Raw genomic sequence first — 41806 nt, 5'->3', positions numbered from 1 at the left:
CCCGTTCGCCACTCGAGTACCCGCAAGCGGGCCTTTCCGTTCGACTTGCATGTGTGAAGCACGCCGCCAGCGTTCGTCCTGAGCCAGGATCAAACTCTCCAACAAAAACCTGTTGCGCACCAAACCCCCGACAAGGGATCCAGCGACTTCAGTTGTGTCGAAGCCAGTCCTGACCGATTTTCAACGGGACACCAAGCAAGTGCCCCAAGGAAAAGACAGTCAAAAACAGTACCAACCGAAACCATCCAGCACCAAGGCCAGACAACCCCAGTCAGCCCGCACGCTGACCATCCAAACACCCTGTTGAGTTCTCAAACAACACGCACTGATCAGATCTGAAACCTCTTGGAAGTTCCTCTCCGACCGGAGCGGCTCCAGTAACTTACCAGACCGGTTTTCGGGCCGTTTTGGCCCCCCGATCGATTCGTTCGGAGTTTTGCCCTTTTGGTTTTCGTCCAGTCGCCTTTCGGCTTTCCTGTCCGTTTCCCCCTCGGGCAAAGACAAATTTACGCGACGGAGAACCGGGGTTTGCAAGGGGGGTGCGTGCTCGGCGCCACACCCTTGCAAACCCCGCGTTTTCGCAGCTCAGTCCGCGAATGGGCCTTAGCCGCGGCGGCTCTTACCCTTCGCGTCCTGCTCTTTGGCGACCTTGTCGAGCAGTTCGGCGCGGCGCGCCTTGCGCTCGGCGAGGCGTTCGTCGGCGCCCTTGCGGTCGCTGATCTCGAACCGGGCGTCGGTGCCCCGGGGTGCGACCGTCGCGATGATGTTCGGGTCGGTGGGGTGCCACTCGAACTCGTGGTCGGCGATCTTGACGATCGAGCCGGGGACCGCGCCTTGCTTGACGAGCGCGTCCTCGACGCCGAGGTTGGCCAAGCGGTCGGCGAGGTAGCCGACCGCCTCTTCGTTCTCGAAGTTGGTCTGGCCGATCCAGCGCTCGGGCTTGGCCCCGGTGACGACGAACTCGACGTCGCCTTCGTAGGCCGGCTGGACCTTCTTGATCGAGAAGCCGGAGTCGTCGACCGCGACCGGGCGGATGATGGTGCGGCTCGCCTCGACCGGCGGCTGCGCGGCTCGGAACTCCTGCACTGCCTTCGCGAAGGCGAAGTTCAGTTCCTTCAGGCCCTCGCGACTGACGGCGCTCGCGAGGTAGACCGGCCACCCGTACTTCTCGAGATCGGGGCGGACGTACTCGGCGAGCTCGCGCCCGTCCGGGATGTCGATCTTGTTGAGGACGATGATCCGCGGCCGGTCGGCGAGACCGCCGTACTCGGTGAGCTCGTGCTCGAGGGCGTCGATGTCGGAGACCGGGTCGCGATCGGACTCGAGGTTCGCGCAATCGACGACGTGGACGAGGACCGCGCAGCGCTCGATGTGCCGGAGGAACTGGAGCCCGAGGCCCTTGCCGGCGGCGGCACCCGGGATGAGGCCCGGGACGTCCGCGATCGTGTAAGTGGTCTCCCCCGCGGAGACGACCCCGAGGTTCGGGGCGAGCGTCGTGAACGGGTAGTCGGCGATCTTCGGGCGGGCGGCCGACATCGCGGCGATGAGGGAGGACTTGCCGGCGGAGGGGAAGCCCACCAGTCCGACGTCGGCGACGCTCTTGAGTTCGAGGACCACCTCGAGCTCGTCGCCGGGCTCGCCGAGTTCGGCGAAGCCGGGGACCTTGCGCTTGGCGCTGACGAGGGCGCGGTTGCCGCGGCCGCCGCGACCGCCGTGGGCGACCGTGAACTCGGTGCCCTCGCCGGTCAGGTCGGCGAGGACCTCGCCGTCGGAGTAGACGACGGTGCCGTTCGGGACGGACACCCGGATGGATTCGCCCGCAGCGCCGTCGCGGTTGGAGCCCTGGCCGTGCCTGCCGTTGCCGCCCTGGAGGCGGGTCTGGAAGTGGAAGTCGAGCAGCGTGTGCACGTTCGGGTCTACGACGAAGACCACATCACCCCCGTGCCCGCCGTTGCCGCCGTCGGGGCCGCCGAGCGGCTTGAACTTCTCACGGTGGACCGACACACAGCCGTTGCCACCCTTACCGGCGACGACCTGGAGATTTACGCGGTCTACGAAACTTGTCACTGCTCAAGGGTAGCCACCGCAGGGACCCCCGGAGACGGAGGCCGAAGCACATGCTAAAGTTTCTCCTCGTGCGAGCCACACCGGCCGAAAACGCCGATCAGGTTCAAACATCAAGCGCCGCTAGCTCAACTGGCAGAGCAGCTGACTCTTAATCAGCGGGTTCGGGGTTCGAGTCCCTGGCGGCGCACCAGATAAAGGCCCAGGTGACTGGGCCTTTTTTCATGCCGACCCGCCGTATCGTCCCAAGCCCTTGTCCATTGCTCACCCATGCGCGTGCTGCGGCGATGGCCGAGAAACCTTCATCCAAGCGCGAAACCCGGCAGCATCGGCGACCGGCTTCCAAGTCCACGTCTGCGCCGGAATCAACCCTGAGAGCGGCGAGCCTCACTACCTCGCCGAGACCTGCGACACCGAACGGCAGACCGAGAGGACGCGCGGATCCGCTTGGTCGCGCTCGTCGACACCGGCAAAGGCGCCGTCTTCCACCGACCAGAGGACACGACGAAGGCGCGTGACCGATGGTCACGCACCTTACGTCTCGCTTTTACGGTTTGCGGGCGACGCCTGCCATGAGGATGCGCTGCCACGGCTCGAGGTCTTCGACCGCGGGGATCTCGCGGTCGGGCTCGCCGGGGAACCAGCGGGCCAGGAAGTCCAGGCCCGGCGGCTCCAGCGGCAGACCCAGGAAGTGCTCCTCGATCCGCTCGGGCGTGCGGATCCAGCCGTTGCCCAGGCTTTCCAGGCCGGCTTGCTCCATGGCCTTCTGCAGCGGTTCGCCGGTGTCGACGAAGTCGGTGATGAGCAGGTACGACCCGGAGGGGCAGGCGTCCATGATGAGGCGGACCCACTCGTCGGCGCCCTCGTCGTCGTGGAAGTGCATGTGCAGGCCCACGACCATCAGCCCGATGGGCCTGGTGAAGTCGAGCATGTCCTTGACGTCGGGGTGGTCGAGGATGTCCTGCGGGTTGCGCAGGTCGGCGGTGACGATGGTGGTGGACTTGTCGGTCGCGAGCAGGGACCGGCCGTGGGCGAGCACGATCGGGTCGTTGTCGACGTAGACGACCTTGGCATCGGGGTTGATCGACTGGGCGGCCTGGTGGGTGTTCTCCATCGTCGGCAGGCCCGCGCCGATGTCCAGGAACTGGTCGATGCCCTTGCCGGCCATGTACTTCACGCCCTTGACCAGGGCCTGGCGGTTCTCCTTGGCGCAGTCGCCGGCGTTGGGCACGTACTTCAGGTACGCGTCGGCGCCTTCGCGGTCGGCGGCGAAGTTGTCCTTCCCGCCGAGCAGCGCGTCGTAGACGCGGGCGATGGTGGGCTTGGAGATGTCGAAGGTGGGTTCGAAGTTCGCGTTCGCTGCCATCGGCTCAGCCTCTTCATCGAAGGAACGTTGCCCAATATCGTACGACCCAGATCACAGTGTGAATGTGTGGGTTCCGCCCATCCGGCCCCGGACGCGATGCGCTCGGGCTAAACGGATCAGCAAGCACAACAGGAGGCAGTACCGGGCATCAATGATCATGTGGCGAGCGGCGGGACCGGCGAACGTGCCCGCAGCGCCACCTGATCCGATCGCCGGTGCCGCCTAGCGACGGCAGGTCACCGCCGTATGCGGCCCGGACCGGGGCTGGGCAGACCAGCGCGCCACTTCCACCATTGAGCGGCGACGTGCGTCAACTCGGCCGCCCCGGCCCGGTCGAGCCGCGCCTCATAGACGGCGTTGACGTAAATGAGGGGTTCCATGGTCGGGTGCCCCAGCCGGAACACGTTGGCGATGAACAGGCCGCGCTCGCCGGCAACGAGCTCGTGTACTACGACGATGCGGGCCGGCCCTCGGGCGCCGCCCTCCTCCGCATCCTCGGGGACGCCGAGGCGAACGGCGATCTCGACCTTCTCGAGCGACACATCGCGGTATCGCTCGAAGCGCACGATCTCGGCTTCACTGAGCGGTGGTGGGCGATCCATGTCGAGGCTTCCTGCGCGTAGGCGGCATGGGCCGGACCGGCCCCGGGGCACGGAGCCTGCATAACGGTGCCAGCCCGTTCTGGTCCTATTGTGCCTGCACACCCGCTGTATCCAAAACGCGCCTCACCCGCTCGGTGCGGGCCGCTTGAGGAGCCCGGGTCGGTGCCGCGGTCGTGCTCGTTGATATGTTGCCTTGGACCGCATGAGAAAGGAAGGAGGTGAGACGCGGTGTCGAAACTGAACGATCCGGTGTCCCCCTCCTGTCGAGTGCGCTGACGCAGTGGCTCCGCGGGCGGGTGGCACCCGCGAACCTGGAGCACATCGATGAAACGCGACAAAGCCCGTCCGCAACCGCCGGACGAGCGCACGGCGCTGAACGAGCGACTGCGCTGGCAACGTCAAACCGTCCGCAAGAAGGTCGAGGGACTCGCCGAGGACCTCGCCCACCGGTCGTACCTCCCCTCGCCGCTGATGACCGCGGCGGGACTCGTCTCGCACCTGCGCTGGGTCGAGCACAGCTGGTTCGAGGTGAACCTGCTCGGCCTGCCCGACCGGGGGCCCTGGACCGACGAGGACCCTGACGCCGAGATGCGGGTCGACGGCGTTCCGCTCGGGCGACTCCTCGACGAGTACGACCGGCAGTGCGCCCGCTCGGTCGAGATCGCCGACGCCCTGCCGCTCGAGGCCCTCGAGCAGGCGCCCCCGCCCGGGGACGAGCCGTGCTCGCTGCGGTGGATCCTGCTGCACATGATCGAGGAGACCGCCCGCCACAACGGGCACCTCGACATCATCCGCGAGCTGGCGGACGGCACCACCGGCGAATGAGCGGTGTCGGGGCCGGGCCGTTCGCGGACCGGTCCCGACACGTCCTCTACCTGTGGGCGCCGGCGCAGTGGGGCTCGAGCAGCGGGCTCGAGCACTGCGGCGCAAGGAAAGAGGCCCTGGTGACAGGGCCTCTTTCAGGTCGTGCATGTCGGGCGCTGCGATGCCCGGCCCGCCGGCCGGTTACTTGTAGTCGGCGAACAGGGCGTCGCTCTGCTTCACGAGGTCCACCCACGCCTCGAACGCCGCCTCGAACTCGACGTCCTCGTCGTCGTAGAGCAGGCTGGTGATCGACACGTCGAGGCTGCCGAGGGCGACGTGCAGGGTCGTCGAGGTGTAGGTGCCGTAGTCCTGGCTGTAGTAGCCGCCGGCGTCGCCGTACTCGGTCCACTCGGTGTACGTGTACCCGTCGGAGTTGTAGTACTCGGCGTCGGACTTGACCCAGTCGATGGTCTCGTCGGCGCTCTCCCAGTCGGTGATGTAGATGCTGACCGAGGTGTAGTCGTTGTTGTAGAAGGTGCAGGACACCGAGGGGAGGCCGCCGGAGGAAGTCGCGGAGGTGTAGGTCTCGTCGGGGTCGTACGAACCGTACGCGGACTCGAAGGTCGAGAGGTCGAAGGCCGAGCACGCCTCGGCGTTGAGCTCGATCGAGCCGGAGCCGCCGCCGTCGGAGCCGCCGTCGGAGTCGTCCCCGCCGTCGTCACCGCCGTCGCCTTCGCCTTCCGTGGAGGTGTCGCCGCCTCCGTCGGTCCCGCCGTCCGCGGAGTCGTCGGCCTGGGTGCTCTGCACCACCACCAGGATGACCGTCATGATGACGACCAGGATCGCGATGATCGACCCGCCGATGAGCCACAGGTTGTTCTGCTGGCGGCCGGGGGGCTGCTGGCCGTAGGGGCTCGGATAGCCGGGCTGCTGGGGGTAGGTCATCTCGGTCGGCTCCCTGGGGATCGTTCGTACTTCGCACTCACTGTATCGCCGAGCGTCCAAGGGGAAGCGCCCGGCGTTTCCCCCGCGGCGCCGCCGGCTGCGCGGGCGGGACGGTCCCTCTAGACTGGAAGGAGCCCGCGACGCGGCTCGCGTCAGCCCTTCCGAACCGCGATTGGTCGATCATGGCGAACCCGTTCCACCAGCATCTGAACGAGCTCAACGACCTCCTGGTCGACATGGCCCGGCGCGTCGGCGCCGCGATGGAGCAGGCGACCGCGGCCCTCCTGGAGGGCGACACCGTGGCGGCCGAGGCCGTCGTCGCCGGTGACCAGGAGGTCAACGCGCTCCAGTTCAAGGTCGACGACCGGATCATCGCGCTGATGACGCAGTACGACGCGGTGGCGTCGGACCTGCGGTTCGTGCTGGGCGCCGTGCGGATCTCGGTGGACCTCGAGCGGATGGGCGACCTGGCGAAGCACGTCGCGAAGTCGGTGCTGCTGCGCGCGCCCGTCGCGGTGATCCCCGATTCGCTGCGGCTGGACTTCGCGGCGATGGGTGCCGCGGCGGTGCGGATCTCGGAGAAGCTGGTCGGGATCCTGCGCGATCACGACGAGCTGCAGGCGGCGCAGATGGGTCTGGACGACGATGAGCTGGACGCGGTCCAGGACCGGATCCACGCGCAGCTCCCGACCTTGGGCTACGGGCCGCAGACGGCGGTGGACGTGGCGCTGCTGGCGCGGTTCTACGAGCGGTTCGGCGACCACGCCGTGCGGGTCTCGCATCAGGTCGTCTACGCCGTCACAGGAGACGTGCACCTCGACCGTTCATAACAGTCCGGTCACGACCGAGTCGAGACGGGATTAAACTCCCAGGTCAGAGACTCGGGCTTTCGGTCTCTGCGCCGTCGTTGCGAATCGCGCTCAGTCGTTCACCTCGAGTTCAACTCCAAGTCAGCGGGTGAACACCGGGTCTGGGTTTGATGGCTGCGGACAGTGAATAAGCGACCCGGGCCTGTTCCGGGAGACGGAGTAGAGACCAGCTGTGAACATGAAACTGAACCGCCGGACCGTTTTCGGCACTATCACCGCGGGTGCGCTCGCCCTGAGCATGGCGGCCTGCGGCGGCAGCGACGACGAGGCCGGCGACGGCGAGATGGTGTCCGGCGAGATCACCGGCTCGGGCGCCTCCTTCCCGGACGCGTTCTACGCGGCGGCGATCGAAGCCTACGCCGAGGTGAACCCCGACCTGGTCGTCACGTACAGCGCCGACGGCTCCTCCGCCGGCAAAGAGGCGTTCGGCCAGAACCTGAACGACTTCGCCGGCACCGACTCGCTGGTGGGCGAAGGCGACGGCCCGGAGGACGGCTCGTTCCAGTACATCCCGACCGTTGCGGCCCCGATCACCGTGGCCTACAACCTGCCCGGTGTCGAAGGCATCCAGATCGACCAGGAGACGCTGGCCGGCATCTTCCAGGGCGACATCACCGCCTGGAACGACCCCGCGCTCGTGGCCACCAACGAGGGGCTGACGCTCCCCGACACCCCGATCACCATCGCGCACCGCTCCGACGGCTCGGGCACCACCAAGAACTTCTCGACCTTCCTCGACGAGGCCACCGACACGTGGACCCTCGGCGCCTCGGACGAGATCGAATGGCCCGAAGGCTCCATCGGCGGCGAGAAGAACACCGGTGTCGCCACCGTCATCACCCAGACTGAAGGCGCGATCGGCTACGTCGACCTCGCCGACGCGGTCGAGACGCAGCTCGTGACCGCCGCCATCGAGAACGCCGAAGGCGCGTTCATCCAGCCGAGCCTGGAGGCCTCGACCGCCGCCCTCGAAGGCGCCGAAGTGGCCGAGGACCTGTCCTACAACCCGCTCGACGCGGCCGGCGCGGAGTCGTACCCGATCGTCGCCCCGACCTACCTCCTCATCCGCACCGAGTACGAGGACGAGAACGTCGCGGCCGGCGTCAAGGAGTTCGTGAACTACCTGCTGACCGACGGCCAGGACATCGCGGAGGAGAACAACTTCGCTCCCCTGCCCGAGGAGCTCCGCACCCAGGCCCTCGACGCCCTCAACGAGACGATTGCCTAAGCACACCGGAGAACCGACGACCCCAACGGCCGTGCAGCCGTCGGGGTCTTCGGCCGTTCCGCCGACGAAACCGGAGAGACGATCTTGACCGCAACGGCACCTCCCGAAGCGCCCCCCGAGGTGGACCTCGGAGGCGAAGCCCGCTCCCGCCGCACCGACAAGGGGTTCACCGGCCTGGTGGCCCTCGCCGGGCTGACGGTCCTCATCGTGCTGGGCCTGATCCTGGTCACGACCTCGGTCCAGGCGTGGCCCGCCATCGCCCTGGACCCGATCGAGTTCCTCACCGGAACCCGCTGGTCGCCCAGCGACGAGGTCTTCGGCACGTTCGGGTTCCTCTACGGCACCCTGGTGACCTCGGTCATCGCGATGATCGTCGCGGTGCCCGTGTCGATCGGCATCGCGCTGTTCATCACCGAGGTCGCGCACCGCCGCGCCCGCCGGTACATCGTGACCGTCGTCGACCTCCTCGCCACCGTGCCCTCGGTGGTCTTCGGCCTGGTCGGCAGCATCGTGCTCATCCCGTGGGTGACGCCGATCTACCAGTGGTGGTCCGGCGTCGTGGCCCCCGTCCCGGGCTTGAACGCGATCTTCGACGAGACCAACACCGGCCGCAACTACTTCACCGCGGGCCTGATCCTCGCGGTCATGTGCATCCCGATCATCACCTCGATCTCCCGGGAGGTGTTCGCGACCGTGCCCGACATCGACAAGCAGGGCGCGTACGCGCTGGGCGCCACCCGCTGGGAGATGATCAAGGGCGCCATCCTGCCGCACTCGTTCGGCGGCCTCGTCGGCGCCTCGATGCTCGGCCTCGGCCGGGCGATGGGCGAGACGATCGCGGTGGCGCTGGTCATCGGCGGCGCCATCGGCGTCAACACCAACATGTTCGCGCCGGGCAACACCATGGCCGCGGTCATCGCCCAGCAGTGGGGCGAGTCGGGCGGCCTCCACACCGACGCGCTGATCGGCATCGGCGTGCTGCTGTTCGCGATCACCGTGCTGATCAACTTCCTCGCCCGCGTCGTGGTCCGGCGCGCGGAGATCCAGATGAAGGGTGCCCACTCATGACGACCCTCCACGGCACGACACCGCCCGACCTGTCGGGGCGCAACCTCTCGTTCCGGCGGTCCCTCGCCGACAAGAGCGCGACGTTCGGCATCGGCCTGTGCGTCCTCATCGCCGCCCTGCCGCTGGCCCTGGTGGCCTGGCAGGTCGTCTCGCGGGGCGCCTCGACGTGGAGCCTGGACTGGTTCATCGAGGAGATCCCGCGGAACTACCGCACCGAGGGCCCGGGCATGGGCCCGGCGATCGTGGGCACGCTCGTGATCACCGGGATGGCCGCCCTGCTGTCGATCCCGATCGGCGTGCTCGGCGCGGTCTACCTGAACGAGTACGGCAAGAACAAGCCGCTGGCGCGGTTCATCCGCACCATGGCCGACGTCATGACCGGCGTCCCGTCGATCATGATGGGCCTGTTCATCTACGTCGGCTACGTCACCGTGATCGAGGAGCGCACCGGCTTCGCGGGGGCGCTCGCCCTCGCCTGCCTGATGCTGCCGATCGTGATCCGCTCGACCGAGGAGATGCTGCGGTTGGTCCCGGACGAGCTGCGGCAGGCGTCCGCGGGCCTGGGCGCGCGCAAGTGGCGCACGGTCATGGGCGTGGTGCTCCCGGCGGCCTCGTCGGGCATCACCTCGGGGTCGCTGCTGGCCGTGGCGCGCGCGGCCGGCGAGACCGCGCCGATCATCGTCACGGTGGGCCTGACGTACGTGTACAAGCCCGACCTGTTCGACGGCGCCAACACCACGCTCGCGGCGCAGATCTTCCGCAACGCGAGCCAGCCGTTCGCGGCCTCGCAGGACCGCGCCTGGGGTGCGGCCCTGACCCTGATCGCCATCGTCTTCCTGTTCACGATCCTGTCCCGGATCGTCGCGGCGCGCTTCGCCATCGACCGGCGCTAGCGCACGCGACCTGGTCTCGCAAAGACGAAGGGCCCCGCCTCCCGGCGGGGCCCTTCCTCGTTCTCCAGGGGCGGGTCTAGCCGAAGCGGCCGGTCACGTAGTTCTCGGTGCGCTCGTCGGAGGGGGTCGTGAAGATCCGCTGGGTGTCGTCGAACTCGACGAGGACGCCGGTGCGGGTGTCGCTGAGCTCGTTGACCTCGGTCGAGAAGAACGCGGTCTTGTCGGAGACGCGGGCGGCCTGCTGCATGTTGTGGGTGACGATCACGATCGTGAACTGGCGGGCCAGGTCGACCATGAGCTCCTCGATGCGGGCGGTCGCGATCGGGTCGAGGGCCGAGCACGGCTCGTCCATCAGGACCACCTCGGGCGACAGCGCGATCGTGCGGGCGATGCACAGGCGCTGCTGCTGGCCGCCGGAGAGGGCGAGCGCGCTCTGCTTGAGCTTGTCCTTGACCTCGTCCCAGAGGGCGGCCTTCCTGAGGGAGTCCTCGACGATGTCGGCGAGCTCGGTCCGCTTGACGCCGTGGATGCGCGGGCCGTACGCGACGTTGTCGAAGATGGACTTGGGGAAGGGGTTGGCCTTCTGGAACACCATGCCGATGCGGCGGCGGACCTCGACCGGGTCGACGCCCTGGTCGTAGATGTTCTTGCCGTGGTAGGCGACCGTGCCTTCGACGCGGGCGCCGGGGATGAGGTCGTTCATGCGGTTCAGGGAGCGCAGCAGGGTCGACTTGCCGCAGCCGGAGGGGCCGATGAGCGCGGTGATCTCGTTGCGGGTGACGGTGAAGTTGACTTCCTTGACGGCCTTGAAGTCGCCGTAGAAGACGTCGACGCCCTTGATGTCGAAGACGGTGCCGCCCTGGGTGCCGCCGGGGGCGCGCTGCCCGGCGGGCTGGGGGACCGCGCTCAGTCGCCGCGGGTCGACGGTCGGGCGGGCCGCGGGCAGGGCCGGGTCGCTCATGGTTTCTCCTTCTGCAGAGGCGCAGGTACGGAAGCAAGCAGGGCTTGGCCGAGCGTAGGCCGCGCCGGTAGCGCCCTCCTCGCCCTCGGGTGAACCGGGAGTGAACGCCAGGGCCCGGCTCGGTCTCGCGGAGGCGCCGGCGGAATCGGAGGAAACTGGACGGCAGGGGGTGTCGGCGGCGATACTGGCGGGCATGAGATTTCTGGTGCGCCTGGTGCTGACGGCGCTGGCGCTGTGGCTCGCGACCGCGATCGTCGGCGGCATCGACCTGTACGGCGAGTCGGCGCTGGCGAAGGTCCTGTCGCTGCTGCTGGTGGCGCTGATCTTCACGCTCGTGAACACGGTGGTGAAGCCGATCGTGATGATGGTCGGCTGCGCGCTGTACGTGCTGACGCTGGGGCTGTTCGGCCTGATCGTGAACGCCTTGATGTTCTGGCTGACCGGCTGGGTGTCGGAGCGGCTGTCGCTCGGGTTCTCTGTGGACGGTTTCTGGCCGGCGTTCTGGGGCGCGATCATCGTGTCGCTGGCGATGTGGGTGATGGACCTGCTCTCGCCGCGGCGGCAGGAGGAGGGGCAGCAGTGAGGGGCGGCTTTCGCCGCCCCTACCGCGTGCTCGGTCCGCCCGTCTAGAAGGGCAGTCCGGTGGACGGCCCGGTCGCGACGTCGCGCACGTTGTCGTCCAGCTTGGCCGCCGAGGTGCCGGCCCCCGCGTTGAACGGGATCGGACCCTGCGGTCCGGGGGCCTTGCCGAGGCGGCGGCGCATGATGTTCAGGTTGTGCAGTCCGGCGAGCGCGTAGGTTCGCACCCGTTCCAACTGCTTGGTCTTCTTGGCGGTCTTGAGCCTCTGGACGGCGCCGTAGTGGAGCCGGCGGGCGCGGTCCAAGGCCGCGGCGGCCTCGGTGTCGCCGACGGAGGCCGGAGCGATCTGGAGCTGCTTGCCCAGGAGTTCGGTCCATGCCTCGGCGTCGTTCTTGGCCCGGGCTTTTCGGCGGCGCCTGGTCTCGATGAAGGAGTGGAGCCCCAGGACCGCTGCGAAGATCAGGACGATCGCGACGATTGCGGCGAACGCGGTAGTAGAGGTTTCAATGGCGTCTTTCATCGTCACCCCCCGTGACCAGTGCTGATGGTGTTGGTCTGAATATTATTCCATTCCTGCCCTGCAATTGTGAAAGTCCCCCCGGTTCGGCGAGTCCGTGAATTCTCGGGAAAAAGCGGTGAAACCGGAGTACTGGAGGGCTTCCCCGGGGGCGGCCGGGGTAACCCCGGAGGTCGGGCCCGGGGCCGCGGGCCCGACCGGTATGCATCTGTGCGCATATCTATATACGTCGTCTCCGCGGATGGCACGGCACGCGACGGCTCCAGCCGCAATCGCACTCGATGGAGTGAAAGGGGCGCGGGTTCCGGCCGCGGAATCGGACCGCCGGTATGGACGTCCGGTCCGTCCATATCAGACCCGGTGGCGAACGCGAATCCGTTGCGGTGCGCTTCAATCCGCGTCGGATGCTGGACTGACTTCGCGCGATGGCGCCCCTCGGCGTCCACATCGGGCTGTGGGAATGCCGGGGAGCGCGCGATGTGCCGCATTGGCGGACTCCGGCGCTGCACTGTCCAAAACTTGATAGTGACGGATAGTCGACGTTTCGCTTGCAACGCGACGGCTATCGTAAACCCGTCCTGGGGACTCGAATGCTCCTTGGAAGGAGGAGATCCATGTTGACCCACGCATGGAGGAAGAGCAGCAGGTCAGGCCCGAACGGGGCCTGCGTTGAGGCCAGGCTCGCAGATGAGGGCGTGGAGATCAGGGACACCAAGCTGACGGTGAGCCCGATCCTCCGCGCCGGCCGAGCCGACTGGGTCTCACTGCTGCGGACGACCGGCAGGTAGGGACGGAGCGAGGGGGCGGTCACCGGCATCGGTGGCCGCCCCCTCGCGTTGCGCTAGAGCGACTTCAGGTGGTGGGCCTGGCGCTCGATGAATTCGAGGCTGCGTCCGGGGTCGAGCGCGGCCGAGCGGAGGAAGCCGAAGATCTCGTGGAAGGGCTCGACGTCCTCGCCCTCCTCGTAGACGTCGCCGTTGTGGCCTTCGATGTAGACCACGTCGGGGTGGCGGTAGCCGGGGTCGACCTCGCCGTCGAGCTCGCCGAAGCCGAGGATCGTGAACGAGGACAGCATCCCCGGGTAGGCGCCGCCCTCGAACGGCAGCACCTGGAGGTGCACGTTCGGCAGCGAGCCGAGCTCGAGGAGGTTCTGGAGCTGGTCGATCATGACCTTGGGTCCACCGAGGACCCGGCGGATCGCCGCCTCGTCGATGACGTTCCAGATCTTGAGGTCGCCGCGCAGCCGCTGCTGGCGCTCCATGCGGAGGTCGATCCGCTGGTCCATGTAGCGCAGCGAGCGCTCGGGGACCATGCTGAACGTGTGCCGGGCGTACTCGCGGGTCTGCAAGAGGCCGTTGATGATCAGGCCGTCGTAGACGTTCAGGCTGGAGGCGTCCTGCTCGAGGCCGACGTAGGTGGCGTAGGGCGGGGAGATGGTGTCGGAGTACCGCGCCCACCAGCCGCGCTTGCGGCCGTCGCGCGCCAGGCGCACGAGCTCCTCGACGAGTTCGGCGTCGTCGACGCCGTAGACCTCGACCAGGGCCTGGACGTCGCGGGGCTTGATGCCGACCCGTCCGAGCTCCATGCGGTAGATCGTGGAGCTGGTGACCTCCAGCGCGGCGGCCGCGTCGTCGGCGCCCTTGCCCGACTTCTCGCGCAGGTCGCGCAGGATCCTGCCCGCGCGTCGGCGACGGACAGTGGGGCTGCCGCTCGAAGGCATCGCCTTGCCTCCCAACTTTTTCGGCAGATCGCTGTCAGCGTTGTCGTTCGATGTTCCCATTTGACACCCTGATCTCTCCGGAATCGGTGAGGACGCACCGGCTGGGGAGGACTTCTGGCCGCTCGTCCGGTACGGTCTCGCTGCACTCGTTCGCGGCTCACAAGCTTCGCCGAGGCTGGGAGGATTCGCCACCCGATCCGGTTATACCTCTTGCATCCAAAATCTGCATGTGCAATTCTACTGTACGGAGGGGCTACCCGCCTCCCCCGACTGTACCGATTCGACACCGCACCTCGGCGACGACCAGGACACACCGCGGCTCTCGAACCCGATCATCAAGGGCCGCAAAGCGTCCGCCCCGATTCGAAAATCTGAAAGGCAGCCTGCGTTGCGCAGTCCGTACACACTCGACAACCCGCCGCCGGACGAGCCGCCCAGCGACGTGCTGGTGCCGAGCCTCTGGCGCGTGCAGGCGCGCTGGTGGAAGCGCCACACTCCCGCGCTCGACCAGCAGGGTGCGAAGCACCCCGTGTGCCGGCACTGCTCCCAGGCGTGGCCGTGCCACTCCTGGGCCTGCTGGGACGGCCAGCTCGGCCAGGCGGTGCACCAGGCGCAGACCCCGGAGCCGGACGGGGGCGAGGCCCGCATCGGCGCCTCGTCCCCGTCCCGGGCCGTCGCCTTCCGCGGCGCGCTCGCCGCGGGGACCGCGACGACCTGACCCGCGGCGCCGTCGATCGGCGGCGCCGCCTCCCCTTCGGAAACGCGACGAATCCGAAGATCGCCCGTCCCAGCGCGTAGCCTCAGCGGCCCCCGGTCGTTAGTCCCGGGAGAGATCATCCAACTCAAGGTGGAGTCGCGGTTGGCGGGCTTCGCCGAGAAGGGGAATGCCGCCCGATGCTGAGTACGCGCAACCTCAAGGCCGGCGATGTCCTGGACGGGCGCTACCGGCTCGAACGCCGCATCGGCGGCGGCGGCATGGGCGACGTCTGGGAAGGCACCGACACGATCCTGTGGCGGACTATCGCGGTCAAAGTGCTCCTCGCCGACCTCGTCGACGACCGCGGCTTCCGCGAGCGGTTCCGCCGCGAGGCCCGCGCCATCGCCGTCATGCAGGGTCCCGGAATCGTCGAGGTCTACGACTACGGCGAGATCGAGGACGAGGACGCCCAGCTCGCGTACCTGATCATGGAGTACGTCGACGGCAAGCCGCTCTCGCGGCTGCTGGGCCTGTGGGGCAAGCTCCCTCCGGCCGAGACGCTCCAGGTCGTCGGCGGCGTCGCCGAGGCGCTCCAGGTGGCGCACTCGGCCGGGATCGTGCACCGGGACATCAAGCCCGGCAACATCCTCGTCCGCGGCGACGGCTCGGTCGTCCTGGTGGACTTCGGGATCGCCCGCGCCAGCCACAACCTGACGCTCACCACCACCGGGGTCGTCCTCGGCACCGTCACCTACATGTCCCCCGAGCAGGCGGCCGGCGAGAACCTCACGCCCGCATCCGACCTGTACTCGCTCGGCGTGGTCGCCCACCAGTGCCTGGCCGGGGCGCCGCCGTTCCGGGCCGACACCCCGCTCGGGGTGCTCTCTGCCCACCTGCGCAACGCGCCGCCGCCGCTGCCGACGGACATCCCGTTCGAGGTCGCCGAGATCGTGAAGCGCACGCTGCAGAAGGCGCCGTCGGACCGCTGGCCGGACGCCGCCGCGCTCGCCGCGGCCTGCCGCGACACCCGCGCCGCGCTGCTGTCGCAGCGGAACCCGCCGGTGCGCACGCGGGTGATGGACCAGCGGGACATGAACGAGCAGCCGTCGGCCGCGCCGCCGTCCGGGTCGCACACGGGCGCGCACCGGCGCCCGACCGGCGCGGTCGGCGCCGCCGGTGAACCCCGGATCGAGGGCCAGTCGCTGCCGCCGGTCACCGGTGCGCACACCGCGGCCCGTGCGGCGCCGCCCGCCGGTCCCGCGCCCGCCGGTCCCGTTCCGGGCGAGGAGCGGCCGAAGCGGCGCCGGCTGTGGGTCACGCTCGCGGGGGCGCTCGCGGCCATCGGCGCCGTCGCGGCGATCGCCGCGACACTGCCCTGGGGCGACGGCGGCGGTCCCGGTACGCCGCTGTCGAACGAATCGGGGGCCGAGGGCGCCGAACTGCAAGGGCAGGACGGCGACGACGACGGCTTCTGGGTCGACGACGGCCGCGAGGAGGAGCACGCCTCCACGCCCGACCCGACCGGGTCCGCCACGCCCAGCGGCGGGGCCGAACCGACCGGCCCGGTCTCGCCCGGGCCCGAGGCCAGCCCGAGCGGGTCGGCCAGCCCGTCGGAGAGCAGCTCGCCCACCCCGCCCGCGAAGGCCACCGTGCCGAACGTGCTCGCCCATTCCGAGGCGGACGCGCGCACCAGGATCGAGGAGTCGGGCCTGAGCGCCGCGGTCGACTACGAAGGCGACGGCGAGGCCAAGTGCGGCGTCGTGCGCCAGTCCCCCAGCGGCGGCAGCGAAGTCGACCCGGGCGCCACCGTGCAGATCACGGTCCGGCGGGCGGCGGACGCGGAGGCGTGCAAGTCGGAGTCCGAGGCGTCCCCGTCGCCTGCCGGCGGCGGGCAGTAGCGGACGCGAAAGCGCCCGGCGGCCGTTCGGCCGCCGGGCGCTTTCTCTCGCGTGCTACTGGCCGGCCGCTTCCCGGGCGGCGGCGAGCTGGTCGAGCGCGGCGAGGAGGTCGTCGAGGGCGCGGCCCTCCGCCTCGTTCGAGCCGGTCGCCTTGGCCTGCTCGTACGCCTCCTGGGCGGCGATGACGTTGTCGATCGCGGCCTCGACTTCCGGCGGTTCGGCGGTCGCCGGGGCCTCGGTCGTCGGCGCTTCGCTCGACGGCGTCTCCGACGGCGACTCCGTCTCGCCCTCTTCGCCTTCGGTCTGCTCGGCCTCGCTCGGGGCGCCGGAGACGTACTTGTCGACCACCATCGCCACGGCCTCTTCGAAGGTCGGCGCGAAGCCGACATAGCCGCCGTAGCTGATGGCGACGTTCGTCAGCCGCGGCAGGTCCTCGCCCTGGCCGCCCGCCTGTCTGCGCAGGTACATGGGCTCGAGGTAGAGGATGCCGTCGCCGACCGGGAGCGCGAGCAGGTTGCCCCACTCGACCGTGGTGCCGGCCTGCTGGGCGTCCCGGAGCGTCGTCACCACCTCCGACGTGGAGGTGATGATCTGGTGTATCTGCCTGACCGACTGGTCCTCGCCGCCGACGACGTCGTACACCTTGAGCTGCGGATCGCCGTTCTCGTCGTAGTAGCCCGACATGAGCGACGCGAGCGCGTTCTCCCGGTTCCTCGGCGTGAACGTGCTGGTGAGCTGGAAGTACGGCTGGTCCTGCTCCGGGTAGGTCGCGTACACGTAGTAGGCGGGCTGGGTGACCGACTGCGCCTGGGACGGGTCGTTCGTGGTCGCCCACGCCTCGCCGCCCTCGATGAAGGTGCGGGACTCGTCGACGTGGTAGCGCTGGAGGAGGCTCCGCTGGATCTTGAACAGGTCCTGCGGGTAGCGGAAGTGCGCCTGGAGGGAGTCGGGGATCTCCTCGCGGGGCACGATGAGGTCGCCGCCGTAGATCGCGTTCCACGCCTGGAGGATCGGGTCCTCCTCGTCGTACTCGTAGAGCGTCACCGACCCGTCGTAGGCGTTCACGACGGCCTTGACCGAGGAGCGGATGTAGTTGATCTCCTCGGACGCCTGGTTGGCGACGCCCTGGCCCGAGTAGGTGTCGTTGGTCGCGTCGGCCAGGTTGACCCGGTCGGCGTACGGGAACTCGTTCGTCGTGGTGTAGCCGTCGACGATCCACACGATCTCGCCGTCGACGACCGCCGGGTACGGGTCGGCCTCGACGGTCAGGAACGGGGCGACCGCCTGGACGCGCTCGCGGACGTTGCGGTTGTAGAGGAGCTGCGACTCCTCGTTGATCTGGCCGGAGAGCAGGAAGCGGGGCTCCTGGAACTCCCACGCGTAGAGGAGCCGGTTGCCGATCGAGCCGATGTCGACGCCGCCGTCGCCCTCGTAGGTGGTGTAGCGGTCGTCGCCGATCTCCTCGGCCTGGGGCTCTTCGGAGTCCTCGTCGCTGACGGCGACGTCGGTCGGCCGGTCGTACTCGCGGGGCGTCTCGCCCTCGGGGACGCCGACGATCGCGTACTCGTTGTTGAGGAGCCCGTAGTAGATCTGCGGCTTGTCGACGTCGATGATGTCGTTGCCGATCTGGCAGTTGCCCGGGTCGTCGGAGAGGACGCCCGAGGTGAAGCAGGGGGCGCCGTTGTCGCTCTCGGTCGTGGAGGCGGAGACGAAGCCCCAGCCGTGCGTGTACACGGTGTGGGCGACGGTCCAGTCCTGCTGCTCGTCGGCGAGCTGGCTCGGGTTGAGTTCGCGCAGGCCGACGACGAAGTCCTGGGTGACCTCCTGGCCGTTCTCGTCGGTGTAGGTGTAGCGGTCGATGTCGAGCTTCTCGTTGAAGTCGTAGAAGCTGCGCGGCTGCTGCGCCTGGGTGAACGCGTCGGAGACCACGAACGGGTCGATGAGGCGCACGAACGGGACGGTCGACTGGTCCTCGGCCATGGTCTGGGCGTTGGGCTGGGAGGCGACGCCGTACGTGATGGTCTCGAGGTCCGACATGCCGTACGCGTACCTGGTGCCGTCGATGGTGTGCTGGGCGTACTCGCCTTCGCGTTGCGGGCGGTTCGGCTCGACCTGGAAGTTGCGGACGACGGCCGGGTAGATCCCGCCGGCGGCGATCGCGGTGACGACGACGAGGCCGAGGGCCGCGGCCGGCAGCGCGAGGGACCGCGTGAAGCCCCACGAGAAGACCAGGATGACCAGGGCCGCGATGACGGAGACCCAGATGAGCGCGTTCTTGGCGTTCATGAGGGCGGTCATCTCGGTGTAGCCGCCGCCGACGATGTCGGTGACCGGGTTCTCCTGGGTGGTGAAGTCGAAGCGGTCGAAGTAGTACGCGACGGCTTTGAGGCCCAGGAAGAGGGCGACGAGGACGGAGAGGTGGATCCGCGCGACGTTGGTCATGCGGTCGCCCTGGCCGGAGAAGCGCAGCGCCCCGTACAGGTAGTAGGCGCTGAGGGAGGCGAGGATGCCGACGACGATCGCGGCGAATCCGAAGCCGATGAGGAACTGCCAGAACGGCAGCCGGAACACGTAGAAGCCGGCGTTCATGCCCAGGACCGGGTCGGTCCAGTCGAACTGGCCGCCTTCGCGGAACAGCAGCCAGGTCTCCCAGCGGCTCTGCGCGGACATGCCGGCGAAGACGCCGACGACGATCGCGACGCCGGCGATCCACCAGCCGGCCTTCGGGGAGATGAGCTCGCGGTAGCGCTCCAGGCCCTCCTGCTCGCTGGTCGCCGGCCACGTGTCGGGCCGGAACCGGTAGGCGAGGTAGAGGTTGAGGCCGCACCAGGCGGCCATCGCGAGTGTGAAGACGCCGAACATGCCGAGGCGCGTCCACATCATCGTCGAGAACACCGAGGTGTACCCGACCGAGTCGTACCAGAGGTAGTCGGTGCGCAGGCTGACGATCCAGCCGAGCACCGAGAGCAGGACTATGGCGCCCACGAGGAGGATCAGGACGTAGCGTCCTCGTCGGCTCATCCGTGGTGGGGTGGGCGTCCGGTTCGCCACTGAAGCAACTCCTTAGGTGTCGCGGCGCGGTCGGGTCAGCAGGTCGTGACTGCCCCGTCGGCCGCTAGGGTCTCAAGCGCCGAGACCGCGTCTTCGAGCGTCTCGACTCTGACAATAGTCATGTCGCCATGGGCGACGGTGACGGCGTCCGAACAGTTCGAAGCCGGAGAGAGGAAGACGTCGGCGCCGAGTTCGACGGAGGCGGTGACCTTCTGCTGGATGCCGCCGATCGCGCCGACGTTCCCTTCTGGATCGATCTCGCCGGTGCCGGCGACGACCATCCCGTCGGTGAGATCGCCCTCGGTGACCCGGTCGACGATGCCGAGCGCGAAGATCAGGCCGGCGGAGGGGCCGCCGATGTCGAGCGCCTCGGTGTCGATCTCGATGCCGTACGGGTCGTCGTGGACGGACTGGAGATCGGCCTCGCCGAGGATCACGCCGGGCACCTCGACGGGCGCGCCGGCGCGCGTGACGGTGACGGTGGTTTCGCTGTCGGCGTAATCGGCGAGGGCCGTGAGGGACGTGACGGCGGTCCCGTCGACCGCGGTGACGACGTCGCCGGCGAGCAGGCCCGCGGAGTCGGCGACGACGGAGATGACAGCGGGCTCGCCGAGGTAGGCCAGCGCGGCCTGCTCGGCGTTCGACTGGGACTCGACCCAGTCGGCCTCCTGCTCCTCGGCGATCTCCTCCTCGGACTCGCCGGGCGGGTAGACCAGGTCGCGCGGGATGATCGCGTACTCATTGGACACCCAGTAGCGGAGGGCCTCGGCCAGGGTGACGGACTGCTTCACGCGCACGGTGGTGAGGCGGAGCTGCCCTTCGGAGGGGTATTCGGTCTCGGCGGTGATGATCGGGCGCTCGACTCCGTCGATCTCCTCGGAGCCGAGGACGTCCTCGGTGGGGCCGGGGCTGAACACCACGTAGGCGACGTCCATCGCCAGCGCCTGCCATGTCAGCAGCGCCACCAGCACGGCGCCCAACAGGACGGTGATTCCACGCCTTCGCATGCGGGGAAGCCTACATCGCAGCGCAAGGCGCGCTTTCGGCCCGCAGCGAACGGGGGCCGTTCAGATCGGCCAGCCGTGGCCCGCTCCCCCTACTCTGACGTACGGTTGGCGCATGGGCTCCGACATTCCATTCGGCTTCGGCAACCTGGGCGGCGACCTGCCCGACCCCAACGACCCGCGGGTGCAGCAGATGATGCAGCAGCTGCAGCAGATGATGGCGCAGTCGCTGTCGTCCGGCCCGGTCAACTGGCAGCTCGCCCGGCAGCTCGCCGAGTCCGAGCTGGAGGCCGAGAACACCGTCGGCCCGGCCGACCAGGCGCACGTCGCCGAGGCGGTGCGCCTCGCCGACCTGTGGCTCGACTCGGTCGTGAACTGGCCTTCGGGGGTCACGGCGACGGACGCGTGGACGCGCAAGCAGTGGATCGCGCGCACCGAGGACTCGTGGAAGCAGCTCGCCGAACCCCTCGCGGCGCAGATGGGCGAGGCGATGCAGACGCTCGTCCCCGAGGAGATGGCCGGGATGCTCGGCCCGATGGCCGACCTCATGAAGGGGGTCGGCTCGGCGCTGTTCGGCGCCCAGATGGGCCAGGCCCTCGCGAAGCTCGCCGGGGAGGTCCTCTCCTCCACCGAGGTGGGCCTGCCGCTGGGGCGCACCGGCGTCGCGGCGCTCCTGCCGGGGAACATCGCCGCCTGGGCCGAGGGGCTCGAGCTCCCGGTCGAGGAGGTGCGGCTGTTCGTCGCGCTGCGCGAGGCCGCGGCGCACCGGCTGTTCACGCACGCGCCGTGGCTGCGCTCGCACCTGCTCGGCGCGCTGGAGGCGTACGCGCGGGAGATCCGTATCGACGAGGCCGCCATCGAGGAGGCCATGTCGGAGATCGACCCGACCGATCCTGAGGCGGCGGCGACGCTCGACTTGAGCGAGGTGTTCAAGCCTGAGGACACCGAGCAGCAGAAGGCCGCGCTCGCGCGGCTCGCGACGACCTTGGCGCTCATCGCCGGGTGGATCAACACGGTGGTGGCGGACGCGGTCGGCGACCGGCTGCCGACGATGGGCCGGCTCCTGGAGTCCGCGCGGCGGCGCCGCGCCTCCGGCGGGCCGGTGGAGCAGACGTTCGAGGCGCTGGTCGGTCTGCAGCTCGATCAGGCGAAAGTGCGCGCGGCGGAGCGGCTGTGGCGCTCGCTCACCGAGGCGCGCGGGGTCGAGGGGCGCGAGGCGGTGTGGGCGCACCCGGACCTGATGCCGAGCGCGGCCGACCTGGAGCGCCCGGAGTCGTTCACGACGGTCTCCGAGGCACTGGAGGACCTGGACCTGTCGATGTTCGACCAGCTCGCGGTCAACGACCCGAAGGACGACGACGAGGACGGGCCCGAGAAGTAGGGCCCCGCTGTGGCTGGCGGGCTGAAGCCGGGATCCGGGCCGGATCCGGTCCTCGACGCAGGGTGAAGCTGGGATCCGGTCCTCCGCGGACGGGAGCTACCCGCGCGTGTCGTTCAGACCACCCCCGGTGACCCACTCTGCCTCGGTGGACCTGAAGCAGCGCTGAAGCCGGATGCCGCCCCGTGGGGCAGGACCGCTCGCCCGGCCGCCTCAGCGGTCGGACCGGTCGGCGGGCGCCCGCGTCGGTGCGTCCCGTGTCAATGCGTCCTCTACCAGTGCGTCCTGTACCAGTGCCGCTCGTGTCTGTGCCGCTGGTGTCAGCGCCACTCGGGTCAGGCCACTCGAGTCAGCGGGGGTCGCTGGCCTCGGCGTCGGCGATGCCCTCGAGGTAGCCGCGGGCGCGTTCGGCTTTGTTGTAGCGGCCGACCATGTCCCAGAACGGCCGTGAGTGGTCGTGGTGGACCAGGTGGGCGAGCTCGTGGAGCAGGACGTAGTCGATGACCCACGACGGCATCATGGTGAGCCGGCGCGAGAGCCGGATCGAGCCGTCGGAGGGGGTGCACGAGCCCCAGCGGCGGTGCTGGTTGTCGACCCAGCGCACGCTCTTGGGCGTGGCGCATTCGGGGTGGTCGGGGTAGTAGCGGCGGGCGAGCCTGACGGCCCGGTCCCGCAGGGCGGTGTCAGAGGCGCGGCCGTCGCGGGCCTCGCGCTTCTGCAGCCTTGCGAGCATGTGGTCGATCCACTCGCGCTCCTCTTTCTCGGAGAAGGCGTCCGGGATCATGACGACCACGCGGCCTCGTTCTTCGTAGGCCGCTACGGTGGCACGGCGCCGGGGAGAGCGCCGCACTTCAACGGGGGGATGCACTTTGCGCGCCATGAACGCACACTAATCCGCGGGGGTGACAATCGCCTAACGCACGTGTCTCGATTGCGGCATGCGGTGTGCTATGCCAGAAAAATCCCCTCGTCGATGTCCCGGATGATGGGATCAGACGAGGGGCGGACCTTCCGGTCAGCGATCATGCGGCCTTGCCGAGGATCCGGTTCATCTTGGTGCCGCACACCGGGCACGTCCCCTTGGCCATGCGGCGACCCGAGTCCGAGACCACCACATGGCCCTCGAAGTCGCGCTTCTCGCGGCACTTGACGCAGTAGCCGTTGTAAGTCTCCGTTGCCTGAGCCACTCGAACCCCCCGTGTAGCGGCGGTCACACTGTGCGACCGTTCGGCCTCAGAATGCCACAGATTTCACGCCTGTAAGCCCCGCCGCGCCGCTTCACCCTTGAGGGTGACGCACCGCGGCCGGTCCGGTCCCGGTGCGAATGCGGCGCGCTCAGACTCCGCGACCGGGCCGGTCCGTGAGAGCATTGGGAACGTGAGCGACAGGCATGGATCGGCCCAATCGGGTGACGACCTCCCCCGCCGGGCGTTCGTCCGGGGGATGAAGCTCGCCTCGCTGCCTCTGGGGCTGGCGGGGCGGGCGACCGTGGGCCTCGGCAAGCGCGTGACCGGCCTGGCCGACGAGATCCTCAGCGAGCAGGCGCAGCGGCGCACCGCCGAGCACGTCTTCAGCGTGCTCGGGCAGCTCAAGGGCGGTGCGATGAAGCTGGGCCAGGCCCTGTCGATCTTCGAGGCGGCACTGCCCGAGCATCTGGCCGCCCCGTATCGGCAGGCGCTGACGAAGCTGCAGAACGCCGCTCCCCCGCTGCCGGTGGCGAGCGTCCACGGCGTGCTGGAGCGGCAGATGGGCGCGGACTGGCGCGAGCGGTTCGCCGAGTTCGACGACGCTCCCGCCGCGGCCGCGAGCATCGGCCAGGTGCACCGCGCGGTGTGGAAGGACGGGCGCACCGTCGCCGTCAAGATCCAGTACCCGGGAGCCGGCGACGCGCTCCGCTCCGACCTGCGGCACCTGTCGCGCATCGCCCCGATGTTCAAAGTGCTGCAACCGAACTTCGATGTCAAGAAGATCACCGTTGAGCTGCGCGAGCGGCTGCTCGAGGAGCTCGACTACGAGCTGGAGGCGGCCACGCAGCAGCAGTTCGCGGACGCCTTCGTCGACGACCCGCTCATCGCGGTGCCCCAGGTCGTCCACGCCAGCCCCGAGGTGCTCGTCACCGAGTGGATCGCGGGGCGGCCCCTGGCCGACGTGATCGCGAACGGCACGCAGGAGGAGCGCGACGCGGCCGGGCTGCGGCTGGCGACCCTGCACTTCTCGGCGCCCAAGCGGGCCGGGCTGCTGCACGCCGACCCGCACCCGGGGAACTTCGCGATCGGCGACGACGGCCGGCTCATCGTCTACGACTTCGGCGCGGCCGCGCGGCTCCCCGGCGGGATGCCCGTGCAGGTCGGCCGGCTCACGCGCCTGACGCTCGACGGCCGGGCCGACGACGTCGTCGCGGGCCTGCGCAGTGAGGGCTTCGTGCCGCCGGCGCTGGACATCGACGCGAAGGCGATGCTCGACCTGCTCCTGCCGATGCTCGAGCCGATCGCGGGCGAGGATTTCCAGTTCTCGCGCGAATGGCTGCGCAAGGAGAGCACCCGCCTCACGGGCCAGGGCTCGGAGGCCGCGAAGCTGAACAAGCAGCTCAGCTTCCCGCCGGCGTACCTGCTCATCCACCGCGTCACGATGGGCTCCATCGGCGTACTGTGCCAGCTCGGCGCGACCGCGAACTGGCGCGCGATCCTCGAGGAATGGCTCCCCGGCTTCGCCGACCCCGAAGGCACCGACCCCGACCGGCAGGATTGACCCGCGCCCGCAACGAAACGGCCGCCCCCGCCCCGGAGGCTCGAGCCGCGCCCGCAGAAATCGTCGGAGCCTGGTGGCATCGTTGATCCGGGGGGTGGTTCGGATGTCCGATTCGCGGAGACGCTCCGCAACGCACCCGTTTCATCTTCAGTGCGAGCGAACCCTGTCAGACCTCCCTGGCACCGTTGATCCGGGGGGCGCTTCGGATGTCCGATTCGCGGAGACGCTCCGCAACGCACCCGTTTCACCTTCAGCCGCAAGGCAACAGAAAAGGCCCGCCCCGTTCAGGGGCGGGCCTTTTCAGCCAACGCGGTTACTGCGCGGTCAATGCCTGCGGCGGCGGTGCTTCCCGCCCTTGAGCGCGACTCGCTTGTAACCGGCTTCGGTCCAGAGGCTCCGCATGCGGAGTCGTCCGAACATCAGGCTCGTCGGCGCCAGGGGCCGGACCGCCTCGACCTCCTCCGTCAGGGAGGGTCCGAGGTCTTTCACGCCGACGTCACGCTTCAGGTGTCGGCTCAGATAGTCGACGGTCATGACACCGCCACCCCCGCGAGCGCGAGTTCCTTGGTGCGCGCGGCGAGCTCCGCCTGCGCGGCCTGCTCGATGAGCGCGGCGTCCTTCCGGGGGCGGCCGCGGGGCCGCTTGCGGGCCACGACGTTCCCCTTCTCGAAGATCTCGCCGCCCCAGACGCCCCAGGGCTCGTGGCGCTCGAGGGCGCCGGTCAGGCATTCGAGGCGCACCGGGCAGTCGGCGCACAGGGACTTGGCGAACTCCAGCTCGGTGGGCTGCTCCGAGAACCACAGGTCCGCGTCGTACTCGCGGCAGGGGAGGTCGCTGCCGGTCTGGCAGGCCTGCTCTCGCAGCTCAGGCCCGATGAGGGTGTCGGTCATGGACTCGGTCTCCTCTCTCATGTCGATGGTCGGGTCGACGGTCGGTCGCATCAGTGCGGTGTGAGGACTCAATTGCTTCGCAATCTGTCTCGTGTTCTTCTACTGACGGGCCGCGACCTGGCGTTTCACGCCAAACAAAAAGGCCGCGATCCCGGTTGCGGGATTCGCGGCCTCGAGAGGTCCGAGTCGGGCTTTCTCCTGTAAGCCCAACCGGTGCGGTTCTCGAGGCGGTCTCCCGCGGGTGACGCCGTGACGCTTCTTGGAGCCGGAAACCGGCTGCCAACCGAGGCCGGCGACTGCACGGCCACGCCCACGAAGGGTCACGACGCCCATATCGGTGGTGTTGTCAATCGTGTTGACGGTGCTCGGAGCCGTGGTCAGGACGGCAACGGGCAGAGTGGTGCCACGGAGCTGGGCGAAGACGGGCGCGATGTGGCGATAAACGCCGAAAGCCGGCTCACGCGTGGTCGCGCCGGGCTGTGCGTGCGAGGTTTCGCTGAGCAGCAACATCGTCTACCCCTCCTTTCCGGGTTCCATGGTCAACATTGGTCTTCATCTCCTACTTGCCGGGGTCTGAGGCGCACACCTCTCCCTGGCTCCCGAGCAACGCTACGCCCGACTCGCTTGGGAGCGCAACGTCTTTTTCGCAGGTTTCGAAAGAAAGTTTTTGCGGCCCCTTCGCGAAGTCATGATCCCTCCCCGCACATCTCGACCGCGTCGACCACTGCACCGCCGTTGACCAGGTGCAACACCGCTGGTCCGTACTTGTCGAGCTTCGACTTGCCGATGCCGTGGAGGGACGCGAGTTCCCTGTCGGATGCCGGACAGCGCTCCGCGATCGCGATCAAGGTCACATCCGTGAAGACGGTGAAGGCGGGCTTGCCGTCGCGCTTGGCGACGCTCACGCGCCACTCGCGGAGCCGCTCGAACAGCTCTTCGTCCATCGTGGCCGGACAGTCGGAGCAGTGGCCCAGCTTGCGGTCGCGCGCGTCGGTGAGCGGCTTGCCGCAGCCCGAGCAGTCGAGGACCTTCGCCGTCTTCTTGGACGAGCGCGGCTTGGCGGCGCTCGGTTCGGGCATCGTCGGGAAGCCGCCGAGTCCGAGCGGTGCGAGGAAGCGGGACAGTCGCCGCTCACGCCCGCCGGAGGTGCGGGCCAGGCCGTACGAGAGCTGGAGGCGCTCGCGGGCGCGGGTGATGCCGACGTAGAGGAGGCGCCGCTCCTCTTCGAGCGCGGTATCGGTGCGCGCGAACGTGGTCGGGAGGGTGCCGTCGGCCAAGCCGACGAGGAAGACCGCGTCCCATTCGAGGCCCTTGGCGGCGTGGAGACTCGCGAGGGTGACGCCTTCGACGGCCGGGGCGTGCTGCTCGGCGGCGCGGCGGCCGAGCTCGGCGCAGAACGCCTCGAGGTCGGGGTCGGGGCCGTCCTGGTCGGGGTCCGCGCGGTGGTGGTCCAGGAACTGCTCCGACAGGGCCACGAGCGCCGCGACGGCTTCCCATGCTTCGCGTTGGGCGCCACCGGAAGGCGGGGCGTCGGCGCGCCAGCCGACCGCGTCGAGCGCGGCGGGGACGGCCTCGGCGAGCGGCATCCTCCCGATGTCGGTCTTCGACGCCGATCGCATCGCGATCACCGCCTGGCGCACCTCGGGCCGGTCAAAAAAGCGGGCCGCGCCGGTGACGACCGTGGGGACCCCGTAGGAGGCCAGCGCCTCCTCGTACGCCTGGGACTGGGCGTTGGTGCGGTAGAGGACGGCGATCTCGGAGGGGCTGGTGCCGTCGGCGATGAGCTGTCGGCAGCGGCGGGCGGTCATGTCGGCCTCTTCGGCCTCGTCGGCGAACACCTCGGCGGTGACGTCCGGTCCGCTGGGGCGCTGGCCGACGAGTTCGAGGCGCATCTTCGCCTCGCGGCCTTTGGATTCGCCGATGATCTGGTTGGCGAGGCCGACGACCTGGGGGGTGGAGCGGTAGTCGCGCACGAGCCGCACCAGGGAGGCGCCGCGGTACTTGCGGGTGAAGTCGAGGAGGTACCTGGAGGTGGCGCCGGTGAAGGAGTAGATGGTCTGGCTGGCGTCGCCGACGACGGTGAGGTCGTCGCGGTCGCCGAGCCAGGCGTCGAGGAGGCGCTGCTGGAGCGGAGTGACGTCCTGGTACTCGTCGACGACGAAGAAGCGGTACTGGCTGCGGATGCGGTCGGCGGCGGACTCGTCCTCGGTGATCATGTCGGCGGTGTGGGCGAGGACGTCGGCGAAGTCCATGACGCCGGCGCGCCGCTTGGCGTCGATGTAGGCGGCGTAGACCTTGGCGACGTCCTCGGGGGCGGCCGGGGCGTCGCGGCCGAGCGCGGCGATGGCGCTGACGTAGTCGTCGGGGCCGATGAGGGAGGAGGCGGCCCATTCGATCTCGGTGGCGAGGTCGAAGTTCTTGGCGCGGGAGGTCTGGAGGCCGGCGCGGGCGGCGGCGATGGCGATGAACTTGAGGGTGGAGTCGACGAGTTCGGGGAGCTGGCCGCCGAAGCGGCGAGTGCCGAAGTAGCGGAGCTGGCGGAGCGCGGCGGAGTGGAAGGTGCGGGCGTTGACGCCGGCGACGCCGAGGCCGCGGAGGCGGTCGCGCATCTCGCCGGCGGCGCGGGCGGTGAAGGTGACGGCGGTGACGTGCTGGCCGCGGATGTCGCCGCGCAGGACGCGCCAGGCGATGCGGTGGGTGACGGCGCGGGTCTTGCCGGTGCCGGCGCCGGCGAGGATGCAGACCGGTCCGGGGTCGGCCGTCACCGCCTCGCGCTGCTCAGGGTCGAGTCCGGAGAGGAGTTGTTCGATGGCCCGGTCGCGCGCACTCATCCCGCCAGTGTTCCAGAGACCTCCGACGGGAACTCCGGCGCCGCTCACCCGCAAGGGGGGCAACGTGAGGAGGGCCACGGTCCGGAGGAATGCCCCGGGGCGGTATCGCGTTATGGTCGGTGGAGAAGGAGGATCGATGATCACCATGTACAGCACCAGCTGGTGCGGTTACTGCAGGCGGCTGAAGTCGGCGCTCGACCGGGAGGGCCTGGCCTACGAAGAGGTCAACATCGAGGAGGACCCGGCGGCCGCCGAGTTCGTCATGGGGGTCAACGGCGGCAACGCGACCGTCCCGACCGTGCGGTTCGCCGACGGCTCGGCGCTCACCAATCCCTCTCTGGCGCAGGTGAAAGCGAAGATCGCGGCTTGACCTGTGCCACATGCCGAGACTATGGTCACGTTTAGGACACGAAGCCGGTACGATGCCCTATAGTTGACTCGTCAAGCTTGCTTAGCGACTTCGAGGGGTGGTCGCTAAGCATTCAGGCCCGGGATGGATCCGTCCCGGGCCTTTTCTTTGCCCTCTGAACGGGTGTACCGTTCGGGCGGCCCCTCAACCGATCCCGCGCGTCGGCCGCGGCCCGGCACCCCTGGTACCGGGCCCGATCCCGGCCCCGCCGCGCCCTGTCCGTCGGTCGACCCGTGGAGCCCTGCCATGACCTCACCCCGCGCCGCCCTCGGCGTCTCCCTCGTCCTCGCCGCCGCGCTGTTCTTCGGCGTGTGCGGCCCGTTCGGCAAAGTGGTCATCCAGGCCGGGCTCACCCCGATTCAGGTGACGTGGCTGCGCGTCTGCGGGGTCGGGGTCCTCGCGATCGCGGTCGCGGCGGTGCCGCTGGTGCGGACGCTCCGCGCCGGGACGCGGCTGCCGTGGGGCGCCCTCGCGCTGTTCGGCCTCACCGCGATCGCCGCGGTGCAGGCGTTCTACTTCATCGCCGTCGAGCGGCTGCCGGTCGGCATCGCGCTGCTCCTGGAGTTCATGGGCCCCATCGTGGTCGCGGCCTGGGTGCGGTTCGTGCGGCGCACGGTCCTGCCGCGCTCGGCCGTGATCGGCGTGCTGCTGAGCATCATCGGCCTGTGCATCGTCGTCGAGGTCTGGTCGGGGCTGCGCCTCGACGCGGTCGGCCTCGTCGCCGGCTCGGCGGCCGCGGCCTGCCAGGCCACGTACTTCCTGTCGGGCGAGAAGCTCACCGCGAAGGTCGACGTGCGGATCCTCCTCGCGGTCGGCTTCGCGGTCGGCGCGGCGGCCCTGGCGCCGCTCGCGACCCCGTGGGCGCTGGACTGGGCGGCCCTGTCGTCGCAGGTGGTGCTCGGGGGCGTCGAGATGACCGCCGCGGTGAGCGCCGCGGCGCTGGTGGCGTGCACGGCGGTCGCGTACGGCCTGGGCCTGAGCGGGCTGCGGTTCGTGTCGGCGCCGGTGGCCGGCGGGATCGGGTACGCGGAGGTCGTGGTGGCCTCGCTCGCGGCCTGGGCGCTCCTCGGGGAGGCGCTGACGGTGCCGCAGATCATCGGCGGCCTCGTCGTCATCGCCGGGGTCTTCACCGCGCAGCGCGCGGTCTCGGCCAAGCGGGCCGACGCGGAGGAGGCGGCCGAAGCGGCCGCGATCACGAAGGTCTAGCGGCCGGTCCTGGTGGCCGGACCCGGTGGCCGGTCCTAATGCCCCTCGTCGAGCCAGTTCTCGATGAGGAAGCGCGCCACCGAGATCCCGACCGCGCTCGGCGTCGAGTCGGCCGTCTCGACCCACATCCGGCGGACCTCGTCGGCGGTGAACCAGCGCGCGTCCGCGATCTCCTCGGCCTGCAGCGCGAGCGGCTGCGAGGCGTCGGCGGTGGCCCGGTACGCGAGCATGAGCGAGCGCGGGTAGGGCCACGGCTGGCTGGAGACGTAGTCGAGGCGGTCGAGGCGGATGCCGACCTCCTCTGCGACCTCGCGGTGGACCGCGGCCTCCGCGGACTCCCCCGGTTCGACGAACCCGGCGATGCACGCGTACCGGCCGGTGCGGGTGGACTGCGCCGCCGCCCCGATCGTGTTCTGCACCACCGCGGGCTTCACGTGGCCGTAGCGCTGGTGCTGCGCGAGGAGCACGCGGTCGGCGCCGTCGTCGATGAGGACGATCACGGCCGGGTCGGTGCGCGGGAAGACGGGGCGGCCGTTGGCGCCCGCGAGTTCCCAGCCGCCCATCCGGGCGCGCAGCGGCTCGCCGGTGGTCGGGTGGAACCGGTAGGTCGCGTGCCAGTGGCCGATCCCGATGGCCTCCACGGCGATCGCGAGGTCGCGGCGTGCCCAGGTCGGTTTGATCCACCGCCCCGGGAGGCCGTCGGGGAGGTCGGCGAAGACGGCGAACACCGGCGGGTGCTCGCCGCCGAGGTAGACGCGTTCGCCTTCGGGGGCGGAGGCGGCGTCGTAGTAGCGCAGGCCGTCCTCGTCGGCGTCGATGCGCTCGCGCTCGGGGTCGCAGACGACGACCTGCGCCTGCTGCCACGCCTCGGCGAGCCATTCGTCGTCGCCGCGGTGCGCGGCGTACCGGTCGACCTCGTCGATCGCCAGGGGCGGGTGCATCATGGCGCCGCGATCTCCCCCAGCTCGGCGAGCGGTCCGCGGATCTCGCCGCCGTCGCCGAGGACGACGGTGACCGCGCGGTCGGGGTCGAGTCGCTCGGCTGCGACGCGCTGCACGTCGGCGGGCGTGACCTCGCGGAGGCGTTCGGAGTGCTCGGCGAGCCACGAGAGCGGCAGGTCGGCGGCCGCGAGGACGGAGATGTAGTTCGCGACGCCCGCCTGGGTGGCGGTGGCGAGCTTGATGGAGCCGAGCGCGTACCGGCGGGCGAGGCCGAGCTCCTCCTCGGAGGGCGGGTTCTCGGCCATGCCGCGCAGTTCGGCGCGGACTTCGGCGAGCGCGGGCGCGGTGACCTCGGTGGCGACGTCGACGGCGGCGAGCTGGACCGAGCCGGCCGGCGAATGGTCGACGCGCGAGCGCGGCGAGTACCCGTAGCCCTTCGTCTCGCGCAGGTTCATGACCAGGCGCGAGGTGAAGTAGCCGCCGAAGACGAGGTTGGTGAGGTGCTGGGCGGCGTTGTCCGGGTGGGTGCGGGCGACCGCCGGGTAGGCGACGCGGATCGCGGACTGGACCGAGCCGGGCCGGTCGACCAGGATCATCGGGCCGGACTCGAAACCCGGAAGCGGCTCCATGGCGCGCGGCTCGCCGGCGCCGTTCCAGTCGCCGAGGGCCTTCTCGACGGCGGCGGCGGTCGCGTCGGTGTCGATGTCGCCGACGATGACGAGGCGGGCGCCGGCGGGGTGGACGCGCGAGGCGTGCAGTGCGAGCACGGCCTGGCGTTCGACGGCCGCGACCTCGGCGGCGGTCGGCTGCTGGTGCCCGTACGGGTGGTCGCCCCACAGGCGCGCGTCGAGGACGCGGCTGACCTGGAAGTCGGGCTGCTGCTCGGCGACGGAGAGGCCGTCGATGGTCCGGGAGCGCTCGACCTCGAACGGCGCCTCGGGGTACTCGGCGGCCTTGAGGATGTCGCCGAGGGTCTCGAGGAGTTCGGGCAGCCCGGTCGCGAGGCTGTTGCCGGACACGGCGATCCGGTCCGGGTCGGCGCCGGCGCCGAGCGCGCCGCCGACGCCCTGGAGGCGGCGGGCGATCTCGGTCATGGACGCGGTCTCGGTCCCGGAGAACAGGGTCGAGGCGAGCAGGTCGGCGGCCGCGAGGTCGGTGTGCGCGGCCGGGATCGACAGGCGCACTTCGGCGAGCGGGACGCCGGGGCGGCGCGTGAGCAGCACCCGGAGGCCGTTCGGGAGGGTCCGCTCGACGGGGACCGGCAGGGACAGGGGGACCTCCGGTGCGAGACCGGGCACGGGGATGGTCACTGAGCTCCTCCGGGGACGACTTCGAGGACGGCGCGGCGCCGCGGCGTGAGCGCGGCGGCCGCCTGTGCGACGGACTCTGCGGTGACCTCGCCGAGCAGCCCCGCGAACCGGGGCGACATGGCGGCGTCGCCGTGGAAGATCTCGGCGGTCGCCAGGCGCCGCGAGCGGCCCATGACGGAGTCGTCGCCGCGCAGGAGCTGGGCGGCGACGCGGGCCTTGACGCGGTCGAGCTCCTCCTCGTCGACACCTTCGGCGACGCGGGCGAGCTCCTCGTCAACCGTGCCCAGCACGGTGTCGACGGCGGTGCCCGGCGGCAGGAACGCCTGCACGAGCATGACCGTGGGCCCGCGGGACGCGAACGGCTCGGCCATGAAGGTGCAGTGCGCGGCGACGGCGGTCGCGGTGCGGTCGGCGTGGATGAGCCGTTCGACCAGGCGGGACGCGTCGCCGTCGGTGAGCAGCTCGCCGAGGACGACGTACGGCAGGAACGCGTCGAGGTCGGTGACCGGGTCGGGCACGCGCCAGGCGGCCGCGACGGCCGGGAGGGTCGCGCGCTCGTCTACGTACGAGACGCGGCGTTCAGCGCTCAGGTCGGGTTCGTCGAACGACGGGTGGACGGGCGCGGGGCGCGCCTCGACGTTCCCGAAGTGGCGTTCGACGAGTTCGCGGGCCTGTTCGACGTCGAAGTCGCCGGCGACCGAGAGGACCGCGTTCGAGGCCGGGTAGTAGGCGTCGAAGAACGAGCGGGCGTCGTCGACGGTGGCGGCGTCGAGGTCGACGAAGGAGCCGTAGCCGTCGTGCGCGTTCGCGAACGTGTCGAACATGACCGGCGGGAGCTTGATCCACGGGAAGCCGCCGTAGGGGCGGTTGAGGACGTTGACCCGGATCTCCTCTTTGACGACGCTCACCTGGTTCGCGAGGTTCTCCTCGGTGATCGCCGGGCCGCGCATGCGGTCGGCCTCCAGGAACAGGGCCAGTTCGAGGCCGTTCGACGGGAGGAGGTTGAAGTAGTCGGTGTAGTCGATGTGGGTCGAGCCGTTGAAGGTGCCGCCCGCGGACTGGACGTGCCGCATGTGCTCGGCCTTGCCGACGTTGTGCGACCCCTGGAACATCATGTGCTCGAAGAGGTGGGCGAAACCGGTGCGCCCTTCGGGTTCGGAGCGCATCCCCACGTCGTACACCACGGCGACGCCGACCACGGGCGCCCCCGGGTCCGGCGCGAGGACCACCCGCAGGCCGTTCGCGAGTTTGAACCGCTCGATCGCGAACGCCGGGGCGGGAATCGTCGCAACAGTCATGGCCGAACCCTATCTCAGCTCGGTGTCGTTCCGATGACGCGGCGTTCGTCACAGCCGCTTGGATTCGGCACGAATTCCTGCTTGACTTCTAGGCTATGAACACGCAGCACACCGGACGCTTCAGCGACGCCCAGCGCGCCGCGGCGCCGTGCTGTCGAATGTGCGCCTGCTGAGGGTCCCCGTAGCGCCGCGCCCCGAAGCGGCGACATCCCACAGCGAAAGCGAACCTCCTTCACCATGGACTCCAGTCCCAGCATCCGCCTGTCCGGCGTGTCCAAACGCTTCGGCGACGTCACCGCGCTCGACGGCGTCGACCTCGAACTCGCGCCCGGCGAGATCTTCGGCATCCTCGGCCGCTCCGGCGCCGGCAAGTCGACGCTGCTACGCACCGCCAACCTCCTCACCCGCCCCGACGCGGGCACCGTCGAGGTCGCCGGACGCGAGCTGACCGCGCTCCGGGGCCGCGAACTGCGCGCCGCCCGGTCACAGACGGCGATGATCTTCCAGCACTTCAACCTGCTGTCCAACCGCAACGCGGTAGCCAATGTGGCGCTCCCGCTGCGGTTCAGGGGGGTCAAGCGCGCCGAGCGCCGCGCACGCGCCCTCGAACTGCTCGACCTGGTCGGCCTCTCCGACAAGGCGAAGGCGTACCCCGGGCAGCTCTCGGGCGGGCAGCGCCAGCGCCTGGCGATCGCCCGGGCGCTCGCGTCCGAGCCGGCCGTCCTCCTCTCCGACGAGGCCACGAGCGCGCTCGACACCGACACCACCGACGAGATCCTCGACCTGCTCGCGCGCCTCAACCGCGAGCTCGGGCTGACCATCCTGCTCATCACGCACGAGCTCGAGGTCATCACCCGGATCTGCCACCGCGCCGCGGTGATGGAGGCCGGCCGCTTCGTGGAGACCGGGCCGGTGCCCGAGCTCCTGGCCGACCCCGACTCGCGCCTCGGCGGCCAGGCCCGCCGCCTGGCCGCGCGCCTGCTCGGCGAGAAGGTGGCGCTGTGAACCGCGACCGGCTCGTCGAGCTGCTGACCGAGGCGTTCTGGGAGACGCTCCACATCGTCTCAGTGGCGGGACTGTGGACCCTCGTGGGCGGGCTCGTGCTCGGCACCGTTCTCTACGTCACGTCGAAGACGGGTCCGAAGCCGATCGCGGTGCTCAACGCGCCGCTCGGCCTCCTCGTGAACATCGGCCGCAGCGCGCCGTTCGTGCTGCTCATGGTCGCCGTCGTCCCGCTGACGCGGCTGATCACCGGGACGAGCATCGGCACCGAGGCGGCGATCGTGCCGCTCACGGTGGCGTCGATCCCGTTCTTCGCCCGCCTCGTCGAAGGCGCCCTGCTGGAGGTCCAGCCGGGGCTCATCGAGGCCGCCCGCTCCATGGGCGCCTCGACCCCGGCGCTGGTCTGGCGCGTCGTCCTGCCCGAGGCCACGCCCGGCCTCATCCGCGGCTTCACGGTGACGCTCGTCGCGGTCGTCTCGTACTCGGCGATGGCCGGGATCGTGGGCGGCGGCGGCCTGGGCGACCTCGCGTACCGCTACGGCTACCAGCGCTTCGAGACCGAGTACATGATCTGGCCGCTGGTCATCCTCGTCGTGCTCGTGCAGCTCTTCCAGATCCTCGGCGACCGGTGCGCCCGCACCCTCGACCGCCGATAACGCACTGCAATCTCACTACCTTTCCTTGAGGAGAAGACCATGTTCAATCGCCGTGCCCTCCTGGGCGGCTCCGTCGCCGCCGCCGCTGCCCTGGCCCTGACCGCCTGCGGTGCCGACGGCGGCTCCGAGGCCACTGAGACGAACGGCACCATCGTGGTGGCCGCGACTCCCGTCCCCCACGCCGACATCCTCAACTTCATCGCCGACAACCTGGCCGAGGACGCCGGGCTGACGATCGAGGTGGAGGAGTTCACCGACTACGTGCAGCCGAACGTGGCCACCGCCGACGGCTCCGTGGACGCGAACTTCTTCCAGACCGAGCCCTACCTCGAGGAGTACAACACCGCCAACGGCACCGACCTGGTGACCGTCGCCGCGGTGCACATCGAGCCGCTGGGCCTGTACTCCGCGTCGGCCGCCTCGATCGAGGAGATCCCCGACGGCGGCCAGATCGCCATCCCCGGCGACGGCTCCAACGGCGGCCGCGCCCTCGCCCTCCTCGCCGACGCGGGCCTGATCACCCTCGCCGAGGGCGTGGACGCGACCCTCGCCACCGAGGACGACATCGCCGAGAACCCGAAGAACCTCGAGTTCGTCCCGCTCGAGGCGGCCCAGCTCGCCGCGTCCCTGCCCGACGTCGACGCCGCCGTCATCAACGGCAACTACGCCCTCGAGGCCGACCTCAGCCCGGCCGAGGACGCCCTCCACAGCGAGTCGCCCGAGGGCAACCCGTACGCCAACTACCTGGTCACCACCGCCGCCAACGCCGAGAACGAGGACGTCCAGAAGCTCGCCGAACTCCTCCAGTCCGACGAGGTGAAGCAGTTCATCCTCGACACCTGGGCCGACGGCTCCGTCATCCCGGCCTCCTGACCAGGCACGACACCGGCCCCAACCCGGTTGCACCGGCCTTTCCGCGCCACGTAAGATGGTTGCGGCCAGGCCGGGCAACCGGACGGGCTGAAGGGGTGTGGCGCAATTGGTAGCGCATCGGTCTCCAAAACCGAGGGTTGCAGGTTCGAGTCCTGTCGCCCCTGCAAGACCAGCATTATCCGAACACCGGGCCGTGATCAACGGCCCGGTGTTCGTCATTTCGGGCCCCAAATGACTGCGTTGTTCGGGCAGTAGCGGCGTGAACGGCGACCGGATCTCGTCGGCACTGACCTTCGACTCGCCAGTCGCTTCATCGACGTATACGAGCAGCCGCTTGAAGAAGGACCTGTGGAAGGTCTTGTGGAAATCCTCCGGCACAGACTTCAGCAGCCGCCGAGGATCGTCCAACAGTTGCAGCAGCATAGAGATTGCCTCACCGGCTCGCTCCACCTTGGCGTCGCCTACCTCGGTCAAGCGCTCGTCGATCGCTGCCAACTCATCGCGCAGGCGCCGCATTTTGACTTCGAGCCGGTCCTGCGGCCATTCAGGGTTGCCGACCAGATCGAGCAAGTGGTCCTGCTGGCTGACCAGCCGGTCGTGCTCGGCTTCCAGGTTCCGCCTCAGCGAAGCCGACAGCGAGCCCTTCTCGCGCAGCGCCTTGTCGACGGCAGCCTGTAGTTCAGCCGCAGTCGATGGCGGGACGTTCAAGGTCGCATAGTGGGCGGCGACCACCGCCTCGATCTTCGCGACAGGCATCCTGGGAGTCTGGCAATGCTTGCCCGCCTTGCCACTGCACAGGAAGTACGAGTACACGATGCCGCGTCGGTTCTTCACCGTGTCGAGGTAGAAGCGCGTGCGGCAGTTCGCACACCACAGGAGCCCCTTCAGCGGGTGGTCGTGGACGCGCTCGCGAGTGCCAGCGCCACGCTGGTTGACGAGCACGTCCTGGACCCGGTCGAACAACTCCTGGCTGACCAATGGCTCGTGCCGGCCGTCGTACTCTTTGCCCTTGAAGACGACTCGGCCGAGATACCGCCGGTCGCGGAGCAGTCTGCCGATGGTTTCGATGGTCACCGGCCGACCGTTGGGCACGTCTTTCCTCGGGCGAGTCCGCAGCCCCGCCTCGGTCACGGCGCGCTGAAGGTCCTTGAAGCCGTAGCGCCCTGTTGCGTAGAGCTTGAACATTGTGACGACGAAGGGCGCTCGTTCGGCATCGACGGCGACTGTCCGCACTTCGCGGCCGTCGATCCTCTCCCCCACGTTGAGATACCCGAGCGGGGCAATGCCGGGGATGCCTCCACGAGATGCCTTCGCGGCCATCTTGTAGGCGACATCCGCTCCAGATGCGCGGGACTGGTACTCGTTGACGCCGTAGAGGATCGCGGCCACCAGGTCGCCGATGTAGCTGTCTTCGATGTAATCCATGATCGAGACCAACTGCACGCCGAGCTTCCGAAGCTCTCGGCGGGTGATCGCCGCGTCGGTGGTGTCGCGATGCATGCGCGAGCGGGCGTAGACGACGATCGCGTCCACGTCCTCGCTGTTCCGGACTCGCGCCATCATCTCCTGGAACTTCGGTCGCCCATCAATCGTCATCGCGGATCGACCTGGCTCGACGTACTCCTCGACCACTTCCATCCCGAGCTCTTCGGCTTTCCGCAGGCACGCCTTGCGCTGCGCTGGGATGGAGTTCCCCTCGGGGTCATAGTCGGTGTCGACTTGGCTGCGGGAGGACACTCGCAGGTACAGCACCGCTCGCTTCTTCTTGCTGGATTCGCTCCTGAACTGTCGGCCTTCCGATCGTCGTCATCGGTACGGCCCGCCACAGGTTCGGACTCGTCATCACGCTCGGCCATCGCAAGGGCAGCGTCAACCAGCGTCGCGGCGAGCGATCGAACGTCGAATTCCTCGCGCAGTTCTCCGACCACGCGGATTCTGATGTCTCCGGCACCCATGGCAGTCACCGCCCGGCACCGGGGTAGCGGCGGGTTGATGCCACCGTAGGCCGACTCCACGGGGCCATCAAGCACCCCGGAGTAGGTCGCTCCGAACGGAGGAACCGACTCCGGGTCAGGTGCGGGATGCGCCGCGAAAAGGGCAGGCAAAAGAAGAGTGATGAGGTGCGGTGTTCCACACAGGTGTCCCACCGGCATTGCGAACCCAGCTCTGGTGACCATCCATCTTACAGCATGAATCACTCTGAGTTGATTTCTGCTCACGTTCACGGAAGCTCTGCCAGTAGCCGCCCCCAGCATTCCAAGGCAGTAACCGCCTCTCGAACGTTCTTCCGAAGGCAACGACGCCGGTAAACGCCAGGTGCGCAGGCTCTCGTTTCAAGACCGGTTACTCGATGTTCTTTCTCTATGAGTGCTCCTGCTGCGCTGAACAGGTCGACTCGATAAAGGTCGCTCAGCGCGAGAGCAGATGGGAGGTGCAGCTTGGCAGCCAGGCGCACCCCAGGCAAGAACACCGGTGACTTCGATGAGATCGCCGGTCGGCTGATGGAGCGTGACTTCGCAATCATCGAGACCCTCGCACGCCACAAGATCATGACCGCCGGGATGCTGGAGGCGCTGTTCTTTCCCTCAGCGCATTCAGCGGCGGCTCGACTCCTGACCCTTTACGAGATGGGCGTCCTGTCGCGATGGCGCAACCCCTCCAGCCGCGCCTACCGCTACGTCCTGGGCTGGCGCGGCCAGTACCTCCACGCTTTGCGCACAGATGAGAAGCCTCCAACCAAGGCGAACGCAGCGTTCAAAGCCCAGCAGCACTTCCTCTCCGCGCATCGACCCCACACCGAGGGCATCAACGCGTTCTACTGCCGCCTCATGCGCGCTGCCCGCTTCCGGGACGATGTCGAAGTCGACTGGCAGTTCGAGCCATACAGCGCCTACAGCGGTATGCGCTCCGACGCGAGCGTCACCCTCACCTGGAACGACGGACGCCAGCTCTGGTTCTGGTTCTGGTTCGAGCACGACAGGGGCACGGAAACACTGCAGCGCCTGGCCGACAAGGTCTCGAGCTACAAGAACCACGTCTCGAACCATCAGTATGAAAAGGCGGTGCTGCTGATCGAGGTTCCTACCGCCGGCCGACTGGCGAACCTCCTGCCGCTGGCCACCGAGCTGTGGGACGAGAGCCGTCTGCGCAATACCCGCCTCAGCAAGCTCACCGTCGCCGCCAGCTCTGCAACCCAAGCCGAGCGGACGTTCACCAGGCCCGAGACGTTCCCCGATCCCTTCGATGATCCGCGTTGGAACGTGCTCGGCCGCGACTTGCCGGTCACTCTCGGGGAGCTGCCCGAGATCGCCGAGGAGATCGCGAATCGGCCGATCGTTTGGGATTGGGACCCGGAGGTCGGCCCCTGAAGGTCGACCCCGAGGCAGGACCGCAGACTGCCCCAGCCGTTGACGAACTCCGTCTATCCAACGTATGTGCAGGTCAATGGCATGGTGTGCGGTTACTGGGCAGCCCGACATATACACATATCCCCAGGGCGGCAAGAAAGGGGCGGGCCGTCCAGCCCGCTGGCTGGTGCCACCTCGTTCCCCCTGGGCTGCTTCACATCCTCTCCATAACTACCTACTCACGGGGCTCATGGTTAGGATCGGCGGGTGCAGACGGGTGTGGTCAACGTAGCGCGAGCGCTCGCCGAGCGGGAGCTGAGTGAATCGCTGCCGCGCCGGTGGAGGCACGTCACCGCGGTAGCCGCGAAGGCCGAACGCCTCGCCCCTCTGCTGCCCGCTGAGTGCGACCGACACGCTCTCGTAGCCGCCGCAGTACTGCATGACGTCGGGTACGCGCCCTCCGTAGCGGAAACCGGCTTTCACCCGCTCGACGGGGCCCGGTGGCTGCGGTCGATCGAATTCGACGGCCGAGTAGCAGCGCTCGTCGCTCACCACACGAACGCCGTCGTGGAAGCTGAGCTGCGTGGTCTCGATGCCGTCCTCCTCGCTGAATTCGATCAGGAGGATTCCCCAGTTACCGACCTACTCTGGTTCTGCGACCTGACTACCGGCCCAGACGGACAGGAATTTTCGGGTCACGAGCGCATTGAAGAGATTCGCCAGCGCTACGAGCCCGGCTCGGTGGTCCGTCAGTTCATCGACCGAAGTGTCGGAACATTCCATGAAGTCGCGAAGCGCGTTGGGGCCCAGTTCCCGCCGGTTCAGCCGATGTAAGGCTCTGACAACTTCTTCAGACCATGCTCGATGCGCATCCGCATGGAGGGATTGATCGAAAGCTGGTCAAGCTCGCTAGGCGCGATCCAGGAGACACGAACCGATTCAGCGCTCGTAGCAAGCTTTCCCCCGGTCGGCCTGGCCCTGAAAGCGATCGAGAACTGCTGGCGGACTTCGCCATCTCCGTATTCGATGAGGTGGCCGGGATCGGTGTAGAGCCCGATGACGCCGATGATCTCAATGTCGAGCCCGGTCTCCTCCTTCGTCTCGCGGATCGCTGTGTCCGCGATGCGCTCGCCGAGATCGTGTCCGCCTCCCGGCAGCGCCCAGTCACCATTGTCCGAGCGTTGGATGAGCAGCACCCGGCCTTCGTCATCGGTCACGAAGGCGACCGTCGACGGCACGACACTGTTGGGCTCCGGAGCGTTCGGGTTGTTGATGTGGTCAATGCGGCTCATGGCCTCACTTTTCCATGACCGCCGGTCCAGGCATCACGAGATGCGGACCAGACCCGATCGAAACTGTCAGCGTACGAGTTGAACAGCGTCCCACCAGCGAGTCGGCGCAGATGCAAGACCGGGGCATGGGCGGCTGGGAATCCGTAGAGATGGGTGTTGACCAGCATCTCGTCGTCATATCGGTAGACGCTGTTGTACAGCGTGGCGGTGTGGAACCCCACGAAAACGCCCTCGGTGTCCCGCAGCTTCTCGTAGAACGACAAGACGTTGCGAATCTTGGCGGAGAGCGCGTCACCGATGCCTTCCTCGCGTCCTCGGGTCGCGACGGCCTCACAGTCGGGATCACCCAGCAGCACCGTGATCTTGGTTCCCGCCTTCGCTTTCGCTTTCAACGCGTCGATCAGGTCGGGATCATGTTCAGGCAGGAAGAGCCCCGCGTAGACGAGGATGCCGATCCGTTCGGTGGCGTTATCGAACAGTCTCCGCCAGAGGTCACTCGGAACTTGGAACCGACGCGGGTAGGTGCAGATCACCTCCGACTGCGAGACACGCGCCTGCCGTTCGGCGGTGTCGATACTTGGCCAGAGGTACTCCTCGGTCTCGTCGAGCATCGCAGCGAGGACAGAGCGGTGCCTCGGGTAGGGGGTCCGCCCTGTGCTGATCCAGCGCCGCACCGTTTTGGCATCGACTTCAAGGTCGTCCGCTAGAGCCTCAGGCGTAACCCCCGCCGCCTGCATGGCGTCTTTCAATCTCTCGTTTGGCATGAGGACTCCCGCCCAGGGACGAGTTCGGTTGTGGAGGACGTCTTTTCGCGTCCCATTGTGTAGTTCTAACGTCCCTGTCTGTCAAGCACCATCCTTTGTATGCCGTTTTTCACCAGGTCAAGGCAGGGCGGCGTAGACGAAACCATCCGATCGGATGAAGGGAGACCGATGATGGCGCAACCCGCAACACAACCCGGGACGGTCAAGTCAGAAGTACTCGGAGAGTGGTTGACAGACAATGGAAACCAGCTGACGCTGCTGGCCCGACCGGGAACCGGCTACGCCTCGGTATGGCTGTCGAACCATGGCCAGCCGGTGAAGATCGGCTGCGCGCTCTACGCGGGAGGGGTGGTCCGCGAGGTCCGCTGGGAGGGCCTCTGGACTGAGCAGACCGATGCGTGGAAGTCCCAACAGCGCAGCCACATCACGGCGCTCATCGCTGCCCGCCACGCCGGCCAGCCTCTAGCTGTTCTGTCTTGGGAGGTTGTGAACACCTCACTGGCTGAGCCGGGCGGAAATGGAGCGAGGGCCTTCTGGTTCGGTGTGTGTCGCTACAACGTCACGCCGATCCGGGAAGGCCCTCTATGACTCACT

At 68.9% G+C, this 41806-nt stretch carries 39 protein-coding genes, 2 tRNA genes, 1 rRNA gene and 2 pseudogenes; 22 read left to right on the top strand and 22 right to left on the bottom strand.

What is annotated here, in order from left to right:
- Together GFD30_RS22680 and obgE are read right to left on the bottom strand one after the other, a co-directional pair.
- A 16S ribosomal RNA gene (locus tag GFD30_RS22680) occupies window positions 1–105 on the bottom strand; the annotation flags it as partial.
- A gap of 498 nt (window positions 106–603) precedes the next feature.
- On the bottom strand, window positions 604–2067 hold the full coding sequence (gene obgE / locus GFD30_RS22675; RefSeq protein WP_322633519.1) for a GTPase ObgE: 1464 nt from the start codon (window positions 2065–2067) through the stop codon (window positions 604–606).
- Window positions 2068–2181: 114 nt separating this feature from the next.
- Between obgE and GFD30_RS22670 the strand changes: the two genes are divergently transcribed.
- Window positions 2182–2257: transfer RNA gene (locus GFD30_RS22670), tRNA-Lys, on the top strand.
- 354 nt (window positions 2258–2611) lie between these two features.
- Here GFD30_RS22670 and GFD30_RS22665 read toward each other — a convergent pair.
- Both GFD30_RS22665 and GFD30_RS22660 read right to left on the bottom strand, forming a co-directional pair.
- Entirely contained in the window at window positions 2612–3430 is an 819-nt protein-coding gene (locus tag GFD30_RS22665; RefSeq protein ID WP_153027436.1) for an SAM-dependent methyltransferase, read from the bottom strand.
- A gap of 236 nt (window positions 3431–3666) precedes the next feature.
- On the bottom strand, window positions 3667–4032 hold the full coding sequence (locus GFD30_RS22660; protein WP_153027435.1) for a hypothetical protein: 366 nt from the start codon (window positions 4030–4032) through the stop codon (window positions 3667–3669).
- A 324-nt stretch (window positions 4033–4356) separates the two neighbouring features.
- Here GFD30_RS22660 and GFD30_RS22655 point away from each other — a divergent pair, with 324 nt between their 5' ends.
- A complete protein-coding gene (locus GFD30_RS22655) occupies window positions 4357–4857 on the top strand; it encodes a DinB family protein (protein WP_153027434.1) in 501 nt (166 codons plus the stop codon).
- A gap of 180 nt (window positions 4858–5037) precedes the next feature.
- Here GFD30_RS22655 and GFD30_RS26425 read toward each other — a convergent pair whose 3' ends face one another.
- The gene (locus GFD30_RS26425) at window positions 5038–5781 is read right to left on the bottom strand and encodes a hypothetical protein (RefSeq protein ID WP_194202077.1); all 744 of its coding nucleotides are present in this window, start codon (window positions 5779–5781) and stop codon (window positions 5038–5040) included.
- 182 nt (window positions 5782–5963) lie between these two features.
- Here GFD30_RS26425 and phoU point away from each other — a divergent pair, with 182 nt between their 5' ends.
- The 4 genes from phoU (at window position 5964) to pstA (ending at window position 9839) form a co-directional block, all read left to right on the top strand.
- Window positions 5964–6611: a phosphate signaling complex protein PhoU gene (phoU, locus tag GFD30_RS22645; protein WP_153027433.1), complete on the top strand. Its 648-nt coding sequence runs from the start codon at window positions 5964–5966 to the stop codon at window positions 6609–6611.
- A gap of 217 nt (window positions 6612–6828) precedes the next feature.
- A complete protein-coding gene (pstS, locus tag GFD30_RS22640; protein ID WP_153027443.1) occupies window positions 6829–7878 on the top strand; it encodes a phosphate ABC transporter substrate-binding protein PstS in 1050 nt (349 codons plus the stop codon).
- A gap of 84 nt (window positions 7879–7962) precedes the next feature.
- On the top strand, window positions 7963–8946 hold the full coding sequence (gene pstC / locus GFD30_RS22635) for a phosphate ABC transporter permease subunit PstC (protein ID WP_153027432.1): 984 nt from the start codon (window positions 7963–7965) through the stop codon (window positions 8944–8946).
- Window positions 8943–9839 carry a phosphate ABC transporter permease PstA gene (gene pstA, locus GFD30_RS22630; RefSeq protein ID WP_153027431.1) on the top strand — a complete coding sequence of 299 codons (897 nt, stop codon included), beginning with the start codon at window positions 8943–8945 and terminating at the stop codon, window positions 9837–9839. The genes pstC and pstA overlap by 4 nt, the downstream gene beginning before the upstream one ends.
- Window positions 9840–9915: 76 nt before the next feature.
- Here pstA and pstB read toward each other — a convergent pair whose 3' ends face one another.
- A complete protein-coding gene (gene pstB, locus GFD30_RS22625) occupies window positions 9916–10800 on the bottom strand; it encodes a phosphate ABC transporter ATP-binding protein PstB (protein WP_153027430.1) in 885 nt (294 codons plus the stop codon).
- A gap of 193 nt (window positions 10801–10993) precedes the next feature.
- Between pstB and GFD30_RS22620 the strand changes: the two genes are divergently transcribed.
- A complete protein-coding gene (locus GFD30_RS22620) occupies window positions 10994–11383 on the top strand; it encodes a phage holin family protein (protein WP_153027429.1) in 390 nt (129 codons plus the stop codon).
- Between the two features lie 43 nt (window positions 11384–11426).
- On the opposite strand, the gene GFD30_RS22615 is transcribed toward GFD30_RS22620, so the two are convergent.
- Window positions 11427–11900, bottom strand: coding sequence for a hypothetical protein (locus GFD30_RS22615; RefSeq protein WP_153027428.1), 474 nt, complete (start codon window positions 11898–11900; stop codon window positions 11427–11429).
- Between the two features lie 611 nt (window positions 11901–12511).
- On the opposite strand from GFD30_RS22615, the gene GFD30_RS22610 reads away from it, so the two are divergent.
- Window positions 12512–12685 carry a DUF397 domain-containing protein gene (locus GFD30_RS22610; RefSeq protein WP_227996879.1) on the top strand — a complete coding sequence of 58 codons (174 nt, stop codon included), beginning with the start codon at window positions 12512–12514 and terminating at the stop codon, window positions 12683–12685.
- A gap of 53 nt (window positions 12686–12738) precedes the next feature.
- On the opposite strand, the gene GFD30_RS22605 is transcribed toward GFD30_RS22610, so the two are convergent.
- Window positions 12739–13617: a helix-turn-helix domain-containing protein gene (locus GFD30_RS22605; RefSeq protein WP_194202076.1), complete on the bottom strand. Its 879-nt coding sequence runs from the start codon at window positions 13615–13617 to the stop codon at window positions 12739–12741.
- A gap of 388 nt (window positions 13618–14005) precedes the next feature.
- On the opposite strand from GFD30_RS22605, the gene GFD30_RS22600 reads away from it, so the two are divergent.
- Complete coding sequence (locus tag GFD30_RS22600) at window positions 14006–14335, top strand: hypothetical protein (protein ID WP_153027425.1); 330 nt, start codon at window positions 14006–14008, stop codon at window positions 14333–14335.
- Between the two features lie 176 nt (window positions 14336–14511).
- The gene (locus tag GFD30_RS22595) at window positions 14512–16212 is read left to right on the top strand and encodes a serine/threonine-protein kinase (RefSeq protein WP_153027424.1); all 1701 of its coding nucleotides are present in this window, start codon (window positions 14512–14514) and stop codon (window positions 16210–16212) included.
- Between the two features lie 54 nt (window positions 16213–16266).
- On the opposite strand, the gene GFD30_RS22590 is transcribed toward GFD30_RS22595, so the two are convergent.
- On the bottom strand, window positions 16267–19233 hold the full coding sequence (locus tag GFD30_RS22590) for a UPF0182 family membrane protein (RefSeq protein ID WP_153027423.1): 2967 nt from the start codon (window positions 19231–19233) through the stop codon (window positions 16267–16269).
- Window positions 19234–19298: 65 nt separating this feature from the next.
- Window positions 19299–20270: a YlbL family protein gene (locus GFD30_RS22585; RefSeq protein WP_153027422.1), complete on the bottom strand. Its 972-nt coding sequence runs from the start codon at window positions 20268–20270 to the stop codon at window positions 19299–19301.
- A 112-nt stretch (window positions 20271–20382) separates the two neighbouring features.
- Between GFD30_RS22585 and GFD30_RS22580 the strand changes: the two genes are divergently transcribed.
- Window positions 20383–21648, top strand: a complete 1266-nt coding sequence (locus tag GFD30_RS22580; protein ID WP_194202075.1) for a zinc-dependent metalloprotease — start codon at window positions 20383–20385, stop codon at window positions 21646–21648.
- A 346-nt stretch (window positions 21649–21994) separates the two neighbouring features.
- On the opposite strand, the gene GFD30_RS22575 is transcribed toward GFD30_RS22580, so the two are convergent.
- Window positions 21995–22525, bottom strand: a complete 531-nt coding sequence (locus GFD30_RS22575; protein WP_153027421.1) for a M48 metallopeptidase family protein — start codon at window positions 22523–22525, stop codon at window positions 21995–21997.
- A 142-nt stretch (window positions 22526–22667) separates the two neighbouring features.
- Complete coding sequence (locus GFD30_RS22570) at window positions 22668–22832, bottom strand: DUF5679 domain-containing protein (RefSeq protein ID WP_322633518.1); 165 nt, start codon at window positions 22830–22832, stop codon at window positions 22668–22670.
- A 256-nt stretch (window positions 22833–23088) separates the two neighbouring features.
- Here GFD30_RS22570 and GFD30_RS22565 point away from each other — a divergent pair, with 256 nt between their 5' ends.
- Window positions 23089–24393 (top strand): ABC1 kinase family protein, encoded by a 1305-nt coding sequence (locus tag GFD30_RS22565; RefSeq protein ID WP_153027441.1) that lies wholly within the window; start codon window positions 23089–23091, stop codon window positions 24391–24393.
- A 324-nt stretch (window positions 24394–24717) separates the two neighbouring features.
- On the opposite strand, the gene GFD30_RS22560 is transcribed toward GFD30_RS22565, so the two are convergent.
- From GFD30_RS22560 to GFD30_RS22545, 4 genes are all read right to left on the bottom strand, one after another.
- On the bottom strand, window positions 24718–24927 hold the full coding sequence (locus GFD30_RS22560; protein ID WP_153027419.1) for a hypothetical protein: 210 nt from the start codon (window positions 24925–24927) through the stop codon (window positions 24718–24720).
- Window positions 24924–25283: a WhiB family transcriptional regulator gene (locus tag GFD30_RS22555; protein ID WP_153027440.1), complete on the bottom strand. Its 360-nt coding sequence runs from the start codon at window positions 25281–25283 to the stop codon at window positions 24924–24926. Before GFD30_RS22555 ends, GFD30_RS22560 begins: the two co-directional genes overlap by 4 nt.
- Before the next feature lie 99 nt (window positions 25284–25382).
- Complete coding sequence (locus tag GFD30_RS22550; protein WP_153027418.1) at window positions 25383–25793, bottom strand: hypothetical protein; 411 nt, start codon at window positions 25791–25793, stop codon at window positions 25383–25385.
- A 176-nt stretch (window positions 25794–25969) separates the two neighbouring features.
- Window positions 25970–28114: an ATP-dependent DNA helicase UvrD2 gene (locus tag GFD30_RS22545; RefSeq protein WP_153027417.1), complete on the bottom strand. Its 2145-nt coding sequence runs from the start codon at window positions 28112–28114 to the stop codon at window positions 25970–25972.
- Window positions 28115–28250: 136 nt separating this feature from the next.
- Between GFD30_RS22545 and GFD30_RS22540 the strand changes: the two genes are divergently transcribed.
- Together GFD30_RS22540 and GFD30_RS22535 are read left to right on the top strand one after the other, a co-directional pair.
- Complete coding sequence (locus tag GFD30_RS22540; protein ID WP_153027416.1) at window positions 28251–28484, top strand: mycoredoxin; 234 nt, start codon at window positions 28251–28253, stop codon at window positions 28482–28484.
- A 285-nt stretch (window positions 28485–28769) separates the two neighbouring features.
- On the top strand, window positions 28770–29729 hold the full coding sequence (locus GFD30_RS22535) for an EamA family transporter (RefSeq protein WP_153027415.1): 960 nt from the start codon (window positions 28770–28772) through the stop codon (window positions 29727–29729).
- Between the two features lie 35 nt (window positions 29730–29764).
- Here the strand turns inward: GFD30_RS22535 and nudC are convergent, their stop codons facing one another.
- From nudC to GFD30_RS22520, 3 genes are read right to left on the bottom strand one after another with little or no spacing between them, the layout of a single operon-like run.
- On the bottom strand, window positions 29765–30673 hold the full coding sequence (nudC, locus tag GFD30_RS22530) for an NAD(+) diphosphatase (RefSeq protein WP_153027414.1): 909 nt from the start codon (window positions 30671–30673) through the stop codon (window positions 29765–29767).
- Window positions 30670–31980 carry a M16 family metallopeptidase gene (locus GFD30_RS22525; protein WP_322633516.1) on the bottom strand — a complete coding sequence of 437 codons (1311 nt, stop codon included), beginning with the start codon at window positions 31978–31980 and terminating at the stop codon, window positions 30670–30672. The genes nudC and GFD30_RS22525 overlap by 4 nt, the downstream gene beginning before the upstream one ends.
- The gene (locus tag GFD30_RS22520) at window positions 31977–33278 is read right to left on the bottom strand and encodes a M16 family metallopeptidase (RefSeq protein ID WP_153027413.1); all 1302 of its coding nucleotides are present in this window, start codon (window positions 33276–33278) and stop codon (window positions 31977–31979) included. The genes GFD30_RS22525 and GFD30_RS22520 overlap by 4 nt, the downstream gene beginning before the upstream one ends.
- A gap of 237 nt (window positions 33279–33515) precedes the next feature.
- Here GFD30_RS22520 and GFD30_RS22515 point away from each other — a divergent pair.
- From GFD30_RS22515 to GFD30_RS22495, 5 genes and pseudogenes are all read left to right on the top strand, one after another.
- Window positions 33516–34226, top strand: a pseudogene (locus GFD30_RS22515) (methionine ABC transporter ATP-binding protein); the annotation flags it as partial.
- Between the two features lie 53 nt (window positions 34227–34279).
- A complete protein-coding gene (locus GFD30_RS22510; protein WP_322633515.1) occupies window positions 34280–34936 on the top strand; it encodes a methionine ABC transporter permease in 657 nt (218 codons plus the stop codon).
- 39 nt (window positions 34937–34975) lie between these two features.
- On the top strand, window positions 34976–35809 hold the full coding sequence (locus tag GFD30_RS22505; protein ID WP_153027411.1) for a MetQ/NlpA family ABC transporter substrate-binding protein: 834 nt from the start codon (window positions 34976–34978) through the stop codon (window positions 35807–35809).
- A gap of 91 nt (window positions 35810–35900) precedes the next feature.
- Window positions 35901–35973 (top strand) — tRNA-Trp (locus tag GFD30_RS22500).
- A gap of 184 nt (window positions 35974–36157) precedes the next feature.
- Window positions 36158–36487: a hypothetical protein gene (locus GFD30_RS22495; protein ID WP_153027410.1), complete on the top strand. Its 330-nt coding sequence runs from the start codon at window positions 36158–36160 to the stop codon at window positions 36485–36487.
- A gap of 99 nt (window positions 36488–36586) precedes the next feature.
- Here GFD30_RS22495 and GFD30_RS28320 read toward each other — a convergent pair.
- Window positions 36587–37546: pseudogene (locus tag GFD30_RS28320) on the bottom strand (recombinase family protein); the annotation flags it as partial.
- 701 nt (window positions 37547–38247) lie between these two features.
- Here GFD30_RS28320 and GFD30_RS22480 point away from each other — a divergent pair.
- Both GFD30_RS22480 and GFD30_RS22475 read left to right on the top strand, forming a co-directional pair.
- Window positions 38248–39177 carry a replication-relaxation family protein gene (locus GFD30_RS22480; RefSeq protein WP_153027409.1) on the top strand — a complete coding sequence of 310 codons (930 nt, stop codon included), beginning with the start codon at window positions 38248–38250 and terminating at the stop codon, window positions 39175–39177.
- Between the two features lie 246 nt (window positions 39178–39423).
- Entirely contained in the window at window positions 39424–39990 is a 567-nt protein-coding gene (locus GFD30_RS22475) for an HD domain-containing protein (protein ID WP_322633514.1), read from the top strand.
- Here GFD30_RS22475 and GFD30_RS22470 read toward each other — a convergent pair.
- Entirely contained in the window at window positions 39978–40448 is a 471-nt protein-coding gene (locus GFD30_RS22470; RefSeq protein WP_153027408.1) for an NUDIX domain-containing protein, read from the bottom strand. The two genes, GFD30_RS22475 and GFD30_RS22470, sit on opposite strands and share 13 nt — an antisense overlap.
- Window positions 40445–41212, bottom strand: coding sequence for an XRE family transcriptional regulator (locus GFD30_RS22465; RefSeq protein WP_153027407.1), 768 nt, complete (start codon window positions 41210–41212; stop codon window positions 40445–40447). The genes GFD30_RS22470 and GFD30_RS22465 overlap by 4 nt, the downstream gene beginning before the upstream one ends.
- Window positions 41213–41383: 171 nt before the next feature.
- Here GFD30_RS22465 and GFD30_RS22460 point away from each other — a divergent pair, with 171 nt between their 5' ends.
- Window positions 41384–41800 (top strand): hypothetical protein, encoded by a 417-nt coding sequence (locus GFD30_RS22460; protein WP_153027406.1) that lies wholly within the window; start codon window positions 41384–41386, stop codon window positions 41798–41800.
- Window positions 41801–41806 lie beyond the last annotated feature (6 nt).

The sequence above is a fragment of the Glycomyces albidus genome, from assembly GCF_009451885.1.
GTDB classification, from domain to species: Bacteria; Actinomycetota; Actinomycetes; order Mycobacteriales; family Micromonosporaceae; genus Glycomyces; species Glycomyces albidus.
This window is presented reverse-complemented; position numbering and strand designations above follow the sequence as displayed.

What these genes read in the sequence shown, in the direction of transcription:
- GFD30_RS22585 (WP_153027422.1), bottom strand. Translation starts at nt 20,270, where the DNA reads ATGCGAAGGCGTGGAATCACCGTCCTGTTGGGCGCCGTGCTGGTGGCG.
- GFD30_RS22550 (WP_153027418.1), bottom strand. Translation starts at nt 25,793, where the DNA reads ATGTTGCTGCTCAGCGAAACCTCGCACGCACAGCCCGGCGCGACCACG.
- GFD30_RS22655 (WP_153027434.1), top strand. Translation starts at nt 4,357, where the DNA reads ATGAAACGCGACAAAGCCCGTCCGCAACCGCCGGACGAGCGCACGGCG.
- GFD30_RS22520 (WP_153027413.1), bottom strand. Translation starts at nt 33,278, where the DNA reads ATGACTGTTGCGACGATTCCCGCCCCGGCGTTCGCGATCGAGCGGTTC.
- GFD30_RS22615 (WP_153027428.1), bottom strand. Translation starts at nt 11,900, where the DNA reads ATGAAAGACGCCATTGAAACCTCTACTACCGCGTTCGCCGCAATCGTC.
- GFD30_RS22460 (WP_153027406.1), top strand. Translation starts at nt 41,384, where the DNA reads ATGGCGCAACCCGCAACACAACCCGGGACGGTCAAGTCAGAAGTACTC.
- phoU (WP_153027433.1), top strand. Translation starts at nt 5,964, where the DNA reads ATGGCGAACCCGTTCCACCAGCATCTGAACGAGCTCAACGACCTCCTG.
- GFD30_RS22565 (WP_153027441.1), top strand. Translation starts at nt 23,089, where the DNA reads ATGAAGCTCGCCTCGCTGCCTCTGGGGCTGGCGGGGCGGGCGACCGTG.
- GFD30_RS22580 (WP_194202075.1), top strand. Translation starts at nt 20,383, where the DNA reads ATGGGCTCCGACATTCCATTCGGCTTCGGCAACCTGGGCGGCGACCTG.
- GFD30_RS22605 (WP_194202076.1), bottom strand. Translation starts at nt 13,617, where the DNA reads ATGCCTTCGAGCGGCAGCCCCACTGTCCGTCGCCGACGCGCGGGCAGG.
- GFD30_RS22540 (WP_153027416.1), top strand. Translation starts at nt 28,251, where the DNA reads ATGATCACCATGTACAGCACCAGCTGGTGCGGTTACTGCAGGCGGCTG.
- GFD30_RS22610 (WP_227996879.1), top strand. Translation starts at nt 12,512, where the DNA reads ATGTTGACCCACGCATGGAGGAAGAGCAGCAGGTCAGGCCCGAACGGG.
- GFD30_RS22590 (WP_153027423.1), bottom strand. Translation starts at nt 19,233, where the DNA reads ATGAGCCGACGAGGACGCTACGTCCTGATCCTCCTCGTGGGCGCCATA.
- GFD30_RS22465 (WP_153027407.1), bottom strand. Translation starts at nt 41,212, where the DNA reads ATGCCAAACGAGAGATTGAAAGACGCCATGCAGGCGGCGGGGGTTACG.
- GFD30_RS22555 (WP_153027440.1), bottom strand. Translation starts at nt 25,283, where the DNA reads ATGACCGACACCCTCATCGGGCCTGAGCTGCGAGAGCAGGCCTGCCAG.
- pstB (WP_153027430.1), bottom strand. Translation starts at nt 10,800, where the DNA reads ATGAGCGACCCGGCCCTGCCCGCGGCCCGCCCGACCGTCGACCCGCGG.
- GFD30_RS22535 (WP_153027415.1), top strand. Translation starts at nt 28,770, where the DNA reads ATGACCTCACCCCGCGCCGCCCTCGGCGTCTCCCTCGTCCTCGCCGCC.
- GFD30_RS22660 (WP_153027435.1), bottom strand. Translation starts at nt 4,032, where the DNA reads ATGGATCGCCCACCACCGCTCAGTGAAGCCGAGATCGTGCGCTTCGAG.
- nudC (WP_153027414.1), bottom strand. Translation starts at nt 30,673, where the DNA reads ATGATGCACCCGCCCCTGGCGATCGACGAGGTCGACCGGTACGCCGCG.
- GFD30_RS22595 (WP_153027424.1), top strand. Translation starts at nt 14,512, where the DNA reads ATGCTGAGTACGCGCAACCTCAAGGCCGGCGATGTCCTGGACGGGCGC.
- pstS (WP_153027443.1), top strand. Translation starts at nt 6,829, where the DNA reads ATGAAACTGAACCGCCGGACCGTTTTCGGCACTATCACCGCGGGTGCG.
- GFD30_RS22620 (WP_153027429.1), top strand. Translation starts at nt 10,994, where the DNA reads ATGAGATTTCTGGTGCGCCTGGTGCTGACGGCGCTGGCGCTGTGGCTC.
- GFD30_RS26425 (WP_194202077.1), bottom strand. Translation starts at nt 5,781, where the DNA reads ATGACCTACCCCCAGCAGCCCGGCTATCCGAGCCCCTACGGCCAGCAG.
- GFD30_RS22575 (WP_153027421.1), bottom strand. Translation starts at nt 22,525, where the DNA reads ATGGCGCGCAAAGTGCATCCCCCCGTTGAAGTGCGGCGCTCTCCCCGG.
- GFD30_RS22560 (WP_153027419.1), bottom strand. Translation starts at nt 24,927, where the DNA reads ATGACCGTCGACTATCTGAGCCGACACCTGAAGCGTGACGTCGGCGTG.
- GFD30_RS22470 (WP_153027408.1), bottom strand. Translation starts at nt 40,448, where the DNA reads ATGAGCCGCATTGACCACATCAACAACCCGAACGCTCCGGAGCCCAAC.
- GFD30_RS22545 (WP_153027417.1), bottom strand. Translation starts at nt 28,114, where the DNA reads ATGAGTGCGCGCGACCGGGCCATCGAACAACTCCTCTCCGGACTCGAC.
- pstA (WP_153027431.1), top strand. Translation starts at nt 8,943, where the DNA reads ATGACGACCCTCCACGGCACGACACCGCCCGACCTGTCGGGGCGCAAC.
- GFD30_RS22665 (WP_153027436.1), bottom strand. Translation starts at nt 3,430, where the DNA reads ATGGCAGCGAACGCGAACTTCGAACCCACCTTCGACATCTCCAAGCCC.
- GFD30_RS22505 (WP_153027411.1), top strand. Translation starts at nt 34,976, where the DNA reads ATGTTCAATCGCCGTGCCCTCCTGGGCGGCTCCGTCGCCGCCGCCGCT.